Source organism: Nonomuraea sp. 10N515B, from assembly GCF_052245915.1.
Taxonomy (GTDB): Bacteria; Actinomycetota; Actinomycetes; order Streptosporangiales; family Streptosporangiaceae; genus Nonomuraea.
In genome coordinates, this window is record NZ_JBQQBQ010000067.1 from 1 (window position 1) to 46,608 (window position 46,608).

A 46,608-nucleotide genomic window follows, 5' to 3' on the forward strand; every position below is an offset into this window, starting at 1 on the left:
TACGGCGGTTATGGCGGGAAGGAAACACCCGGTTACATTCCGAACCCGGAAGTTAAGCTTCCCCGCGCCGATGGTACTGCACTCGGGAGGGTGTGGGAGAGTAGGTCACCGCCGGACAATCTTTGATTGGGGAAAGCCCCGACGCACAACGCGTCGGGGCTTTTCTATTTCCTGCACTCAGCTCGCCGCCGACCTGATCCTCTTCGAGCCGCGCGGTGCCGGCTTCAAGCCCGTGCCGGGCGAATCGCGACTCTTCTCCCTGGGAACGAGCGCCCTGGCAAGCTCTGTGATCTTGTCAAACAGGGCGAGCACGAACTCCCGGCCTTCGACGCGCCAGATCAGGAACGGGAGAACGGGCGCCATCAGCGCGACCACGGGGATCAGGAGGAGAACCAAGAGCGCACCGAGTGCCACTCGTTGCCAGGTTGCGTTTATCACGATCATCTGCGATCCCGGTCCACGGTCCGTTGGGTTAGTTCCCAGACGCCGGCGGCGCCTTTTCCCCCGGAACGCGTGTCCGTTGACACGGGACATCGCGGATGATCCAGCTGCTTCGTCAGCCCTGAATGAGGAACGACCTTCCCGGGTTCCATCATTCTGGATCGCGTCGCTATGACATTAACCCGTCAGCTCCGCAGCGAGCAAGCGCTTGCGACCGCCACGGCAGCTCTTGGGAGCCCTGTAGGGGCGCCTCACTCGTGCGGTCTCGTGGGATTGGGGCCGGGGGCGTATGCCAACGGGAACGGTCGAACCGGTCAGCGCACCCTTGAGCAGTTGCCGATGGGAGCCAGGATCTGCCGGCGACACGCGCGTCCTGCTCTGTGTAATCTCGCGATCGCGTAAAGTGAGATCCATGTCAGACATGCAAGGTGCCCGAGAGGACTGTCACGGCTCGGCCGGCCAGATGCACGCGGTCGCCGTCCAGCGTCACGCGGACCAGGCCGCCTCGCCTCGACAGTTGGGCGCCGACCAATGAGGCGCGACCCAGGCGGGCCGACCAATACGGCGAGAGCGCACAATGCGCCGAACCCGTTACCGGGTCCTCGGGGACGCCGACCTTGGGGGCGAAGAAACGGGAGACGAAATCCGTGTCGGTGCCGCGGGCGGTGACGATGACGCCTCTGGCGTCCAGGGCGGCCAAGGCGGTGATATCGGGGGAAAGGGTCCGCACGGTTTCCTCAGAGTCCACCTCCACCAGCAGGTCAAGGTGGCTATTTCCGACCTGCACAGGTGTCACGCCGAGTGCTTTCTCCAGACCGCCGGGCACGGGAACGGGGGTCACCTCCTTGGCCGGGAAATCCATCGTGATCATGCCGTCGCCGAGACGATTCACGGTAAGCGTGCCGCTGGCCGTCTTGAATTCGAGCTGCCCCGTCGCCGCGCCCGTGGAATAGAGCACGTGGGCCGTCGCCAACGTGGCATGACCACAGAGCGTGACCTCAACCGCAGGGGTGAACCAGCGCAACGAATCGCCGAGCAGGAAGGCGGTCTCGGAGAGGTTCATCTCGGCGGCTACGCTCTGCATCCAGCCGTCAGTAACCGGAGTCTCCAACAGGCAGACGGCCGCCGGATTACCCTGGAAAGCTGTGCTGGTGAAGGCGTCAACAGTGAAGAGGCGCATGTGGCCGATGCTATACGGGGCACGGATATCGAGCTGCAAGCGAGCTGCAAGCCGTACAAAATGGAATTAGGGCTGGGCGTGTCGCGTGGCGAATGAGGAATCGTCGGTTACCGTCCAATGTGTAGGAGCGTGCCGATTACGGTGAGTTCCTGAGGAAAGGACAAGCCGATGGGGGCAGTGCGCAAGGTGGTGAGCTACCTTGGCCTGAGCGGGGTCGATCACTACGACGAGGGCTATGACGACGACGAGCACTACGAGGACGAATACGTCCCGGCGACCGAGCGGGCCGCCAGACGGTGGCGCGCGAACGTCGACTCGTCGCGCATCGTGATGGTCCAGCCGCTCAAGTACAACGACGCGCCGTTGATCGGTCAGCACTTCCGCGAAGGGCAGACTGTGATCATGGACGTCTCCGGCATGGCGATGCCCGAGGCGACGCGGATGGTCGACTTCGCCGCCGGACTGGCCTTCGGGTGCGAGGGGCGGATCGAGCGCATCGCCGATCGTGTCTTCCTGCTCGCCCCGTCTCATGTGGAGATCGAGACGACTTAAGAGCAACACCTGCTGAGCGCTGAGCGGGCTGCCGCCGCGGTGGCTCGCCTCCAGTGCGTCCGCGACGGTTGGCGGGATGGTGCTGTTCGGCTGGCTGGTTCAGTGCGATGAGCCGGGTCGGGAGCAGCGACCGGGGCGGCGGCATTCAGCGGGTCGGCTGCGGCGACCGAGGGGCGGCGTTCAGCGGGTCAGCGTAGCTCTTGCCAGACATCCATTACGCGGCGCGCGGGCCGCGACGGATCAGCCGAGTCAGTTCAGCTGCGTCGTCGGCGGCCTGCTTCGCGCGTTCGTCCGCTTCGCGAGCGTACGCGTGCAGCGCCCACACCGCCCCTTCGGCCAGTTCCCTCAGCTCGCCGACCTGGCCCCCCACGAACTGCGCGTCCGCTTGGACCAGTTTGCGGCGCTGCCAGAGTTGCCAGCCGGCCAGGCCGATCATGGTCACGCCGGCCGCCGCGAGCAGGCTGTTGACCACCACCGCCCCGATGAGGCAGGCGATCCCGGTCACGATCAGGATCATCGCGGCCCACGGGAGAGGGCGCGGCACGGCTCCTTCGGTGATGATCGAGTGCTCGGCCGCGGCCAGCGAGGACTGGTCGGGGCCTTCGGGACGCAGGTGGATGCGGTGGCCGAGCAGCGGCACGGTGAGCGTGGCAGGCGGCTCCAGCCGGCTGTCGGCCTCCAGTTCCTCGGCCACGCCACGCAGGACCGGCGCCGCCACGTGCAGTGCGATCGCCGCGAGGTGCGGGTCGGCGCCGGGGCGCAGGTCGTCGAGCAGGTGTGTGCCGAGCGAGGCCATCGGCCCTTCAGGACCGCCAGAGCCGATCAGCGAGCGCAGCACGGCGAGCGGCTCGTCCTCGGCCCAGGTCACGGCCGGGCTACCCGAGCTGTTGTCGAGCGGGGCGATGGAGTCGTGCTCGGCCTGCCGGGTCGAGGTGATCTCCGCGCATCGGCCGCGCAGCCTCCCCAGGCGATCGGCGGCCATGGACGGCCGGGCCAGCTCGGGGATCTCGGCCATCTCCGGGAAGTCGACCAGCGACGGAGGAACGACGACCGTCGGCTTGCCGGGGATCAATGCCTGGACCCACTGCTCGGGGTCGGCGTGCTCCTGAACGGCCAGCGCGTCGAGCTTGCGGAGGACGAAGATCTTGCCGGCCGGGCCGTATGCGCCTCTGGCGGCGGCCAGCCACAGCGAGCGCTGGCCGTGCGTGACCGGCCGGTCGAGTGACAGCTCGCCGAAGGCGGTGCCCAGCCACGAGGCGTGGATGCGGCTGCCCTGCCCGGACACCGCGAGCGCCAGGCACAGGAAGAGCGCGGTCCGCTGCTGGTCACGACCGGCCGCCCGGCTCAGCGGCTCCAGCGGGTCGTCGCCGGCGAGAATCGCGGCCAGTGCCTCGATGGCCGGGGGAAGCCAGTAGCTGGGTACGTCGCGGAACCCTGGTGCGGCGGGTGGCACGCTGCCGTTCGCGGCGAGGTGCGCCAGCAGAGCCTCGGCGTAACGATGCACCTCCGTCGCTGCCTGGGGGCTCGCAGTCAGGTCCGTGCTCAAGGCAGAGAACTCCCCCATGTCGGCCTCAGTTCATGACCGCGTAAAGCGTAGTCGTTGGGGCGCGCCAATCCGGTGGAGGCGCGCCCACAACATGGAACGGGGACTTTGAACCAACTGTCTGTTACATACGCTCGGGGACGGGAACGCCCAGAAGATCGAGTCCCTTCTCCAGGACCCGCAGCGTCAGCGCGCAGAGCGCCAGCCGCGAGGCGCGCGTGTCAGGATCCACGCCCTCCTTGAGGACCGGGCACTGCTCGAAGAAGTCCGTGAAGGCAGAAGCGGTGGCGTAGATGAACGAGCACAGCCGGTGCGGCTCACTCGCGACCGTCGTCTGTTCCACCACGGCGCTGAAGCCCAGAAGTTGGAGCGCCAGAGCGCGCTCGGCGGCCGCGCCGAGGCCGATCGGCCCCGTCGCCGTCGCCGGGTCCACCTCGCCCTTACGGAAGATCGAACGGATCCGGGCCTGGGCGTACTGCAGATAGGGGGCGGTGTTGCCGGTGAAGCTGAGCATGCGGTCGAAGTCCAAGACGTACTCGCTGTCGTGACTGACCGACAAATCGGCATATTTCACTGCGCCCATGCCGACGGCGTGCGCGATCTCCTTCGTGGTGGCCTCGTCGTAGCCGCGGTCGGCGATGGCCGCCGTGGCCCGGTCGATGGCCTCCTGCAGCAGGTCCATCAGCTTGGCGGACTCGCCGGAGCGGGTCCTAAACCGGCGGCCGTCCTTGCCCAGCATCATGCCGATCTGGATGTGCTCGGCAGAGACGGAGTCCGGCAGCCAGCCCGCCAGCTTCGCCGCCGCGAACACCATCTTGAAGTGCAGCGTCTGCTCGTTGCCCACGACGTAGAGGATGCGGTCGACCTTGAGGTCGTGGACGCGGTAGCGAATGGCGGCCATGTCCGTGGTGGCGTACCCGTAACCGCCGTCGCTCTTCCTGATGATGAGCGGCAGCGGCTTGTCGTCGGAACCGGTGAAACCGGGCGGGAACACGCACAGCGCGCCCTCGCTCATCACCGCCGTCCCGGACGCCTCCAGGTCATCGCAGGTCTTGTCCAGCATGGGGTTGTACATGCTCTCGCCGGCGATGTCGTCGTCGGTGAGCGTCACCCCGAGCAGCTGATAGACCTTGTTGAAGTAGCGGACGGTCGCGTCCATGAAGACGTGCCAGAGCCGCATCGTGGTGGGGTCGCCGCCCTGCAGCGTGGTCACCCGCGAGCGGGCACGCTGCCTGAACGCCTCGTCGCCGTCGAACTTGACCCGGGCCGCCTGGTAGAACTCCGTCCCCATGCCGGCTTCGAGCTGCGCGACCGCGGTCTCCTCGCCGATGTCGAGGAGGTGCTCGATGAGCATGCCGAACGGCGTGCCCCAGTCACCCAGATGGTTCTGCCTGATCACGGTGTTGCCGAGGTGCTCGTGCAGGCGGGCCAGCGAGTCGCCGACGATGGTGGTGCGCAGGTGGCCGACGTGCATCTCCTTGGCCGCGTTGGGCGCGGAGTAGTCGATCACCACGGTCTGAGAGGGCGTGATCGTGCCGACGCCGAGCCGCGGGTCAGCCAGCATGCGCTGGGCCTCGCCGGCGATCCACGTGTCGTCGAGTGTGATGTTGAGGAAGCCGGGCCCGCTGACCTCGACCGTGCCGGGGAAGTCCGACAGCTCCGCCTTGATCGCCTCGGCGACCTCCCGCGGCGCCCGTCGCAGTCGCTTCGCCAGGCTCAGCGCGACGTTCGCCTGGAAGTCGGCGAACTGGGAAGGCCGGATCAGCGGATCTGCGTCGGCGTGCTCCGAGCCGAACGCGTGCGCCAGCGCCTGCTGGACGCGCTCGGTGAGCACTATCTGCGGGTCGGTCATGTTCTAAGGGTACCGGCGACCTTGACCGCGATGCTGATCGCCGCGGCCGCCACGAGCGAGATGCCGACGGCGGTCAGGTCGTTGCTGATGTCACCGGGTTCGAGCGCGAAGAACGCCCTGACGAACGGCAACGTCAACCCGATCCCGAACGCCACCGCCATGGAGGCGACCAGCACCACCCGCCACCAGTTGAGCGGCCTGGCGATCAGCACGAGCACCCACCACGTGGTGAGGAACAGCGTGATCACCGCGGACGTCTGGTCCTCGACGAGCGTGGAGGCCCCGCTGTGCGCGGCCCAGAACGACACCAGCACCGCCACCGCGCACAGCACCCCCGCCGGCACGGCGAACCGCAGCACGCGGGGCACGAACCCGGGCTTGGCGCGCTCGAGGGTGGGCGCGAGCGCGAGGAATAAGGCCGGGACGCCGATGGTCAGGGCGTTCGTCAGGGTCGAGTGGCGGGGCGCGAACGGGAACATCACCCCGGCCACGCCGACGGCCAGCGATAACACGATCGCGTAGAAGGTCTTGGTGAGGAACAGGTTGGAGACCCGTTCGATGTTGGCCAGGACCCGGCGGCCCTCGCCCACGACGTGCGGCAGCGTCGCGAACTTGTCGTCCAGGAGCACCACCTGCGCGACCGCCTTGGTCGCCGGGCTGCCCGCCCCCATGGCGATGCCCAGGTCGGCGTCCTTCAGCGCCAGCACGTCGTTGACGCCGTCGCCGGTCATCGCCACGGTGTGGCCGCGGGCCTGCAGCGCGGCGACGATCGTGCGTTTCTGCTGCGGGCTGACCCGGCCGAAGACGGCGTGCGCGTCCAAGAGCTCGCCCAGCTTCTCCATGTCGTCGTCAGGGAGGGTTCTGGCGTCGATCGAACGGTCGCCGTCAGGGATGCCCAGCCCGGTGGCGATCGCGGCGACCGCCTCGGGGTTGTCGCCGGAGATCACCTTGACCGTCACGCCCTGCTCGGCGAAGTAGCGGAGGGTCTCGCGGGCGTCGGGCCTGATGCGCTGTTTGAGCGTCACCAGCGCGACGGCCTGGAGCGCCACGCGCCCGCCGTCCGCCACGGATCCTGTGGCCGGGGCGGACGAGAGGCCGCCGGTCGCGGCGGGGAGGCGGTCGGCGCGGCAGAGTGCGAGGACGCGGGCGCCCGTGGTGGCCAGTTCGGCGGCCCGATCGTACCCTTCGCCGCCGTCCAGCAGGACGTCTGGGGCGCCGAGCACCCAGACGCCGCGCTCGCCGAAGTCGGCGCCGCTCCACTTGCGTGCCGAGGAGAACGGCACGCTCTCGCGGGCGGTCCAGCCGTCATCGGCGGCGGGGTAATGGGCCCGGATGGCCTGGGCGGTGGCGTTCGGCTGCTGGTCGACGTGGGACAGGGCGGCTAGCGCGCCGTCGATCGGCTGGTCGTCGCGCAGCGGCAGCACCTCGTCGAGGTCCATGCCGCCGGCGGTGAGGGTGCCCGTCTTGTCCAGGCACAGCACGTCCACCCTGGCCAGGCCTTCGATCGCGGGCAGCTCCTGGACCAGGCACTTGCTGCGACCCAGGCGTACGACGCCGACCGCGAACGCGATCGAGGTCATCAGCACCAGACCCTCGGGGATCATGGTCACGATGCCCGCGACGGCGCCGGTGATCGCGGTGCCGAAGTCGACCGAGTTGCTGACCTGGCTGTAGATCAGCAGGGCGCCGATCGGGATGACCAGCCAAGTGATGTACTTGATGAAGTTCGCGACGCCCGCGCGCAGCTCGGAGTGCGCGAGATGGAACTTGCCGGCCTCCTCGGCCAGTTTCACGGCGTACGCGTCGGTGCCGACCTTCGTGGCCACGAACGCGCCCGAGCCCGCCACTGCGAAGCTGCCCGACAGGACCTCGTCGCCCGCCTTCTTGTGCACGGGGTCGGCCTCGCCGGTCAACAGCGACTCGTCGATCTCGAGCCCGTCGGACCGGACGACCTCTCCGTCCACCAGCAGGTGGTCTCCGGGGCCCAGCAGGACCAGGTCGCCGAGCACGACCTGGCGGGGCTGGATCTCCTGCTCCCTGCCGTCCCGCCGGACCCGGACGGGCGCCTCGTTGATCACCGCTAGCTTGTCGAGCGTACGTTTGGCACGCAGCTCCTGGACGATACCGATCAACGCGTTGGCCACGATGATCAGCCCGAACAGGCCGTCCTGCCACTCACCGAAGATCAGGATCAGCACCCAGAGCACGCTGATGACGAAGTTGAACAGCGTGAGGACGTTCGCTCTGATGATCGCGCCGAGCGATCTGCTCGACCGGCGCGGGACGTGGTTGGTCTTCGCGAGCGCCACTTGCGCCGAGGTGAGCCCATCCACCGTTAAGGCGAGCCCGTCCACATAACCCCCCGTATCTGTGGATCGGTGTCAAAGACTACGGGGTCACCACAGCCGGTGTGAGCGATGTGTGGCGGCTACTCTCTCGCCGATTCCGGCCACGATGCCTTCATTGGACAGGTCGGCCGCGAGCCGGCAGGCCGCGCTGATCGCCGGCGCCTTGGCCGAGCCGTGGGCGATGACGACGGTGCCGTTCAGCCCGAGCAGCACCGCTCCGCCGTATGCCTCCGCGTCGAGGCGGCGGTGCAGCTCACGCAGGCGGGACCGCTGGAGCGCCGCGCCCAGCCTGGCCAGTCTGCTGTCCTCGATCGTGTGCTTGAGCTCCGCGAACGCGTACCGGACCGCGCCCTCCATGGTCTTCAGCGCCACGTTGCCGGTGAACCCGTCGGTCGTGATCACCTCGACCTTGCCGGTCAGCAGGTCATAGCCCTCCACGTTGCCGGCGAAGTTGATGTCGGGGGAGGCTTGCAGCAGCTCGTGGGCGCGCTTGGTTAGCTTGGTGCCCTTTTCGGCCTCGGCGCCGATCGTGAGCAGGCCGACCCTGGGCTGGGTGATGCCGTAGGCCAGCTCGGCGTAGGCCGTGCCCAGGTGAGCGAACTGCACCAGCATCTCTGGCTTGACCTCGGCGTTGGCGCCGGCGTCCACGAGCAGGGTCGGGCGGGGGAGCGTGGGGAGCGCCACGGCTATGGCGGGTCGCTGCACGCCCTGTTGCGCCTTGAGCCGCAGCCTGCCGGTGGCCACGATGCCTGCCGTGGACCCCGCCGACACGACCGCGCTGGCGTCGCCGCGCCGTACGAGGTGGCAGGCGATCGCGATGCTGGAGCGGGGGCGGCGCAGGCTGGCCAGAGCGCCCTCGTCCATCGCCAGGGCCTCCTCGGCCCGGACGATCGGGACCTCCTTGGTGGCGTCGTGGTCGGCGAGCGCCTCGTAGAGCACGCGGGGGGAGCCCACGAGCACGATGGGCAGGCCGCGCTCGCGCACGGCGTGCACCGCGCCCGCCACGATCTCGTGCGGTGCGTGGTCGCCCCCCATGGCGTCCAGCGCGATGGGCTTGCTGTCGGACAATGATCACCTCGTACGGCATCGAGCCCGCCGTCACGGCTTGGCCGAAACGCGGGCTCGGTATGTCCGCATCGTAGGCGAGGCAGCTGCAAGGTTAACCGGCGGGTAGGACCTCTTGGTTCCCACCATCGCCCCTTCCAGTCCCACCCTCTTAGGGGACTGAATCGGAACCTCCTACTGCGCGGGCGCAATCGACGAATGTGCACGCCGTCGACGGCCGACATGTCGGCCTTAGGGGGTCAAGAAGGCTCCGCTGGTCACGCGAGCTGCCGCTCTCCGCCCCAAGCTCGCCGCTTGGGCAGCCGCGGTGCGGCGGGAGAACGGTGGAAGATCAATGCAGGTTCCAGTCGTCCTTGCCGCGGGAGACGATCACTTTCGAGAACACGGATCTCCCCGTCACCCGGATCAGCGGCCCATCCGCATGGGACCCGCCCGTCACATTGCGCTTGCCGAACGTGGATCCCCCCTCGTCGATCACGTGGGCGTTGTCGGGAACCCGTACGATGAGCTTGCTGAACCAGGCGTTCGTCTCGATCGTGATCTCCCGCCCGGGCAGCACGGCGTCCGACAGGTCGATGATGAGCGCCCCGAAGCGCGCGGTGAGCTTGGTGTTGCGGGACGCCACCCAGCGGCCCTTGCGCACGATCTTGCTGAACTTCGAGTCGATCTTCTGTCGCTCGATGGCCACGGGCACGTTGGACGCGGACACCTCGGGCAGGTCCCGGGTCAGGGGGACGAGCTCGCCGACCGTCTTCGCTGTGTAGGCGAGGTCCAGACGGTCCGTATGCTCGACGCTGGTCAGTCTTCCTGTGGCGAGCGCCTCGCTCAGCACCGCGGCCACACGGTCGCGGTCGGCGTCCGAGGCGCGCAGGTCTGGATCGTCGGTCACGAAGAGTCAGTCTAGGCCAATTCGCGATATGTCGCGAGTGGCGTGAACCGATTGCTGATCATTTCCGTGAACCTGAAGGAAAACTTGGAGGCCAGCGGAACCGCTGACGCGGCGGGGCGCGTCCGGGTATTAAGGACCGTAGACGCGCGACAGGGTCGTGAGGTTTACACCCGATCGAACAAAAAAGATGGGAAAGGCCTAGTGATCTTGAATCAAGCTGGCACACGACGCTTCAAGGCGTACACGTCCAAGCACCTCGACGAGCTCCTGCAGCGTGCGGGGCTCGGCGACGAGGAGCGGCTGAAGGTCCGCGCCGTGGCCACGGTGCTGCCTTTCCGGACGAACGCCTACGTCGTGGATGAACTCATAGATTGGTCGGCAGCGCCCGACGACCCCATCTACAAGCTCGTCTTCCCTCAGGAGGACATGCTTCCCGCTGCTGACGTCGCCAGGCTGGCCGATCTGCTGAAGGCAGAAGCGCCCAACGCCGAGATCCAGGCCGAAGCGAACCGCGTACGCGCGCAGCTGAACCCGCATCCTGCAGGTCAGAAGGAGCTCAACGTCCCGAAGATGGACGAGGAGCCTGTTCCTGGCATGCAGCACAAATATCAAGAGACCGCGCTGATCTTCCCTAAACAAGGGCAGACCTGTCACGCCTACTGCACCTACTGCTTCCGGTGGGCCCAGTTCGTCGGTGACGCGGACCTGAAGTTCGCCTCCGACGACATCGGTCAGATGGTGAGCTACCTTCGCGGGCATCCCGAGGTGACCAGCGTTCTGATCACCGGCGGCGACGCCATGATCATGGGCGAACCCGTCATCAGGCGATATATCGAGCCGCTGGTCCAGTTGGAGCAGTTGGAATCGATCAGGATCGGTACCAAGGCGCTGGCCTACTGGCCGCAGCGTTTCACCACCGACCCCGACGCGGACGCCACGCTCGGCCTGTTCGAGGAGGTGGTGAACGCGGGCAAGAACCTCGCGTTCATGGCCCACTTCTCGCACCCACGCGAGCTGGAGTCGCCGCTGGTCGAATCAGCGGTCAAGCGTATTCTCGGCAGCGGAGCCACGATCAGGACCCAGGCGCCGCTGATCCGATCCATCAACGACGATCCCGTGGTGTGGTCCTCCATGTGGCGGCGGCAACTCAGGATGGGGATGATCCCCTACTACATGTTCATCGAACGCGACACCGGGCCGCAGGATTACTTCGCCGTTCCCCTGGCCCGCGCGTACGAGATCTTCAGGGATGCGTACTCAACGGTGTCCGGACTCTGCCGTACGGTCCGGGGCCCGTCCATGTCGGCCACGCCCGGGAAGGTATGCGTCGACGGCGTCACGGAAATCGCCGGGGAGCAGGTCTTCATGCTCCACTTCATTCAGGCGCGCGACCCCTCCCTGGTGGGGCGGCCGTTCTTCGCGCGCTACGACCCGACGGCGGTCTGGCTGACGGATCTGCGCCCGGCCTTCGCCGAGCGTTTTCCGTTCGAGCCGGTCGAAGCACTGCTGCCGGTCTGAGCGGTCCAGCGCGTCCACAGCAACCGGAAAATTCGCGGCCCTCCGGCCCGGCACAATTGTTTTCGCGACCCCATTGTGCCCGGGCCGGAGGGCCGCTCCGCGCCTTCCCGCACGCGCCTGCAATCGCCTGCGCTATATCGGAAACAAGACCCTCCTATTTCCGTTTTGTCTTCCCGCTCAACGCTCCCCCCGCACTCGGTAACCGGGCTGCAAACCCCTGCTACATGGGCATTCATGCGCCTGCGGCCGATCATCACGAGTGATAGAACTGCTGGCGTAGCTCAGCCGCGATGCCACGCTCCGTGTGGTGCCCATAGCGTGTACGCCGCGGCATACGGGGGTTATCGATTCGCATTTCCACCGCATTCGAGAGCGATCGATCACGAGCCGGGAAGGCAACATGAATCGAGTAGTCAAGGCGGCGGTCGCCGTCACAGCATTCGGCTTGGCGGCGGCTCTGGCCGTGCCAGCTCAAGCCGAAGTCCAATACAACGCGGCCAGGTACGCTCCCACCGATGGCCTGGGCGGGGTCACCAACCTGGCAGGCAGTCCGCTCGGCGGTCTCCTGAGCGGGATCACCGGCGGAGGCCTGCTCGGTGGGCTGCTCGGCGGCGTCACCAAGTCCAAGTCCGCCGCTCAGCCGACGGGCCAGATGACCGAGGCCGAGCGTGACGCCGCCATCGCGGCGCGGGGCCGACGCAGCCTCGGCGGTCCCAACGCGGCAGAGGACGTCACCCGCCTCGGCGGGCCGCTGCCCGAACTGTCGCCCATCGCCGGCCAAAAGTCGTTGGGCAAGGGCGGTCTGACCAAGTCGGTGCCGGGCGCATCCCGCCTCGCGCAGCCGGCGACCACGAACGGCGCCCTGAAGGGCTTCGAGATCCTGACCAGCGACTCCATGCTGGCCGACCTCGCTCAAGCGGCCAGGGACGCGCTCCCCGGCACGGCGAGCAAGCTGTCCTCGACGGTCGGGCAAGTCCCCGCCGAGGTCACCCCGCTCGTCGCGGCGGTGCCCGGGACCACCGGCTCCTACAGTGACCTGTGGACCGCTCTCGGGTGGACCAGTTCGGTGTGGGATTACTAGGTTCACGACTAGACGCGAGGTGCAGGCGGAGAACGCGGCTGGCCGAGAGCCGGCATGCCGGTTCGCGGGCGTCCTAGGTGCCAACGCTCGGGAACCGGGTATGGCGGTGATCAAGTAGCCGTTCTCGTGTGCCGCGCCGTTCTTCTCGCAGGGCGGCGGCGCGGCACGCGCCCCTCCTTCTCTTCTTTTGCGCTGTTTTCTCTTCCTCTGCGCTGCCGTGTCACCTCCACCTCGTCGGTTGAGGATCTTCAAGCAACCCCATCTTTACGCGCTGCCGTGGCTCCCCAACCACCGCACTTCGGCTGATGGCCTTCCAGGGAAACGGCCTCTGACCCTTCACCGGCTGAGCGCCGCTACGGAGCGCATTGCCGGCCTAAGGCTGCCGAGTCAGCCGCTCACGGACCGAGGTGCTGGCTGCCTCTCGCTCCAACATGCCCGCCCTCACGCCTCCCGCGTGGTGACCGCCGCATGCGGCTCAGGGGAGGCGGACGCCTGTGCGGCGGGCTATTTGTGCTTGCAGTCTGGCCATCTGCCAGTGCAGCTCGATGAGCTGCTCAGCGAGCTGCATCCGCGGAATCTCGGACACGTCCTCGGTGTCCAGGTGGTCGATCGCGGCCGAAAGCTCTCCCATCGCGAGCCCCCACTCCATCACCGGTCCTCGGATCGAAACGACGTTCGAATCCTATCGGAACGCCACCCCCGATGTCAGTCTTTTGCCCCTACAGCAACGCTGGTTTCGCACACAAGATCGAAGCGTCTGAGGGTCAAGCCATGCTACGGAGCCGGCCAACATGGGCTCGCGTAACGGCGCTCAGCCGGTGAAGGGTCAGAGGCCGTTTCCCTGGAGGGCCGTCAGCCCGCTACGGCGTCTGGCAGACCACGGCAGCGCGTAAAAGATCGGCTTGCTGTGGGGTCAGGCCGTTTCCCTGGAGGGTCGAAGTGCGGTGGTTGGGGAGCCACAGCAGCGCGTAAAGGATGGGCTTGTCGACTGTGTGGGGCGTGTCCCCAGAGGGTCGTCAGCGCAAATGCGGTGGATGGAGGTTGCGGCACCGAGTCAAGAGATGATCAAAATATCGGTCAGCCCTTGTTGTAGGCGGCGATGACTTCCTTCGGGTCGCCGTCCATTTTGATCTTGCCCTTGTGCAGCCAGATGACGCGGTTGCAGGTCTCCTCGATGACCCTGAGGTCGTGGGCGACGAGGAAGACGGTGCCGGCCGACTCCCGGATCTGGCGGATGCGCTCTTCGCTTTTCTTGCGGAACTCGCGGTCTCCGGTGGCCAGGGCCTCGTCGATGAGCAGGACGTCGTGGGTCTTGGCGGAGGAGATGGCGAAGCGCAGGCGGGCGCCCATGCCGGAGGAGTAGGTGGACATCGGCAGCTGGACGAACTCGTCGATGCCGGAGAAGTCGACGATCTCCTGGTATTTCTCCCGGACCTCGGCCGGGGTCATGCCCATGGCATAGCAGCCGAGCACGATGTTGCGCTCGCCGGTCAGCTCGCGCATGAGGGCCGCGTTGACACCGAGCAGCGAGGGCTGGCCGTCGGTGTAGACGGCGCCCTTGTGTGGCGGCAGCAGACCCGCGATGGCGCGCAGCAGCGTGGACTTGCCCGAGCCGTTGCGGCCCACGATGCCGATGGCGTCGCCGTGATAGGCCACGAAGGTGACGCCCTTGACCGCGTGGACTTCTTTCATCTGCGGGCGTCCCTGGCGCTTCAGAATGCGCGTGAGGGCGTTGACCGCGTTGCCCTTCTCGCTGTCCGAGGCCGCGCCGTAGACGCGGTAGACGATGTGGAGGTCGTCGACGATGACGGTCGGAGTGCCCGTGGGAACGTCGAGGGGCCGCTTGCCCTGGGGCTCCGGGGCAGGATGCACCTTCACATCGTTGCCGGGAACGGCGGGCTTATCGCCCTTCACCTGTGACAGCTCCTTGGTCAATTCAGCCACGCCCGTACCTCTCCTCGGCCCGCCAGAAGTACCAGAAGCCGAATCCGAGAGCGAACACCGCCCAGAATACGCAAGACATCCACACCATCGGTGGCGGGTGGTGGCCGAACTCCTCGTTGTGGGACTTGATGAGGATCTCGCGCATCCACTCGATGTAGGACGCGGCCGGGTTGGCGTACATCACATTGGCGACCCACTGGGGCAGCCCCGCGGATCCGACGACCTTGTCCTGGATCGAGAAGAACACGCCCGACGCGTAGAGCCAGGTGCGCGTGATGAACGGAAGCAGCTGGTTGAGGTCGCGCAGCGAAGCTCCCATGCGGGCCATGACCAGACCGGCTCCGACGTTGAACAACGTCTGCAGGAGCAGCACCACCGGGATCATGAGCCAGTAGAAGGTCGGCCACTCCCCGGTGGCAACCACGATCACCAGGAGCACGCTCATCGAGATGGCGAGCTGCTGGAGCTCCTGGATCGTGTAGGCCAGCGGCAGCGAGGCGCGGGGGAAGTGCAGGGCCCGGATCATCGAGAGGTTGCCCGAGATCGACTTGGCGCCCGCGGTGACGGTCCGCTGCGTGTAGGTGAAGACGAACATCCCGGTCAGCAGGAACGCCACGTAGTTGTCGATGTTCTTGCTGCCGCCCAGGATGAGGCCGAACATCAGGAAGTAGATCGCGGCGTTGAGCAGGGGGGTCAGCACCTGCCACAGCTGGCCCAGGGCGGAGCTGGAGTATTTCGAGACGTTGCGGGAGGTCGCGTACGTCAGGATGAAGTGTCGCCGCTGCCACAACTGGCGCAGGTAGACAGGAAACCTCGGCCGCGCGATGGCACGGCGAAGCCCATATCGCTTGGCGAGCTTGGCCAGCGGCTCCTGCCCGCTTCGGCCGCCCGCCTGGGCGTCCGCGACAGCGGATTCCGGCTGGCTCATGGCAAGGACTCTATTGGATCCCGGTCGGTGGGGTGCCTGTCGCACGGGGCGGCGACAGTCAGTTGGACGGACACTTGGGACGCTGGGTTCCAAGGCGTCGTCAAGACCTGCTCAACCGTAGCCCAGCGGGGCGCGGTGTGGTGGCAAGGGCGCGAGCACGGTCGTGTAGGAGGTACTTTTCATCGACTGTTCATGTCCAGGCTTGACCGGTTGTATAAACTTTGTGTGCTTTAGCACAGATCGCGCCGAATGTCTGTGACGGTGGATAGGCACTTGTGTGACCGAACTGCAACGCGCCAGAGACTCGCTGGTGGCAAGTAGTAAGGGATAGTCGCGATCGACTGGCAGGGCGTTCAGCTGGCTTGACCATGTCAGCCAAACCCGGGGGAGATACCAGGACTCTCCCGTCAGGCTGCGCACACCACTGCAGCTCAGTGCTGTACGCCCACTGTAGAGGGAGGAATTTCTTTCACTATGCGTGTTACTAAGGGCGTACAGATCGTCGCCGGTACCGCGCTGCTCGCCCTCGCGGTTGCCGCGTGTGGCGGCGGTGCCTCGGACACCGGCGGCACTGCCACCGGTGGCGGCTCCGCAGAAACGCCGGTCCGAATGGAGCTCGGTGAGCCCCAGGAGCTCCTGGTGCCGTCGAACACCACGGAGTCCGAGGGAGCCGAGACGCTCGCCGCTCTCTTCGAGCCTCTCGTCAACTACGACGAGAACAAGAACGCCGTCGAGGCCGCGGCCGAGTCGATCACCAGTGATGACCAGAAGGTCTGGACGATCAAGCTGAAGTCCGGCTACACCTGGCACAACGGTGAGCCCCTCATCGCCCAGAACTACGTGGACGCGTGGAACTACGCGGCCAACCAGGAGAACGCGCAGGGCGCCGGCTACTTCTTCGGCCGCGTCGACGGGTTCGCCGACCTCAACCCGGGCGAGGGCAAGACGGTCACCACCAAGACCATGAAGGGTCTGGAGGCCGTCGACGACACGACGCTGAAGGTCACCCTCACGGCGCCGTTCTCGCAGTTCAAGGTCATGCTCGGCTACACCGCCTTCTACCCGCTGCCCAAGGCCGCCTTCGGCCCCGACGGCAAGGTGACGCAGGCCTACGGCGAGCAGCCCATCGGCCAGGGTCTGTTCAAGATGGACAAGGCCTACAAGAAGGGCACCGACCAGACCATCGACATGACGGTCTACGACAAGTACCCGGGCACGAAGCCGAAGGGCTGGACCAAGCTCCAGTTCAAGCTCTACACCGACTCGGACGTCGCGTTCAACGACCTCCAGGCCAACAACCTGGACATCCACGACTCGCTCAGCCCGGCCGCGATCTCCACCGCCAAGAGCACTCTGGGTGAGCGTTACCAGGACCAGCCGGACGCCGGCGTCGGCTACATCGGCGTTCCGCTCAAGTACAACCCCGAGCTGAACAAGGTCGACATCCGCAAGGCCATCTCGATGGCCATCGACAGGAAGACCATCGCCGAGACGGTCTTCTCCGGCACCCGCGCGCCGGCCGACGACTTCATCAACCCGGCCATCGCGGGCTACCGCCAGGGCGCCTGCAAGGCCTGCACGTACAACCCGGCCGAGGCCAAGAAGCTGTACGACGCGGCCGGCGGCCCCAAGACGCTCGAGCTCGGCTACAACGCCGACGGCGGCCACAAGGAGTGGATGGAGGCGGTTGCCAACAACCTCCGTCAGAACCTGGGCATCGAGGCCACGGCCAAGCCGTTCGAGAAGTTCGCCAGCATCCTGGACGAGCTGGACGCCAAGACGTACAAGGGCCTGTTCCGCATGGGCTGGGCCATCGACTACCCGTCGGCTGAGAACTACCTGTCGCCGATCTTCAGCACCGGCGCCATCGCGACCGGGTCGAACTATGGTGGCTACTCCAACAAGAAGTTCGACGACCTGATCGCCCAGGGTGACCAGGCCGCCACGGTCGAAGAGGGTCTGAAGTTCTACCAGCAGGCCGACGACATCCTGAACGAGGAACTGCCGTACATCCCCGTGTACTTCTACCGGAACAACTCCGGCTACTCGACGAGTGTCAAGAACGTCAAGATCAACCTGCTCAACCAGATCGAGTGGGCTGAGGTCGAGAAGGTCTGACGGTCGTTCCCTGGGGCGGGCGCGGGCGACGCGCCCGTCCCTCTAGGGGTTAGCGAGGAGGCGGCTCCTCGGCCGGAAACCCATATGGTCGAGGGGTGGCCTTCTTCGCATGTACGGGAGGCTTAAATGGGCCGTTACATCATTAGACGTCTGCTCCAGTCGATCCCCGTGTTGTTGGGTGCCACCCTGCTGATCTTCTCCATCGTCTTCGCGCTGCCTGGTGACCCCATCGCGGCGCTGGCGGGCGAGAAGCGGGCGGACCCCAACCTCGTCATGATCCTTCGCGAGCAGTATCACCTCAATGATCCGCTGTTGCTCCAATACTGGCACTACATCAGCGGAGTGCTTTTCCGATTCGATCTGGGCGTCGACTTCTCCGACGTGCCCGTGTCGCAGATCTTGGCCGGCAAGTTCCAGGTCACGCTGAACCTCGCGGTCACCGCACTGATCATTCAGGCGCTCATCGGCGTCGGCCTGGGGCTGTGGGCGGCACTGAAGCGCGGCAAGGCGATCGACACGATGATCCTCGCCTCGACGCTGCTGCTGATCTCGGTGCCGACCCTGGTGTCCGGCTTCATCCTGCAGTACATGCTGGGGGTGCAGCTCAAGAAGTGGACCGGGCTCGACATCTTCCCGATCGCGGGCATCGCCAACGGCCTGCGCAGCTACTTGCTGCCCGGGTTCGTGCTCGCCGGCGTGTCGATCGCCTATCTCACCCGTCTCACCAGGACCAGCCTGGCCGAGACGTTGCGGGCCGACTTCATCAGGACGGCCACCGCCAAGGGACTGCCGCGGCGGCGCGTCGTCGGCAGGCACGCGTTGCGCAACGCGCTGATCCCGCTCGTCACGTTCCTGGGCGCAGATCTGGGCAACCTCATGGGCGGCGCGGTGATCACTGAAAGAATCTTCAACATTCCGGGCATCGGCCTCCAGCTCTTCGATTCGGTGTATGAGAGGGAACAGCCGATGGTCGTGGGCATCGTGACCATCCTGGTGTTGATCTACATCCTGGCCAACCTGGTCGTGGACGTGATGTACGCCGTGCTCGACCCGAGGATCCGCTATGAGTGACATTCGACCGGGCGGACCCGTGATCGCCCCCGAGGAGAGTCTCCTCCGAAAGCCGCAGGACAAGACCAAGGAGTCCAAGCCGGCCAGCCTGTGGTCCGACGCCTGGTACGACCTGCGGCGCAGGCCCATCTTCATCGTCTCGTGCGGCATCATCGCCGTGCTGGTGCTGATGGCGATCTGGCCGTCGCTGTTCAGCTCGGTGGACCCGTTCAACCCCAGGACGTGCGAGCTGGCCACCGCCAGGCAGTTGCCCAGTGCCGGACACCCGTTCGGGCGCGACAACCTGGGCTGCGACATGTACGCCCGCACCATCTACGGCGCGGCGAACTCCCTGAAGATCGGCATCAGCACCTCGATCTTCGCGGCCCTCATCGGCGGCCTGATGGGGCTCGTCGCCGGATTCTTCGGCGGCGCCACCGACACCGTGGCCTCGCGCATCACTGAGATCTTCTTCGCGATCCCCAGCATCCTGGGCGCGCTGCTCATCGGCTCGACCTTCCGCGGGAGCGGGCTCGGCATCTGGCTGGTGGTCATCTCGCTCACCATCCTGGGCTGGCCGATGACGTTCCGGATCATGCGGGCGGCGGTCATCACCGCCAAATCGCAGGACTTCGTGGTCGCGGCCAGAGCACTCGGCGCGGGTCCCGCGCGGATCATGTTCAGGCACCTGCTGCCCAACGCGCTCGCCCCGGTGATCGTCGTCGCGACGATCAACCTCGGCGGATTCATCGCGGCCGAGGCCGCGCTGTCCTACCTGGGCGTGGGCGTGCAGCCGCCGGAGATCTCCTGGGGTCTGATGATCGCGGACGCGCAGCGCAGGTTCCTTGAGGCGCCACTGCCGCTGATCTTCCCCGCCGTGTTCCTGAGCGTCACCGTGCTCGCGTTCATCATGCTGGGCGACGCCGTGCGCGACGCGCTCGACCCGAAGCTCAGGTAGAAGGGGGGATCAGTGAAAAACAGAACGTCACCGGATGTGTTGCCCGCCGAGGGAGGGCTGGGCGACCATCCGCTGCTGGCCGTCGACAACCTGCACGTGGAGTTCCGCACCCGCGCGGGCATCGTGCGCGCCGTGAACGGCGTGAGCTACACCGTGAACCCCGGCGAGACGCTCGCGGTGCTGGGCGAGTCGGGTTCCGGCAAGTCCGTGACCGCTCAGGCGATCATGGGCATCCTGGACATGCCACCCGCGCGCATCCCCATTGGGGAGATCCGCTTCAGGGGCACCGACCTGCTGAAGTTGTCGGAGGAGGCCCGCACGCAGGTGCGCGGCCAGCGCATCGCGATGATCTTCCAGGACGCGCTCTCGGCGCTCAACCCGGTGTTCACCGTGGGCTGGCAGATCAGCGAGATGTTCCGGGTGCACCGCGGCATGTCCAAGGGCGAGTCGATGAGGAAGGCCGTCGAGCTCATGGACCGGGTCCGCATCCCGGCCGCCAGGCAGCGCGTCAACGACTACCCGCACCAGTTCTCCGGCGGCATGCGGCAGCGCATCATGATCGCGATGTCGATCGCGCTGGACCCCGAGGTGCTCATCGCCGACGAGCCCACCACGGCGCTCGACGTGACGGTCCAGGCGCAGATCATGGAGCTGCTGGCCGAGCTGCAGCGCGAGAGCCAGATGGGCCTCATCCTGATCACGCACGACCTGGGCGTCGTCGCGGACGTTGCCGACAAGATCGCCGTCATGTACGCGGGGCGCATCGTGGAGAACGCTCCCGTCCACGATATTTACCGCTCTCCCGCGCATCCGTACACGAAGGGGCTGCTGGAGTCGATCCCCCGGGTCGACCTCAAGGGCCAGGACCTGTACGCGATCAAGGGTCTGCCGCCCAACCTGCTCGAACTGCCGACCGGCTGCGCGTTCCACCCCCGGTGCCCCTACCGGCAGGACAACTGCGTGACCGACACCCCCCCGCTCCACAAGATCGGCGGCACGCGCAACAGCGCCTGCCACTACTGGAGGGAGGTCCTCGATGGCGAACGGTGACCGCATCCTCGAGGTGCGCGACCTGGTCAAGCACTTCCCGCTGACGCAGGGCATCCTCTTCAAGCGGCAGATCGGCGCCATCAAGGCCGTCGACGGGGTCTCCTTCGACCTGCACAAGGGCGAGACGCTGGGCATCGTGGGCGAGTCGGGCTGTGGCAAGTCCACCCTGGCCAAGGTGCTGATGGCGCTGGAGCGGCCGACCTCGGGCTCGGTGCTGATCAACGGTCGGGACATCGGCCGGGCCAAGGGCGGCGAGCTCAAGCGCATGCGCCGCAACATCCAGATGGTCATGCAGGACCCGTACACCTCGCTGAACCCGCGGATGACCGTGGGTGACATCATCGGGGAGCCGTACGAGATCCACACCGAGGTGGCGCCGAAGGGCGATCGCCGCAAGAAGGTGCAGGAGCTGCTGGAGGTGGTCGGGCTCAATCCCGATCACATCAACCGCTATCCGCACCAGTTCTCCGGTGGTCAGCGGCAGCGCATCGGGATCGCCCGAGGGCTGGCGCTCCAGCCTGAGATCATCGTGTGTGACGAGCCGGTGTCCGCGCTGGACGTGTCGATCCAGGCGCAGGTGATCAACCTGCTGGAGCGGCTGCAGAACGAGTTCGATCTGGCGTACATCTTCATCGCGCACGACCTGTCGGTGGTCCGGCACATCTCCGACCGGGTCGGGGTGATGTACCTGGGCAAGTTCGTGGAGCTGGGCAAGGACGCCGAGATCTACGACAAGCCTGCGCATCCGTACACGCAGGCGTTGTTGTCGGCCGTGCCCGTTCCCGACCCCGAGGGACGGGAGCAGCGTGAGCGGATCATTCTCCAGGGCGACCCGCCGTCGCCGGCCAACCCGCCGTCGGGGTGCCGGTTCCGTACGCGGTGCTGGAAGGCGCAGGAGATCTGTGCGGAGGAGGAGCCGTTGTTGCAGATCCGGCCGGGGACCGGGCACGAGAGCGCCTGCCACTTCGCCGAGACGCACGACGTGGTCCACATCGGCTGACCGGCCCGTCGCACGAAGGCCCTCCGAAGCTCCGCCTTCGGAGGGCCTTCGTCATCGGGTGGTGATGAGGGCGGAGCCGTGGCCGAACAGACCTTGGTTGGCGGCCAGGGCGGCGCGCGGGGAAGGGACCTGGCGGGCGCCCGCGCGGCCCCGTAGCTGGGTCGTCAGCTCGCAGAGCTGGGCGATGGCCTGAGCCGGGATCGCCTCGCCGAAGGAGGCCAGGCCACCTGACGGATTGACCGGGAGGCGGCCTCCCAATGCCGTGTCGCCCTCGCGGAGCAGCTTGTCCGCCTCCCCAGGCGGGCACAGCCCGAGGTCCTCCATCCAGTCCAGCTCCAGCGCCGTCGACAGGTCGTACACCTCGGCCAGCGACAGGTCCTCCGGCCCCACCCCCGCCTCCTCGTACGCCGCGTGCGCGATCGCCGCCCGGAACGGCCTCTCAGGGGCCGGTACGGCCGCGCAGGAGTCGGTGGCGAAGTTGGGCAGCTCCAGGACCGTGTTGGGGAAGGTGGGCGTGACAGTGGAGACGGCGGACAGGAAGACGAGGTCCCGGACGCCGCGGCGACGGGCGTACGACTCCGAGGCCAGCACCACCGCCGCGCCCCCGTCAGAAGTGGCGCAGATGTCCATGAGGTGCAGCGGGTCGGCGACCATGGGCGAGGCCAGCACCTCCTCGGCGGTGACCGGCTTGCGGTAGCGGGCCATGGGGTTGAGCGACCCGGCGCGGGCGTTCTTGACCTTGACAGCCGCGAAGTCGTCGGGTGTGGAGCCGTACAAGGCCATGCGTCTGCGTGCGTAAAGGCCGAAATAGGCGGGGTTCGTGGCGCCCAGGAGGCGGAATCTCAGCCAGTCCGGGTCGTCGGGGCGATCGCCGCCGACCGGCTTGAAGAAGCCCTTGGGGGTCGAGTCGGCCCCTACCACCAGGGCGACGTCGCAGAGGCCCGCCAAGATCCGGGTACGGGCGATGTCCAGGGCCTGTGCTCCCGATGCGCAGGCCGCGTAGCAGGAGGCGATGCGCGCCCCCGTCCAGCCGAGTGCCTGGGCGTAGGAGGCGCCGGCGACGAAGCCGGGGTAGCCGTTCCTGATCGTGTCCGCCCCGACCACGTACTGCACATCCGTCCACGCGATCCCGGCGTCACGCAGCGCCGCGCGGGCGGCCGCGACGCCGTACTCCAAAAAGGGGCGCCCCCACTTGCCCCACGGGTGCATGCCCGTGCCCAGCACTACCACGCTGCTGGGTCTCTTGGTTCCCGCGCTCCGCTCGGTCACGCCGCCCGCCTCCACATCCACACGAGCGGCCCGTCGGCCAGTGGCCCGCTGGTGAGCTCCAGCTCCATCCCGACCTCGAGCTGATCCACCGTGAGGCCGGCGACCTGCCCGAGCACCACGATGCCCGCGCCTTCCAGCTCCACTGCGGCCAGCGTCACCGGCTCGTACGGCTCCGCCGTCACGAACGGCGCCGGCGGCGGATAGCAGGCGTTCGTGTACGACCAGACGCGCCCGCGCCGCGGAAGCCTGGTCACCTCCATCTCCTCGCCCTCGCAGCGCGGATTGGGGCAGAACCCGGGTCGAGGCGGGAAGCAGACGGTGCCGCAGGCCGTGCACCGGGTGCCCAGCAGGAAGACCCCGTCGGCGTCGACGGCGAACCAGCCCTCGATCGCATGCGTCATAGCCGGAGTATCACACAAGCGCTTGCTAGGTTACACCCCTTCTGCGCCCGCGATGCGTCGCCAGGACCCACACCGCCATGGCGGCCACCAGCGCCAGCATGCCCGCCACCACCGCCGCCCTGGACGATGGGGTGGGAGCGGCCGCGATGGAGGGGGCCGGCGGGCGTGCGGGGGCGGACAGCTGTTCCGCCGCGCGCAGGGCCAGCAGCGCGTTGGCCACCCCGTGCCCGTAGCTGCGGTTGTAGCCGGCCGTCGGCCGCTTCAGGACGCCGAGTTCGATGGCCGTGCGCACGTGGTAGGGCGACATATGGGGATAAGCGGATTTGATCAGCGCCGCGATGCCCGCCACCATGGCCGCCGCCGAGCTGGTGCCGTCGCCGACCACGTAGGAGTCGCCGCCGTCCGCCGTGACGATCTGCGTGCCCGGCGCGACCACGGACAGGTAGTCCTGCCGGTTGGAGAACCCCGCCACCTTGAGCCGCTGGTCCACGGCCCCCACGGCGATCACCCCGGGATAGGCGGCGGGAAAGTTCTTCCTGTTGGCCGTCTCGCCGTCGTTGCCCGACGAGGCCACCAGCACCGCGCCCTTGCCGATCGCGTACCTGACGGCCTCCTCCTCATCCGCCGATCCCTCCCACGCGCCGCTCCCGCCGCCCAGCGACATGCTGATGACGTCGGCGCCGTGGTCGGCCGCGTACCGGATGCCCTTGGCCAGCGGCTGACGTCCGCCGGAGGCTTGTCTGCGGCGCAGCGGGTCGCCGTTCTCCAGCGTGACCCTGATGGACAACACCTTGGCCGCCGGCGCCACGCCGACGACGCCGTGCCGGTTGCCGTGCCCGCGACCGGCGATCAGGCTGGCCATGGCGGTCCCGTGTCGGCCCCAAAGTCCCGCGCTGCGGTCGGCGCCGGTCAGGTCGGGCCCCTGGATCACGGCGCCCTCCAGATCCGGGTGGCGGCCGTTGACGCCCGTGTCGAGCACGGCGACCAGCACGCCCGCGCCCTTGGTCGCCCCCCAGGCCTCGGGCAGGCGCAGCGTGTCCAGCTGCCACTGACCGGCACGCGCGGCCTCGCCCGTGTCGTCGGAGGCGCTGGGCGAGGCGACCCCGACCACGAGCGCGGCGAGCAGAACGGGAACGATGATCCTGTTCATCAGGTCACTGCCCGGGCGGCATCGCTGAGCCGGGATGGGGGTGGGCTGGGCGGCATGGCTGGGAGTAAGGACATGGGTGAGGGCGGCACAACGGGCGGCTGGTACACGTCAACCTCGAGCGGTAAGGAGGGGACGCCGATGTGCATTCTGACACGCGAATGCCCACCCGCATGCGACGCTTCAGTAAACAGACCGATACGCGGAGTAATTCCGATCTGTCGCTTTCCTCCTATTGGGTAGGCGAAAGTCGGACATGCGCCCCCGGTGGGAGCCCGAGCCGCTGCGCCGCGTCACCCGAATTGACGGCGATCGCGATCAAACCGGCCGAGTCCGCGAACGCCACCAACTCGCCCGGCGGCACCGCCGCGTACGTCTCCCGGAACGGCAGCGACAACTGCCGCCGCCCCAGCCACACCCCGAGCGTGTCGCCCACCCGGACCCCGAGCGCCTGCAGGTCCCCGGCCGCGATCGACAGCTGGGTGTTGCCATAGCGGTCGACCGAGACCACCTCGCCCTCCACCGACCCCTCGCGCAGGTAGGACGTCGGCTCGGGTAGCGTCACCAGCCGGTCGACCGGGACCTCGGGCCCCAGATCCGCGAGCCGCAGCCCGCCGGAGCCCGACGGAGTCCGGCAGAGCCGCCCCGCGACCGGTGCGAACACGTCCCGCCCGTGGAAGGTCGGCGAGACCGGCCGCAGGAAGTGCTCGTCGTTGCTGAGCTCGTACGCGACCCGCGCGCCGCCGCTGGCGCGCACGGCCCACGACAGCAGCCCGTTGTCCGGGCCGATGAACACCCGGTCGCCCGCCTCGACCGCCACCGCGCGCCTGGCGCCGCCCGTGCCGGGATCGACCGCGCCGATGTGGATGCCGGCCGGCAGGTAGGGGATGGCCTGGGCGAGAACCGCCGCGCCGCGCCGCACGTCCCCGGAGGGGATCAGGTGACACACGTCGATCACCCGCGCCTGCGGGGCGATCCCGGCAATCACGCCATGACAGGCCGCCACATACCCGTCTTCGAGCCCATAGTCGGTGAGGAGGGTGATTACTGAGGTCACATTTCGTGACTGTACGTCTCCCAATCCGCCGTGAACAGCACCACTCCGCACATTACGATTGGCTCGGGCCGCGTGCGTGTGACGAGATCGTCGCACGCCCCTTTCGAGGAGGACACCATGGGAGCACCGCTCAGCGGTGACAATGCTGCCCAGGAAACGTCCCGCCAACCCCTGACAGAACGCGATCTCGAGCTCCTCGCCTTCGAACGCCAATGGTGGCGCCACGCGGGCGCGAAGGAGCAGGCCATCAAGGAGACCTTCGGGTTCTCCGCCACCCGCTACTATCAGCTGCTCGGCGAGTTGATCGACAGGCCGGAGGCGCTCGAGCAGGACCCCATGCTGGTCAAGCGGCTGCGCAGACTGCGCTCCACCCGCCAGCGCGACCGTGCGGCAAGAAGGCTTGGCATGCGCCCCTGACCGGCTGGGTACGGCAGCCGCGTGAGGAACATCCCTGGAATGGAAGCGATCTTGAAGGATCCGGCAGGCGCCGTGATCGGGCTCGACTTCGACGGAACACTGTCGCCCATCGTGCCCGATCCCGCCACCGCCGTGATCCACCCGAAGGCGCCCGCGGTCCTCGCCGAGCTGGGCGCGCACGTCCTGGCCGTCGCCATCGTGACGGGCCGCCCCCCGGCCACCGCACTGGAGCTGGGGCCGGGGCTGGCCGACGTGCCCGGGCTCGTCATACTCGGGCACTACGGCTTCGAGCGCTGGGAGAACGGCCGGATCTCCGCGCCGCCGCCCCCGCCGGGCGTGCCGCGGGCCGAGGCGGAGCTGCAGCTGCTGCTCGACGATCTCGGGCTGGACGGCGTGCGGATCGAGGACAAAGGCCGGGCCGTCGCGGTGCACACCAGACGCAGCCCCGACCCCGAAGGCGCGCTGGCCGCGCTGCGCGAGCCGCTGGCGCGGGTGGCCGACAAGCATGGGCTGGTGGTCGAGCCCGGCCGCATGGTGCTGGAGCTGCGGCCGCCGGGCATGGACAAGGGCCACGCGCTCAGCCTGTTCCTGGCCGAGCGGGCCGCCAGGTCCGTTCTCTTCGCCGGCGACGATCTGGGGGATCTGGCCGCATTCGAGGCCGTACGCGCCTCCGGGCTGCCCGGCGTGACCGTGTGCAGCGGCTCGGCGGAGGTGGCCGAGCTGGCCGAGCGCGCCGACATCGTGGTGGACGGCCCGGAAGGGGTGGTCGCGCTGCTGGAGGAGCTCACGTCGGCGTTCAGTCGTTCATGAGTGAACTGCAAGTCGCGATCTCTAGTGTCGGGCGCATGTCCAAGCGCTCCCTCGCCGTCGCGGCCGTCGCCGCGGCCACCGTCCTGACCGCCGCGCTGCCCGCGAACGCCGCCGCGCCCGCCCAGCCGCTGAAGTTCCGCAACGGCCTGACCCTCTACATTCCGATCCAGTGGGAGGTGCACCGCTTCGGCGCCGACGTGGTCCAGGTCGTCACGGGCAAGTGCGGCAAACCACAGGGCTGGGGCACGCCCCAATGTGACGCCTTCTATCTCCTCGGCCCCAAGAACATCAAGATCGGGGCGGAGGGCTGGGGCCCCTACACCGGCAAGAACCCCTTCTACACGGCGAGCGACGTGCAGCCCTGCCCGGTCAACAAGAAGTGGGGCGAGATCATCGGCCCGAAGGTGACGCGGGGCCTGCGCCAGGTCGGCGAGGGGCACAAGGCCGTCTACAACGCCTGGCAGGCTCGTTGCGTGTCCTACTCAGGCGCCGGTACGAAGGCCCGCTTCACGCAGCGCGAGTGGTATCTGCCGAAGAGCAAGATCCTGGTCGTGGACCAGTGGAACACGCCGGGGCTGTCCGACGCGCTCAAGTACGCGGACTGGAACTAAGCCAGGGCGTCGAGCTGGGCGGCCAGCCACTTCTGGGGCGGCAGGGCGGTGGCCGCCGCGCACAACTTGTCGCGGCGTCGCCTGCGCTCGTCCTCGGGCATGATGAGCGCCTCGTGCAGGGCGGCGGCCGTGCCGCTGATGTCGTAGGGGTTCACCATGATCGCGTACGGGCCCAGCTCAGCCGCCGCCCCCGCCTCGCGCGAGAGCACCAGCGCGCAGTTGTCCGAGAGGACCGGGCCCTCCTTGGCGACCAGGTTCATCCCGTCGCGGATGGGATTGACCAGCAACACGTCGGCCATCCGGTAGGCGGCCAGCGAACGCGGGTAGTCGTCGTTGACGTTGAGGATCAGCGGGTCCCAGTCCTCGGTGGCGAACTCGTTCTCGATCTCCTGAGCGCTGCGTTGCACCGAGGCGGTGTATTCGCGGTATTCGGGCAGGTCGTGCCGGCTCGGATAGGCGAAGGCCAGGTGCACCACACGCCCGTGCCATTCGGGATGCGCGGCCAGGAACTCGCCATAGGCGACCAGGCCGCGCACGATGTTCTTCGACAACTCGGTGCGGTCGATGCGGACGATCAGCTTGCGGTCGCCGACCTGATCCCTGATCGCGGTCATGTAGGACTCGACATCGGGCTCGCAGGCCCGGTCCCACAACGCCGCGCCGTCCACGCCGAGACTGTGCACGCCGACCCTGGTCGTCCTGCCTTCGTGCGTGACGCTGTGGGCCACCCGGTCGACCTCGGCGCCGAGCAGCGCTTCACAGCAGTCCATGAACGCCCCCGCCCACCTTCCTGTAAGGAACCCGGCGTGATCGGCGCCCAGGATGCCCTCCAGGACCTCGCCGACCACCTCGTCGGGCAGCAGGGAGAAGTATTCGGGCGGGGCCCACGGGGTGTGGCTGAAGTGGGCGATGCGCAGGTCGGGCCGCTCGGCCCGGAGCATCGCAGGGGTCAGCGTCAGGTGGTAGTCCTGCACCATCACCCGCGCGCCGTGCCCGGCCTCCTCGGCAAGGGCCAGCGCGAACGCGCCGTTGTAGTCGCGGTAGGACTCCCACTCGCGCCCGAACCTGGTGCCGAAGTTGGGTGCGTTGGGGATGTCGTAGAGCAGGTGGTTGACGAACCACAACGTGGAGTTGGCCACGGCGTTGTAGGCGCGGTGGAAGGTGGCCGGCGGGATGTCCAGCATCCGCAGCGGCCCGGTGTCGTAGCCGGCCTGGTCGATCCGGCCGCCGGGAGACAGCCGGACGGCGCTGCGGTCATCGTCGGACAGCGCCGCGCAAACCCACAGGACGCCGTCTTCCTTGGCCACTCCGGACAGCCCGGACACCAGCCCGCCCCCGCCACGTTTCATGGTCAACTCGCCGTCGTCGGAGACGGTGAAGGAGACAGGCCCTCTGTTGGAGGCGACCAGGACGCTGTTCATCATGGCTCCCTTCGATCATAGGATCCCAGCTATGGCGCTTGATGAGCTAACCGAGGAACTCGCCCGATCCGCCGCAGCCGGAGATCATCGCGCGCTTGGTGAGCTATTGGCCAGGATCGAGCCCGATGTGATGCGCCACTGCGCCCGGATCCTGCCCTACCACCAGGACGCGGAGGAAGCCTCCCAGGACACCCTGCTGGCCGTGGCCCGCAACATCGGCCGCTTCGAGGGGCGGGCCAGGTTCAGCACCTGGCTGCACATCGTGACCGCCAACTGCGCGCGGACCACCTACCGATCGCTCAAGCGCCGGGCGGCGGAGCAGACGTCGGAGGAACTGCCCGTGCAGAAGCCCGACGTGCGGCGGGTGAGCGTGATCGCCGGCTCCCGGCTGGACCTGCTCGACGCGATGGAGGCGCTGGAGGCCGACAAGCCCGACCTGGCGCAGGCGCTGGTGTTGCGCGACATCGTCCAGCTCGACTACAACGAGGTGGCCGAGCAGCTCGGCATCCCGCTGGGCACCGCCAAATCCCGCATTCACCAGGCCAGGAAATACGTGCAGGGTGTGCTCGGTGAGGACTATCGCTGAGACTGCCCGTCTCGAATGCTGAGACGGATGGTAATTCCGCCTACTTAAGCGGGTAGAGTCCCTTTCAACAACTGCATATTGCTCATCCAGAGGGGTGGAGGGACCGGCCCTGCGAAGCCCCGGCAACCCTCCCGGCTTGTGACTCGCGACAGGGCGAGGCCGACCGGGACAAGGTGCCAATTCCGGTTCGCGGTCAAGGTGGCCGCGGGCGAAGATGAGGGAAGGCCTCGCTTCATGTCGCTCGACTTTGGTCCTGCTGTCGCTCTGTCCTGCCGCGAGTGCGGCACGCGCTACCCTCTCGGCCCCAGCTTCGCGTGTCTGGAGTGTTTCGGGCCGCTCGAAGCGGCCTACGAATTCGGCGCCGTGACCCGCGCGGACATCGAGTCCGGTCCCGCCAACATCTGGCGCTACCGCTCCCTGCTGCCCGTGCCGGCCGACGTCGCCACCAAGCCCAACATGAACCCCGGCTGGACCAAGCTGGTCAAGGCGGGCAACCTCGGGCAGGCGCTCGGCCTGAAGTCCCTGTACGTGAAGGACGACTCCGGCAACCCCACCCACTCCTTCAAGGACCGGGTGGTGGCCATCGCCGTCGAGGCGGCACGTAACTTCGGTTTCCACACGCTTTCCTGCTCCTCCACGGGCAACCTCGCGGGCGCGGTCACGGCCGCCGCGGCGCGGGCCGGGCTCGACGCCTGCGTGTTCATCCCCGCCAACCTCGAAGCCGCCAAGATCGCCATGGCCCGGGTGTTCGGCGGGAGGCTGATCGGGATCGAGGGGACCTACGACGAGGTCAACAGGTTCTGCTCGGAGCTGATCGGCGACCCTCTGGGCGACAAGTGGGGGTTCGTCAACGTCAACCTGCGGCCCTACTACGCCGAGGGCTCCAAGACGCTCGCGTACGAGATCGCCGAACAGCTCGGGTGGCGGTTGCCCGAGCAGATCATCATCCCTATCGCCTCCGGGTCGCAGCTCACGAAGATTGACAAGGGCTTCAAGGAGCTGGTGGCGCTGGGGCTGGTCGAGGACACGCCCTACAAGATCTTCGGGGCGCAGGCGGCCGGGTGCTCGCCGGTCTCCACCGCGTACAAGGCCGGGCACGACGTCGTCCAGCCGGTCAAGCCGGACACCATCGCCAAGTCGCTGGCCATCGGCAACCCCGCCGACGGGCCGTACGTGCTCGACATCGCCCGCCGCACCGGAGGGGCCGTCGAGGACGTCACGGACCCCGAGATCGTGGCCGCCATCAAGCTTCTGGCCTCGACGGAGGGCATTTTCGCCGAGACCGCGGGCGGGGTTACCGTGGGCGTGCTGAAGAAGCTCGCCGAGAGCGGGCGGCTCGATCCCGAGGCCGAGACCGTGGTGCTCAACACTGGTGACGGGCTCAAGACGCTCGACGCCATCACCGGCGACGACGCCCAGCCCACCGCCGTGATCCGGCCCTCTCTCGACGCGTTCCGCGCGGCTGTCTGACAACCAGGAAAGGCAAGATAACCATGAGCGTTTCTGTGCGGATCCCCACGATCCTGCGCACGTACACCGGGGGGAACGCGGAAGTGAGTGGCGAGGGCGCGACGCTTCGTGACGTGCTCGCCAAGCTCGACTCCGACTACCCGGGGATCGGCGCGAGAATTCTTGATGAATCGGGCAAGATTCGGCGTTTCGTCAACGTTTACGTGGGAGAAGAGGACGTCCGTTTCGCCGAGGGGCTCGACACTCCCGCCCCTGAGGGCACTCAGATCTCCATCATCCCGGCGGTCGCCGGCGGCTGAGTGCGATCGATCACATCATTGGAAGGCGCCCCCTAGTGGGCGCCTTCTCCTTTTCCCGACTAATTCAACGTTGAACAAGGTACTCTGCGAAGAAATGCGTCGTTTGCGGATTGACTCTGTTGCCAAACCCCGTGCCACAGGTATGGTCGAGGCGATCGTCTGGCTGTTTTTCAGTTAAGTCAGGCGATTACGGTCTCGCGGTGGAATGGGCGAGATCTGTAAGCCCAGTAAGAGGAGTCGGAAGTGGCGCAGGGCACCGTCAAGTGGTTCAACGCGGACAAGGGCTACGGCTTCATCGCGGTAGACGGTGGTAAGGATGTATTCGTCCATTACTCAGCGATCCTGATGGACGGGTACCGAGCACTCGAACAGGGCCAGCGCGTCGAGTTCGAGATCACGCAGGGCCAGAAGGGGCCGCAGGCGGAGTCTGTCCGGGCGGTCTGATTTTCGTCACTGGTATGCACCCGGTGGCGGCATCGCACGGCAACGCAGTCCGGGCGAGGCGGCCTCCATTCTTTCGTCGACCTACGGCGAGCCGCACGGTGAGCGGCTCGCCGTACAGACGGACTGACCAGGGCGGGAACCGCAGGAAGGTAGACGTTCGCTTGCACTCGGCAGGGTAGAGTGCTAAACAGTTCGTTGGCACTCTGTGCAGCAGAGTGCCAGCAACTCGGATCGAGACGATGGGGTCTGCCGAAGGAGATGCAGGCTCATGCCGTCGCGGGCGTCGGCTCGGTCCAGGACAAGCCACCCTGTATCTGGGAGGTCTAGCCTTATGGCAGCCAAGATGATCGCGTTTGACGAGGACGCCCGGCGCGGTCTCGAGCGCGGTATGAACCAGCTCGCCGACGCCGTCAAGGTGACCCTGGGCCCCAAGGGCCGCAACGTCGTGCTGGAGAAGAAGTGGGGCGCTCCCACGATCACCAACGATGGTGTCTCCATCGCCAAGGAGATCGAGCTCGAGGACCCGTGGGAGAAGATCGGCGCCGAGCTGGTCAAGGAAGTCGCCAAGAAGACTGACGACGTCGCCGGCGACGGCACCACCACGGCCACTGTGCTCGCCCAGGCGCTGGTGCGCGAGGGCCTGCGCAACGTGGCCGCCGGCGCCAACCCGATGGCCTTGAAGAAGGGCATCGAGGCCGCCGTCGAGCGCGTCAGCGAGGAGCTCTCCAAGCTGGCCAAGGATGTGGAGACCAAGGAGCAGATCGCCTCCACCGCCTCCATCTCCGCCGCCGACAACGAGATCGGCGCGCTCATCGCCGAGGCGATGGACAAGGTCGGCAAGGAAGGCGTCATCACCGTCGAGGAGAGCAACACCTTCGGCCTGGAGCTCGAGCTCACCGAGGGCATGCGCTTCGACAAGGGCATGACGTCGATGTACTTCGTGACCGACTCCGACCGCATGGAGGCCGTGCTCGAGGACCCGTACATCCTGATCGTCAACAGCAAGGTCTCCGCCAACAAGGACCTGCTGCCGCTGCTCGACAAGGTCGTGCAGTCCGGCAAGCCGCTGCTGATCATCGCTGAGGACGTCGAGGGCGAGGCCCTGGCCACCCTGGTCGTCAACAAGATCCGCGGTCTGTTCCGCTCCGTGGCCGTCAAGGCCCCGGGCTTCGGCGACCGCCGCAAGGCCATGCTCGCCGACATCGCCATCCTGACCGGTGGCCAGGTCATCGCCGAGGAGGTCGGTCTCAAGCTGGAGAACGCGACCCTCGACCTGCTCGGCCGGGCTCGCAAGATCGTCGTGACCAAGGACGAGACCACGATCGTCGACGGCGCCGGTGACGCCGAGCAGATCTCCGGCCGGGTCAACGAGATCCGCGCCGAGATCGAGCGCACCGACTCCGACTACGACCGCGAGAAGCTCCAGGAGCGCCTCGCCAAGCTGGCCGGCGGCGTGGCCGTCATCAAGGCCGGCGCGGCCACCGAGGTCGAGCTCAAGGAGCGCAAGCACCGCATCGAGGACGCCGTGCGCAACGCCAAGGCGGCCGTCGAGGAGGGCATCGTCCCCGGCGGTGGCGTGGCGCTGCTGCAGGCCGGCGCCAAGGCGTTCGACAAGCTCGAGCTCAACGGCGACGAGGCCACGGGCGCCGCGATCGTGAAGAAGGCGCTCGAGGAGCCCCTGAAGCAGATCGCGGTCAACGCCGGCCTCGAGGGTGGCGTCGTGGTCGAGCGCGTTCGCAACCTCACCCCGGGTGAGGGCCTGAACGCCGCTACGGGCGAGTACGTCAACATGTTCGAGGCGGGCATCCTCGACCCGGCCAAGGTGACGCGCTCGGCGCTGCAGAACGCCGCATCCATCGCGGCGCTCTTCCTCACCACCGAGGCCGTCATCGCGGAGAAGCCCGAGAAGACCCCCGCTGCTCCGGCCATGCCGGGCGGCGGCGACATGGACTTCTAGGTCCTTTCTTCGCGCAGCAACGAAGAGCGGCCCGGGTTTTCCGGGCCGCTCTTTTCGCTTTCTGGCAGCGCCGTCGCGCCGGTGCTCCGTCAGATCCCGTAGTGGGAAATGATGTGGCCGCGGGCCAGGGTGTTGGCGGTGATGTTGAAGCCGACCACCGCGGGGCTCGCGTCGCTGTCCACGCCCAGTTTTTCCACGCCCAGCGCATGGACGGTGAAGACGTAGCGGTGCGGGGCGCCGGGCGGCGGGGCCGACCCGCCATACTCCTTGGCACCGTAGTCGTTGCGGGCGTGCACGGCGCCCGCGGGCAGTCCCTTGAAGTCCGGGGCGGTGCCCGCGCCCGTGGGCAGCTCGGTCGCCGAGGCCGGCAGGTCGAACAGCACCCAGTGCCAGAACCCGCTGCCCGTGGGGGCGTCGGGGTCGTAGCAGGTGACGGCGTAGCCGCGGGTCTCGGCGGGCGCGCCTGACCAGCGGAGCTGGGGCGAGAGGTTCTGGCCCTGCATGCCCCAGTCATTGAAGACGTGCAGGTCGCTCAGCCGCTCGCCGTCCTGAATGTCGTCGCTCTCGACCACGAGCGCGGGAACCGACGGCAGGTATTCGTGTGGCAGCGGTGCTGGCACGGCATCCTCCTTGGTAGAGAGCTTCCTGCCCGCCATCCTAGAAGTGGCCGTGCCCGCCGCCTGTCAGGCCGCCAGCTGCGCCGGCAGCGCCTTGTCGTGCAGGACCGTGAGCGAGGTGACCGCGCGGGTCAGGACCACGTAGAGCCGGGCCAGCCCGCGCGGCTCCGCCGCGACGATGTCCGCGGGCTCGACGACGATCACATGGTCGTACTCCAGACCCTTGGCCAGGGTCGCGGGGACCACCAGCAGACGATGCTCCTCGGTGGAGTCCGGGTCGAGCACGGCGTGCGGGAGCTCGGCCAAGGCGCTGGAGACCTCGCCGACCAGCGTGTCGGGGGCGATGACGCCGATCGAACCCTCCTCGGCGAGGGCCTCCGCAGCGACCGCGGCGACCGAGCCGCCCCGCCGTACGGAGAGCGAACCCAGGCCGGGGCGCAGGGACTGCGGGGCGGCCAGGTCGGGGGCGATCGAGGGGAGCAGGCGGGCCGCGTACTCGAGGACCTCCCTCGGCACACGGAAGCCGAGCGTCAGCTCCGTCACCTCGCCCTCGCGCTGGCCCAGATGCTCGAGCACGGACTTCCAGGAGCTCGTCGACCAGGGCGTCGTGCCCTGGGCCAGATCGCCGAGGACGGTGGCCGAGCCGTTGCGGCAGCGGCGGCCGAGCGCCCGCAGCTGCATTTCGGAGAGGTCCTGAGCCTCGTCGACCACCAGGTGGCCGATCGAGGGCGTGCGTTCCATCAGATCGCGCAGCTCGTCCAGGAGCGCGGCGTCCGCGGCCGACCATTTGGCGGACTTCCAGCTCCGGTACGGTTTCCGCCAGATAAGCATTTCTTGCTCGTCAGGCGACAAATCGGATTTAGAGGCAGCCTTTGCCAGAAATTCCGGATCCGAGAGCAGGCGATAAAGGACCTGCTCCGGCGTCAATTTCGGCCAGACCGCGTCCACGAGTTGTTTGACCGGCTTCGATCTGGCCACGGCGTCCTGCACCCGGTCGTCGGGCGATTCGCCGCGCTGCTCCATACGGACCAGGACCAGGTGGGCCAGCCGCTGCGCCAATGCCGCTCGGCCGGGGAGATAGCGGGTGGTGCCGCGCAGGGACGCCACGATCTCGCGTACCTCGTAGTCGGCCACCCGGTGGCGGTAGGCGCCCTTGGTGAAGACCAAGCCCTCCTCCGGCTTCACGATGTGCAGCCAGAGCGCGCGTTCGAGCACCGCCGCCATCCTGGCGTCGCCCTTGACCGCCGCCACCATCGGGTCCTCCGGGGCCGTGTGGTCGCCCAGCAGGCCGGCCACCGTGGTCTGGTCGACCTTGACCTCGCCGAGCGCGGGCAGCACGGAGGAGATGTAGGACAGGAAAGCCCGGTTGGGGCCGACGATCATCACGCCCGACCTGGCGAGCCGCTCGCGGTGGGTGAACAGCAGGTATGCCGCCCGGTGCAGGCCCACCGCGGTCTTTCCGGTGCCCGGGGCGCCCTGCACGCACACCGTCTGGGCCAGCGCGGCGCGGACGATCTCGTCCTGGTCGGGCTGGATCGTGGCGACGATGTCGCGCATGGGGCCGGTGCGCGGGCGCTCGATCTCCTGGGTGAGGATCTTCGACGGGCCGATCTCCACGCCGTCGCCCAGCGGCTCGTCCTCGTACGCGGTGAGCGCGCCGCCGTGGTAGCCGAAGCGGCGCCGGCGTACGACGCCCATGGGGTCGGCGGGACTGGCCTGGTAGAACGCGCGGGACACCGGCGCGCGCCAGTCGATGACCAGAGGCTTGCTGTGGCCGTCGTGCACGTGGCGGCGCCCGACGTAGATCGTGCCCGGAAGGTCAGCGTGCTCATGGTCGCGACCGCTTCGCTCCTCGTTGGCTCCTTCGTCGCTCTCTCGTCGCGAGCTCCTTCGCTCGGGGGCCTCGCGGTCGAGCCGGCCAAAGAACAACGGCGTGTCCGGATGGTCGGCCAGGGCGGCCACCCGCTGGTCGAGGAGGGACTGCAGGATCTGCTGCGACACCCAGTCGCCGGCCGCGTCCGCGGACAGGGACTGGGCGTGGGCCCGCATGGCGGCGAGCGCGGCCCTGGACTCGGCCAGGTGGGCCTGCTCGGCGGCCAGGACGTCGGCGGGTATGTCTGGGGCCAGCTGGTGTGCGGGCATGCGAAAGTGCCTCCCGGTTCGGTGGCGGAGGTGGTTAAGGCAGCGAATCGGCCAGTTTAATAGCGCACGCCGCAGGCTTCCAACGCATTTACCGGCCTGTGGCACTGGGGGCCGTCCGGGCTGTGCGGGTCGGTTGCCGTGAGGGTGGGATGGGTAGAGATGGGAGGTGGCGCGGGTTCAGCTCCGGTTCTCCCCGATCATCCCCACGATCGCGAGCTTCCTCCTCGCAGCGCTGTGGGGCCTGTCGGTGTTCGCGGGCTGGGGCCTGGAGGCGTTCTGCGCGGGCGGCGAGGACTCGTCCACCTGCTCTCAGCGCCTGGGCACAGTCTCCACGGTGTCCAGTCTGTTCGCCGCGCTCGCCGCCTGCTGCACGGCCGCCGCGTGGCTGCTCCCGGGGGCGAGGCAGGACCCGCGTGCGTTCGGGCGGATCATGGGCGCCGCCGTGATCGCGTGGATCGTCGCGGAGGGTGTGCTGTTCCTCGGCGGAATGTTGGTCCGGTAGACACGCCCTCGTTAACGTAACGAACGCGACAGAACCCTCTGGTGTGGAGCAATCTGCGAATACCGAAAAAATCGGGCATATCAGGTGGATTTGCTGGATCATGAGGGTATGTCGCAGGCGGCGTGATAGGACGCTGGTGAGGGGGGTGGTTCGCTTGTCGACGGCCCGCGGAGTCTCGTGGACGTGACACCACGCTGAATGCTCGGCCGCTCCGGCGAGCGGCCGGGTCATTCGTCACACGCCGCCGAGCACGTCGTCGGCGTCGATGATCGAGTAGGCGTAGCCCTGCTCGGCCAGGAAGCGCTGCCGATGCGCCGCGAACTCCTGGTCCACCGTGTCCCTGCTGACCACGGTGTAGAACCGGGCACCCCCGCCGTCGGCCTTGGGCCGCAGCACCCGCCCGAGCCGCTGCGCCTCCTCCTGTCGGGAGCCGAACGTCCCCGAGACCTGGATCGCGATGGCCGCCTCCGGCAGGTCGATGGAGAAGTTGGCCACCTTCGACACCACCAGCACCTGGATCTCCTTGTCACGGAAGGCCTGGTAGAGGCGCTCGCGCTCCTTGATCCTGGTCTCGCCCTTGATGACCGGCGCGTTGAGGTGCTCGCCGAGCTCGTCGAGCTGGTCGATGTATTGTCCGATGACCAGCACCTGCTCACCCAGGTGCCGCCGCACCAGCGCCTCGGTCACGTGGGTCTTGGACGGCGTGGTGGCGCAGAAGCGGTAGCGCTCCTCCGGCTCGGCCATCGCGTACGCCAGCCGCTCCTCGTCCGTCAGCGTGACGCGGACCTCGACGCAGTCGGCGGGCGCGATCCAGCCCTGGTTTTCCATCTCCTTCCAGGGCGCGTCGTAGCGCTTGGGACCGATGAGCGAGAAGACGTCGCCCTCGCGCCCGTCCTCGCGCACCAGCGTCGCGGTCAGCCCGACCCGCCTGCGGGCCTGCAGATCGGCGGTCATGCGGAAGATCGGCGCGGGCAGCAGGTGCACCTCGTCGTAGACGATCAGGCCCCAGTCGCGCGCGTCGAACAGCTCCAGGTGGCTGTAGACGCCCTTCCGCCTGGTGGTCATCACCTGGTAGGTGGCGATGGTGACCGGGCGGATCTCCTTCTTCGAGCCGGAGTATTCGCCGATCTCGTCCTCGGTCAGCGAGGTGCGCTTGAGCAGCTCGGTCTTCCACTGGTGGGCCGAGACGGTGTTGGTGACCAGGATCAGCGTGGTGGCCTGGGCGTGGGCCATCGCGGCCGCGCCGACGATGGTCTTGCCCGCGCCGCACGGCAGCACGACCACGCCGGAGCCGCCGTGCCAGAAGGCGTCGGCCGCCTCCTGCTGGTAGGGCCGCAGCCCCCAGCCGTCCTGCGCCAGCTTGATCGGGTGCGCCTCGCCGTCGACGTAGCCGGCCAGGTCTTCCGCGGGCCAGCCCAGCTTGAGCAGCGCCTGCTTGACGTTGCCGCGGTCGCTCGGGTGCACGATGACGGAGTCGGCGCCGAGCCGATCGCCCAGCATCGGCTGGATCTTCTTGGACCGCAGCACCTCCTCCAGCACGGCGCGGTCGGTGGAGGTCAGGACCAGGCCGTTGACCGGGTCCTTCTCCAGCCGCAGCCGGCCGTAGCGGGCCATGGTCTCGGCGACGTCGACGAGCAGCGCGTGCGGCACCGGGTAGCGGCTGAAGCTGATCAGCGCGTCGATGACCTGCTCGGCGTCATGGCCGGCGGCGCGGGCGTTCCACAGGGCCAGCGGGGTGACGCGGTAGGTGTGCACATGCTCGGGAGCACGCTCGAGCTCGGCGAACGGTGCGATCGCCTTGCGGCATTCGTCGGCCTTGTCGTGGTCGACCTCGAGCAGCAGCGTCTTGTCCGACTGGACGATGAGCGGGCCGTCGTTCACGGACATCCTTCCTACGGGTGACCCTTATCCAACACACACGACGGCAGGAACAGTCCCCGATCGGGCAATCAGTCGTTGAGGTATCCGCTGAGGCCCAGGAAGAGGAAGAGGGCGACCCCCAGCGCGAAGCCGAGCCCCAGCAGGACCCAGCTCCAAATCACCATGGTACGTGCGCGCTCGGGCTCACGGGACGCCCGGCTGATCGCCATCCCGGCGAGGATCGCGCCGGGGATCCCGAAGATGTTGCAGCAGGAGACGACGGCGAGAAGGTTGAGGACGAGCGAGACGATGGCGTTGGCGCTCGGTCCCTGGCTGCGCGGGGGCGGAGGATAGCCGTATCCGTAGCCGTAGCCCGGGGGCGGCTGCTCGCCGTAGGGGGCGCCATAGGGCTGAGATGGATACCCCGACGGATCTTGCTGACTCATCTTCACCTCCAGACACGTCAACACTTATCACGGAATGGAGATGTGTCTGACCTTGCTTCGCGATCCTGCGATAGATCTTCAGGGCAGGCGGGCCCGCAGCGCCTTGCGGTCGAGCTTGAGCACGCTGGTGACGGGGATCGCCTCGACGAACCGGATCTCACGCGGGTATTTCACCCGGCCGACCCGGTCGCGGGCCCACTCGATCAGCTCCTCGGCCGTGGCCGTACCGCCCGGCCTGAGCTGAACGAACGCCACGACCTCCTCCCCGATGCGCGGCTCGGGCCGGCCGACCACCCCCGACATCACCACGTCGGGGTGCTGGTTGAGCGCGTCCTCGACGTCGCGCGGGAACACGTTGAAGCCGCCACGGATGATCAGGTCCTTCTTCCTGTCCACGATGTAGAGGTAGCCGTCATCGTCCACGCAGCCGATGTCACCGGTCCGCAGCTCCTCGCCGACCAGCGCGGTGCCGTCGGGGTCGGGCTCGTGCTCGCCCCAGTAGCCGAGCATCAGCGACTCGCCCGACACGCAGATCTCGCCGACGTCCCCGACCTCCATGGGCTCGCCGTCGCCGTCGCGAATGGTGATCGTGTAGCCGGGCAGCGGCAGGCCGACGCTGCCGATCCGGCGCCGGCCGGGCGGGTTGAACGTGGTGACGGCACTGGTCTCGGTCAGGCCGTACCCCTCGAGGATCTGCACGCCGGGCATCCTGCGCTCGAACTCCTCCAGCAGCTCCTTGCCGAGCGGCGCGGCCCCGCAGGTGAGGTAGGACAGGTCGGGCAGCGGGTGTGACTCCAGCGGCTCGGCCAGCAGCATCTGGAGCATGGCGGGCACGACGGTGCCGTACTGGACGCGCTGCTCGGCGGCCAGCTGGAGGAACGCCTTCGGCTCGAACCAGCGCATGAGCACGGCCTGCTGCGGCTCCGTGGCGTGCATCGAGGCCACCGTGATGATCATCCCGTACGCGTGGGACAGCGGCACCGGCACGATCGCGCGGTTCTTGCCCTCCTGGTGGGACATGTCCCAGGCGTCCTTGCCGACCTGCCAGAGGCCGCGGTGGCTCAGCATGACGCCTTTCGCCTTGCCTGTGGTGCCGCCCGTGTACATGAGCGCGGCCAGGTCGCCGGGGTCCCTGCGGACCGTCTCGTGCTCGGACGCCCGTTCCAGCTCGGCCGTGTCCACGTAGACGGGGAGGTCGACGCCGGCCGCCCGCACGGTCTCCTCCAGCTCAGGGGAGGTGACGATCGCCGCCGCGCCGCTGTCGAGGAGGATGTGCCGCAGCTCCTCGGCTCCGACCAGGAACACCACCGGAGTCACGACCGCGCCCGCCGCCCACAGCGCCTGGTAGATCAGCGGCACCTCGGGCGAGTTGGCCATCATCACGACCACCCGGTCGCCGGGCCTGATGCCCGCCGCCGCGAATCCGCCGCACATCCGGCGCGCCCGCTCGGCGAGCGTGTGATGGCGGTGCCAGACGCCCTCGTAGAACGTCGCGTCGTGATCGTCGAAGCGGTCCCATGACTCCTCGGCCAGCTGGCCCAGCGTTTGCTCGGTCACATGCACAACCTGATGCGACGAGGGACGCGCCGTCAACCCTCGGCCGGCTTGACTAGTCATTGTGGGCGGTGCGCGACTACACGGTAAATAGATATAAATCTGCTTCTGCAGCCGTTTGTGTTTTCTTGTGGTCCTAGATCATGTAAAGGTGGAAGATCTAGGGGAGTGCGAGCGACCCTGGATGCGAGAAACGCACGAAGTGCCTGGTCAGGCGGCATGGTTACGCAGTGCAACTCTCTCGTATAAAAAGAAGAAACTCGTTGGGTCAAGATTTTTTCTGTAGGAAATTTTCTCCTTAGCACCGAGGTGACTTTCGTGACCGATACGCCTGAAGCGGGCGAGATCGACCTCGACTACATAACGCACATCTCCGACCGGTTAGGGGTGAAGGTCAGACCGGTCACCAGAGAGCTGACCCGGAGGGAGGCCGACGCCCTCCTGCGGTCCTACTTGGAGCCGCCCTGTTTCGCCGACGCGGTTCGCCGGCTGGCCGCGCATCACTTGCTCGTCCTGGTGGGCGAGGAGGAGATAGGCAAACGCCTAGGGGGCATCGCCCTGCTGTCACGCATGTCATTGGCCGAGGGGACGATCACGGTCCTGTCGCCGGCCGGGACCGCCGCCGAGCTCCTCTCCAGGACCGAGTACGCGCCCGGCAGGGCGTACCTGCTGCACGACTGGATCGCCGTCAGCACCGACAGGACCGAGCTGGTCAACCTGGCGCGCAAGCTGGCCGAGCTCGGCTCATACCTGGTCATCACCAGGAACGGCGCCCCCTCCCAGGCCGTCGAGGTGGAGCAGGCGTGGGGCGCGCCCGATCCCGGCGAGCTGTTCGACCTGTGCCTGAGCACGTACGACCTGCGTGCCGGGCTGGCGCCCGACGTGCTCGCCCAGGCCAGGGACCTGGCGCCGACCCTGACCACGCCCGCGCAGGTCGTGCGGCTGGCCGCCGGGCTGGCGCCGGCTGAGGAGCCGGCGGCCAGAAGGCGCTAGAGCCCTGCCACGCCCGTGATGCGGTGCAGGGCGAAGCGGTGGACGGCGGCCCTGGTCTCGTCGTACGCGGTCAGGTAGCCGCCCTCCATCCTGGCCGGCTCCAGGATGCGCGAGGTCGCGTTGCCCTGCGAGTCGAGGTAGCCGATCCACACGCGTACGCCCTGCTTGATGGCCTCCTGCAGGGCCGAGATGGTGGCGGTCGCGGGCCCGCGCGGCACCCGGCCGTTCGGGGCGTCCACGGGCTCGCGCCGCGCCAGGTGCGCCGCGTCGCCTGCCCGCAAGGCGCGGACGGCCGCCGCGACCACCTCGAGGTCGATGCCGTTGGCCGCGGCCATGGTGCGGACCGGCGGCGCAGCCTCGGTACGGCGGCTGTCGAGCTGCGAGATGATCACGTCGCCGTCGAGCGACTCGGCCACGGGCGCGTACCCCATCGCGCGCAGCGAGTCCACCAGCGCCGCCCGGGACGAGCGTGAGGCGATCACGGTCGGCGCGAGCCTGCGCAACCGCAACGCCGCCGAGCGCCGGTCGGCGGTGATCTGGTCGAGCAGCGCGGGGTCGTCGCAGCGGATGTACGCGCTCGCGGTGCCCACGCGGATGCGCCCGTGCCGTCGCGCCACGTCGGTCACCAGGTAGGACAGCGCCTGCGGCACCGGCGTGGCCGAGTGCCGGGCCAGCATGGCCACCAGCTCCTCGCCCCCGTGCCCGGCGTCCAGCGCCCGCCGGATGGACCCCTCGCTGAACCGGTAGACCGTGGCCCCGCCCTTCGACTCGACGTCGGCGGTGAGCGTCATCCAGCGGTTGAGCTCGCTCGTGAGCGGCCCCGGCGCGACCGCGGTCAGGTCCGCCTGGAGCAGCACGTGATCGACGGGCTCGGGCAGCAGCGGCGCGAGCAACCCCGGGGCGTCCCCGCCCTCGATCAGCGCCCGCCCGTGCCCGGACAGCGCGCCGAGGCCGGTCACACCGACCTGCTCGGCCTCCCGCAACGCGAACTCGATCAGCTGCTCGCGCAGCGGGCCGCGGCGGCGTGGTTGCTCCCAGGCCAGCCGTTCCAGCACGGAGTCGCGCGCGGGTGCCAGACCCGGCGCCGCCGCCAGCACGCCCAGCGTGGCGGCCCGCACGCCGGGCGCGGACGAGCGGCGCAGGTCGGTGTGCAGGGCGTTGAGCGGCCTGTCCCGCTCGTCCCGCTCACCCACCAATCCGGGCATCCTGTCCATCTGCAGCCATGTGGTCGCCAGCGTCACCCACCGGTCCGCGGTGACCCTGACCCGCCACAGGTCATAGCCGGGGGTCGGCAGCCACTCGCCGTCCACCCCGCCGCCGGCCGCGACCAGCCCGGCCGCGTGCGCCACCTCCACGACCAGGGCAGCCACCCACTCGGGCAGGTCCAGCTCACTTGCCGTGCGCTTCAGGTCCCGCACGCCGAGCCCGCCGGTACGCAACACGCCCGGCGGCTCGATGCTCCACCGCTCGCAGAGCTCCTCGACCGACCTGACGAACGAGAACGCCTGCCCGGCCGCCGTCCGGTCGGCCAGCTGCCGGTCGCGTACGGCCCCCTCGAGCGGCGGCGGCACGGCCAGCAGGCCGCGGTGCACCCGCCCGCCACGCAGGTAGAGCCCGACCTCGCGAGGCAGCGTCACGCTCTCCTCGCCGGTCGCGGCCAGCAGGCCACGGGCCAGCAGCTCCTCGATGGGGGAGCGGGCCGTGTCACGGCGCACCTCGCGCCTGGCGTTGGGCACGCGGCCCGCAGGCGGGCCCCAGGTGAGCTGGTCGAGCGCCGCTCTGGCCCCGGGTGACACCTCCTCGACCAGCGCGGCAGGGACGGCCAGGGCGGCCGCCAGACGCTCCTTGCCCGAGCCCGCGGTGCCGGGGGCGACGTCGTCGGCCATCTCGTCGAGCTGCTCGGGCGGATGGTGCCGGAACGCGTCGACCGCCTTGGGGCCCAGCCCGGCCGGGTCCTCCAGGACCTTGCGCACGCCGGGTCCGAGGTCGAGCGCGTCGTCGGTGCCGTAGACCAGGGCGAGGTCGCACAGCCTGTCGAGCGCGGTGGACAGGCCGGGCTCAGCGTCACCGTCCTCCAGAGCCGCGCCGACGAGCTCGCGCAGGCGTTCCTTCGGCACCGGGCCGTCCTGCACGGCCAGCGTCTCGACGACCGCGAGCGCGAAGCGGTCGAGCCGGTCGAGCGCCCTGCCGACCGCCGACGGGCTCGCCGCCCGCGACGCCAAACCTTCCAGATGAGCGGGCACCGGAGTGATCAACTCAGGGCGCGCGGAGACGAGCGCCCGCAGCTGTTCGTCGGTACGCCCCCTGATCCACTCCGTGAACTCCATCGTTGCCATGGTATGTCCCCCCTGATTGGGGCAGCATGGCTTGACGTGATAGAGCGCGCGGACCAGCTCGTGCTGAACTACGTGTCCAAGGCCGCGGACGCGGCCCACGGCGTGCTCCGGGCCGACCAGCGGCTGGACTTCGCCCGGCGGCTACGGGCCAGGATCGAGGCCGAGCGGGCCGGTAGCCAGAACGCCCGCGAGGTGGCGAAGGTGCTGGCCAGGTTCGGCGATCCGGTGGCGCTGGTCGAGCGCGAGGCCCGCAGGCTGGCCGAGGCCGCCGCCGCCGAGCAGGCCGGGGCTGCCGGAGCGAGCAGTGCTTCCGATACCGGTCAGCGCGGCGCCGAGGGGCCGACGGCCACACGGCGCTTCCCCACGATCGTCGACGACCGGGACACGCCGCCCGGCGTGCGGACGTACCGGAGGGTCGCCGAGGAGCGGCTCGCCGGATCGCCCGGGAGGGGCCTGCCGTTCGCGGGGCTGCGACGGGCGGCCATGGCGAGCGCGAACCCGATGGCCACCGGCGGCAGGGACGCCAGGACGATCGTCAAAGAACACCCGCGCGAGACGGCCTCGATGGTGCTCCTGGTAGTGGCGGCGTTGCTGGTGCCGTTCGACCTGCCGCTGCTGGCGATCTTCCCGATTCCGCTGGTGGTGTGGGCGGGCGGCGCGGTGGTGGTGCTGTTCAGCGGGAGCTGGGCGCCGCGTGACCGGTTCCTCGGGGTGGGCGCGCCGCTGCTCGGCTACTCGGTCGGCGGGGTGCTCATCGGCGGCCTGCGCGTGGGGAGCGAGCCGGGGCTGAACGCGTTCCTGACGCAGTTCTGGGCGGTGAGCGGCACCATGTTCATGATCGGTACGGGCATCGGCGTGGTGTGGCTGGCCTACCGGCTGCTCGACGTCAGCTGACCGGTGCCGGGCTCGGGAGCAGACCGACCGCCAGGCGTACCCAGGCCGCCACGAACTGGTCCTTTTCCGCATGGCCGGGGAGCTCGCCCACGGTCTCCTGGAACAGCCGGTAATGCACGACGGCGCCGCCGAGCACCGCCGAGATGCCCGTCCAGTCGAGTTTGGCGTCGCGGTATTCGGGCTGCGCGCGGAACCAGGTGACGATCGCGTCGAACATGGGCTGCAGCAGCCCCTCGCGGACGACGGCCACCAGCTCGGGGAACTGGCTCAGGTCGCGGAAGAACACCCGGGTCAGCTCCGACTCCTCGCGTACTTTGGCCAGCCCGGCCCGGCAGAGCAGCGACAGGCGCTCTTCCAGATCCACGGAGGCTTCCATGCCGCTCAGCTCGGCGAGGCTCTCGGCCACCTGCGTCCTGGTGCGGGCGGCGTGCTCGTTGATCGCCGCGGCGAGCACCTCGTACTTGGACTTGAAGTGGCGGTAGAGGCCGCCGGCGCCAGGAGACAGCCCTGAGGCGGCCTCGATCTCGGCCACGGAAGTGGCGGAGTAGCCCCGCTCGGCGAACAGCCGCAGGGACTCATCGATGATCCGCTCACGGGTAGATCTGGTCATGTCTATCCTGATACCTCCGCATCGAGAGTAGTCGTTACGGAGCTGCGCGCCGGATCAGGCTCGCCAGGGCGGAGCCGATGATCAACCAGACGATCGCGGCGAGTCCGTAATTGACGAGCGTCGTCCAGCGTGGCTCGGCGAGCTGGAACAGGTTGGCCAGGCCCAGGGACAGCGATGCGGCGAGCGACTCGACGAACTGGTACCAGACGTTGGCGGGGTTGGCCCGGAAGACCGTGAACAGCGCGTACAGCACGAGGGAGAGCGCCGCCACCCTAGAGGCCAGCCGCACCAGGGTGGCCAGGGACGACACGACACGCTGCCATGGGGTCACCGGGGACCCGAGGTGTCTCGCGGGCCTGTGCGGGCGGGCGGGAGCGGAGGAGGCGACGAGGCGATCTCCGGTCTGCGGCGGTTTGGGGGTGTCGGTCACGACCGCTCCTCTCCGATAAGTAATTCCTTTCTTCCCATTCCAACAGTCCCACAACAAGGGGCGTTATGCGGAGGAGAAGAGGGTTTGGCATCCTGCACCTGTGACGACTTCGGTGGGATTCGACCTGGACATGACATTGGCGGATACGCGGACGGGCATCGCGGCGGTTTTCGACGAGCTGTCCGTGCGGTTGGGGGTGCCGATCGACAGCGCGGCCGTCGTCTCGCGGCTGGGGCCGCCGCTGGAGGTCGAGCTGGCCAACTGGCTGCCGGCTGAGGAGGTCGCCGCGGCGGCGGACCTGTATCGGGAGATCTATCCAGAAATGGGGGTTCCGGTGCACACCGCCATGGCGGGGGCGTACGACGCGATCGCCGCCGTACGCGCGGCCGGTGGCCGGGTCATCGTGGTGACCGGTAAGAACCCGCGGGACGCCGTCGGCACGGTCGAGACGCTCGGCCTGGTCGTGGACGAGGTGGTCGGCTCGCTTTTCGGCGCGGACAAGGGATCGGCGCTCGCGCGGTTCGGCGCGGCGGCTTATGTTGGTGACCATGTCGCGGACATCGAGGCGGCGCGCGCCGGCGGCGCCGTGAGCGTGGCCGTCGCGACCGGTCCCTACACCGTGGGAGAGCTGCGTGAGCACGGAGCCGATGTGGCCCTGTCTGACCTGACCGAATTCGCCACGTGGTACACCGAGCCCATTCCACCGTGACGCTGCAGGTCACGGGTCCGTTGCAGATCATCATCCTTGATCCGCAACGCAGATAGCCCCTGGTAGAAGGGTTGTCGACCAAGATCAACCTTCACCACCAGGGGCCTGA

43 protein-coding genes, 1 rRNA gene and 1 riboswitch are annotated in these 46,608 nt (G+C 68.3%); of the genes, 21 read left to right on the plus strand and 23 right to left on the minus strand.

The features are described 5' to 3' along the window. A 5S ribosomal RNA gene (gene rrf, locus ACTWQA_RS49400) occupies positions 1–117 on the plus strand. Positions 118–177: 60 nt separating this feature from the next. On the opposite strand, the gene ACTWQA_RS49405 is transcribed toward rrf, so the two are convergent. Next, positions 178–444: a hypothetical protein gene (locus ACTWQA_RS49405; RefSeq protein ID WP_443165775.1), complete on the minus strand. Its 267-nt coding sequence runs from the start codon at positions 442–444 to the stop codon at positions 178–180. Positions 445–856: 412 nt separating this feature from the next. Then, positions 857–1,621 (minus strand): PhzF family phenazine biosynthesis protein, encoded by a 765-nt coding sequence (locus ACTWQA_RS49410; protein ID WP_443165776.1) that lies wholly within the window; start codon positions 1,619–1,621, stop codon positions 857–859. Between the two features lie 168 nt (positions 1,622–1,789). Between ACTWQA_RS49410 and ACTWQA_RS49415 the strand changes: the two genes are divergently transcribed. Next, a complete protein-coding gene (locus ACTWQA_RS49415) occupies positions 1,790–2,173 on the plus strand; it encodes a cell division protein SepF (protein ID WP_305919704.1) in 384 nt (127 codons plus the stop codon). A 214-nt stretch (positions 2,174–2,387) separates the two neighbouring features. On the opposite strand, the gene ACTWQA_RS49420 is transcribed toward ACTWQA_RS49415, so the two are convergent. The 5 genes from ACTWQA_RS49420 to ACTWQA_RS49440 all read right to left on the minus strand — a co-directional run bounded on the left by ACTWQA_RS49420 (position 2,388) and on the right by ACTWQA_RS49440 (position 9,870). Continuing rightward, a complete protein-coding gene (locus ACTWQA_RS49420; RefSeq protein WP_443165777.1) occupies positions 2,388–3,719 on the minus strand; it encodes a hypothetical protein in 1,332 nt (443 codons plus the stop codon). Positions 3,720–3,840: 121 nt separating this feature from the next. Next, positions 3,841–5,568, minus strand: coding sequence for an arginine--tRNA ligase (gene argS / locus ACTWQA_RS49425; RefSeq protein WP_443165778.1), 1,728 nt, complete (start codon positions 5,566–5,568; stop codon positions 3,841–3,843). Continuing rightward, positions 5,565–7,877, minus strand: a complete 2,313-nt coding sequence (locus tag ACTWQA_RS49430) for an HAD-IC family P-type ATPase (protein WP_443165779.1) — start codon at positions 7,875–7,877, stop codon at positions 5,565–5,567. The genes argS and ACTWQA_RS49430 overlap by 4 nt, the downstream gene beginning before the upstream one ends. Positions 7,878–7,964: 87 nt before the next feature. Then, positions 7,965–8,984, minus strand: coding sequence for a phosphate acyltransferase PlsX (plsX, locus tag ACTWQA_RS49435; protein ID WP_443165780.1), 1,020 nt, complete (start codon positions 8,982–8,984; stop codon positions 7,965–7,967). Positions 8,985–9,312: 328 nt separating this feature from the next. Beyond that, on the minus strand, positions 9,313–9,870 hold the full coding sequence (locus ACTWQA_RS49440) for a DUF1707 SHOCT-like domain-containing protein (RefSeq protein ID WP_443165781.1): 558 nt from the start codon (positions 9,868–9,870) through the stop codon (positions 9,313–9,315). Positions 9,871–10,071: 201 nt separating this feature from the next. Here ACTWQA_RS49440 and ACTWQA_RS49445 point away from each other — a divergent pair, with 201 nt between their 5' ends. Together ACTWQA_RS49445 and ACTWQA_RS49450 are read left to right on the plus strand one after the other, a co-directional pair. Continuing rightward, positions 10,072–11,388 (plus strand): KamA family radical SAM protein, encoded by a 1,317-nt coding sequence (locus ACTWQA_RS49445; protein ID WP_443165806.1) that lies wholly within the window; start codon positions 10,072–10,074, stop codon positions 11,386–11,388. A 400-nt stretch (positions 11,389–11,788) separates the two neighbouring features. Then, entirely contained in the window at positions 11,789–12,469 is a 681-nt protein-coding gene (locus tag ACTWQA_RS49450; RefSeq protein WP_443165782.1) for a hypothetical protein, read from the plus strand. A 475-nt stretch (positions 12,470–12,944) separates the two neighbouring features. Here the strand turns inward: ACTWQA_RS49450 and ACTWQA_RS49455 are convergent, their stop codons facing one another. From ACTWQA_RS49455 to ACTWQA_RS49465, 3 genes are all read right to left on the minus strand, one after another. After that, the gene (locus tag ACTWQA_RS49455) at positions 12,945–13,118 is read right to left on the minus strand and encodes a hypothetical protein (protein ID WP_305919697.1); all 174 of its coding nucleotides are present in this window, start codon (positions 13,116–13,118) and stop codon (positions 12,945–12,947) included. A 428-nt stretch (positions 13,119–13,546) separates the two neighbouring features. After that, positions 13,547–14,413: an ABC transporter ATP-binding protein gene (locus ACTWQA_RS49460; RefSeq protein WP_305919696.1), complete on the minus strand. Its 867-nt coding sequence runs from the start codon at positions 14,411–14,413 to the stop codon at positions 13,547–13,549. Further along, on the minus strand, positions 14,406–15,341 hold the full coding sequence (locus ACTWQA_RS49465) for an ABC transporter permease (protein WP_305919695.1): 936 nt from the start codon (positions 15,339–15,341) through the stop codon (positions 14,406–14,408). Before ACTWQA_RS49465 ends, ACTWQA_RS49460 begins: the two co-directional genes overlap by 8 nt. Before the next feature lie 474 nt (positions 15,342–15,815). On the opposite strand from ACTWQA_RS49465, the gene ACTWQA_RS49470 reads away from it, so the two are divergent. The 5 genes from ACTWQA_RS49470 to ACTWQA_RS49490 all read left to right on the plus strand — a co-directional run bounded on the left by ACTWQA_RS49470 (position 15,816) and on the right by ACTWQA_RS49490 (position 21,517). Next, on the plus strand, positions 15,816–17,459 hold the full coding sequence (locus tag ACTWQA_RS49470; RefSeq protein WP_443165783.1) for a peptide ABC transporter substrate-binding protein: 1,644 nt from the start codon (positions 15,816–15,818) through the stop codon (positions 17,457–17,459). 126 nt (positions 17,460–17,585) lie between these two features. Then, positions 17,586–18,530 carry an ABC transporter permease gene (locus ACTWQA_RS49475; RefSeq protein WP_443165784.1) on the plus strand — a complete coding sequence of 315 codons (945 nt, stop codon included), beginning with the start codon at positions 17,586–17,588 and terminating at the stop codon, positions 18,528–18,530. Beyond that, positions 18,523–19,467 (plus strand): ABC transporter permease, encoded by a 945-nt coding sequence (locus ACTWQA_RS49480; RefSeq protein WP_443165785.1) that lies wholly within the window; start codon positions 18,523–18,525, stop codon positions 19,465–19,467. Before ACTWQA_RS49475 ends, ACTWQA_RS49480 begins: the two co-directional genes overlap by 8 nt. Positions 19,468–19,479: 12 nt before the next feature. Continuing rightward, positions 19,480–20,517 (plus strand): ABC transporter ATP-binding protein, encoded by a 1,038-nt coding sequence (locus ACTWQA_RS49485; RefSeq protein ID WP_443165786.1) that lies wholly within the window; start codon positions 19,480–19,482, stop codon positions 20,515–20,517. Continuing rightward, positions 20,504–21,517 (plus strand): ABC transporter ATP-binding protein, encoded by a 1,014-nt coding sequence (locus ACTWQA_RS49490; RefSeq protein ID WP_443165787.1) that lies wholly within the window; start codon positions 20,504–20,506, stop codon positions 21,515–21,517. Before ACTWQA_RS49485 ends, ACTWQA_RS49490 begins: the two co-directional genes overlap by 14 nt. A 51-nt stretch (positions 21,518–21,568) precedes the next feature. Here ACTWQA_RS49490 and ACTWQA_RS49495 read toward each other — a convergent pair whose 3' ends face one another. The 4 genes from ACTWQA_RS49495 to ACTWQA_RS49510 form a co-directional block, all read right to left on the minus strand. After that, a complete protein-coding gene (locus tag ACTWQA_RS49495; RefSeq protein WP_443165788.1) occupies positions 21,569–22,786 on the minus strand; it encodes a lipid-transfer protein in 1,218 nt (405 codons plus the stop codon). Beyond that, complete coding sequence (locus tag ACTWQA_RS49500) at positions 22,783–23,187, minus strand: Zn-ribbon domain-containing OB-fold protein (protein ID WP_443165789.1); 405 nt, start codon at positions 23,185–23,187, stop codon at positions 22,783–22,785. Before ACTWQA_RS49500 ends, ACTWQA_RS49495 begins: the two co-directional genes overlap by 4 nt. A 25-nt stretch (positions 23,188–23,212) precedes the next feature. Beyond that, on the minus strand, positions 23,213–24,337 hold the full coding sequence (locus ACTWQA_RS49505; RefSeq protein WP_443165790.1) for a S8 family peptidase: 1,125 nt from the start codon (positions 24,335–24,337) through the stop codon (positions 23,213–23,215). Between the two features lie 229 nt (positions 24,338–24,566). Next, positions 24,567–25,391 carry an SAM hydrolase/SAM-dependent halogenase family protein gene (locus tag ACTWQA_RS49510; RefSeq protein WP_443165791.1) on the minus strand — a complete coding sequence of 275 codons (825 nt, stop codon included), beginning with the start codon at positions 25,389–25,391 and terminating at the stop codon, positions 24,567–24,569. Between the two features lie 117 nt (positions 25,392–25,508). Between ACTWQA_RS49510 and ACTWQA_RS49515 the strand changes: the two genes are divergently transcribed. The 3 genes from ACTWQA_RS49515 to ACTWQA_RS49525 are packed head-to-tail and all read left to right on the plus strand — an operon-like array spanning position 25,509 to position 27,229. After that, positions 25,509–25,808, plus strand: coding sequence for a DUF3263 domain-containing protein (locus ACTWQA_RS49515; protein ID WP_305919685.1), 300 nt, complete (start codon positions 25,509–25,511; stop codon positions 25,806–25,808). Between the two features lie 39 nt (positions 25,809–25,847). Further along, complete coding sequence (otsB, locus tag ACTWQA_RS49520) at positions 25,848–26,618, plus strand: trehalose-phosphatase (protein WP_443165792.1); 771 nt, start codon at positions 25,848–25,850, stop codon at positions 26,616–26,618. 35 nt (positions 26,619–26,653) lie between these two features. Further along, the gene (locus ACTWQA_RS49525; RefSeq protein ID WP_443165793.1) at positions 26,654–27,229 is read left to right on the plus strand and encodes a hypothetical protein; all 576 of its coding nucleotides are present in this window, start codon (positions 26,654–26,656) and stop codon (positions 27,227–27,229) included. On the opposite strand, the gene ACTWQA_RS49530 is transcribed toward ACTWQA_RS49525, so the two are convergent. Continuing rightward, positions 27,226–28,650 carry an alpha,alpha-trehalose-phosphate synthase (UDP-forming) gene (locus tag ACTWQA_RS49530; protein WP_443165807.1) on the minus strand — a complete coding sequence of 475 codons (1,425 nt, stop codon included), beginning with the start codon at positions 28,648–28,650 and terminating at the stop codon, positions 27,226–27,228. The two genes, ACTWQA_RS49525 and ACTWQA_RS49530, sit on opposite strands and share 4 nt — an antisense overlap. A 31-nt stretch (positions 28,651–28,681) precedes the next feature. Here ACTWQA_RS49530 and ACTWQA_RS49535 point away from each other — a divergent pair, with 31 nt between their 5' ends. The 5 genes from ACTWQA_RS49535 to groL all read left to right on the plus strand — a co-directional run bounded on the left by ACTWQA_RS49535 (position 28,682) and on the right by groL (position 33,406). Next, the gene (locus tag ACTWQA_RS49535; protein ID WP_327587676.1) at positions 28,682–29,236 is read left to right on the plus strand and encodes an RNA polymerase sigma factor; all 555 of its coding nucleotides are present in this window, start codon (positions 28,682–28,684) and stop codon (positions 29,234–29,236) included. Between the two features lie 79 nt (positions 29,237–29,315). After that, positions 29,316–29,457: riboswitch (SAM riboswitch) on the plus strand. Between the two features lie 13 nt (positions 29,458–29,470). Next, positions 29,471–30,706, plus strand: a complete 1,236-nt coding sequence (gene thrC / locus ACTWQA_RS49540) for a threonine synthase (protein WP_443165794.1) — start codon at positions 29,471–29,473, stop codon at positions 30,704–30,706. A gap of 23 nt (positions 30,707–30,729) precedes the next feature. Further along, complete coding sequence (locus tag ACTWQA_RS49545) at positions 30,730–31,005, plus strand: MoaD/ThiS family protein (RefSeq protein WP_043633550.1); 276 nt, start codon at positions 30,730–30,732, stop codon at positions 31,003–31,005. A gap of 243 nt (positions 31,006–31,248) precedes the next feature. After that, the gene (locus ACTWQA_RS49550) at positions 31,249–31,449 is read left to right on the plus strand and encodes a cold-shock protein (protein ID WP_127936975.1); all 201 of its coding nucleotides are present in this window, start codon (positions 31,249–31,251) and stop codon (positions 31,447–31,449) included. A gap of 331 nt (positions 31,450–31,780) precedes the next feature. Beyond that, a complete protein-coding gene (groL, locus tag ACTWQA_RS49555) occupies positions 31,781–33,406 on the plus strand; it encodes a chaperonin GroEL (RefSeq protein ID WP_327587677.1) in 1,626 nt (541 codons plus the stop codon). Between the two features lie 89 nt (positions 33,407–33,495). Here the strand turns inward: groL and ACTWQA_RS49560 are convergent, their stop codons facing one another. Together ACTWQA_RS49560 and ACTWQA_RS49565 are read right to left on the minus strand one after the other, a co-directional pair. Further along, entirely contained in the window at positions 33,496–34,026 is a 531-nt protein-coding gene (locus ACTWQA_RS49560) for a YbhB/YbcL family Raf kinase inhibitor-like protein (protein ID WP_443165795.1), read from the minus strand. Between the two features lie 63 nt (positions 34,027–34,089). Continuing rightward, the gene (locus ACTWQA_RS49565; RefSeq protein WP_443165796.1) at positions 34,090–36,165 is read right to left on the minus strand and encodes a HelD family protein; all 2,076 of its coding nucleotides are present in this window, start codon (positions 36,163–36,165) and stop codon (positions 34,090–34,092) included. 166 nt (positions 36,166–36,331) lie between these two features. Between ACTWQA_RS49565 and ACTWQA_RS49570 the strand changes: the two genes are divergently transcribed. After that, complete coding sequence (locus ACTWQA_RS49570; protein WP_443165797.1) at positions 36,332–36,667, plus strand: hypothetical protein; 336 nt, start codon at positions 36,332–36,334, stop codon at positions 36,665–36,667. A gap of 234 nt (positions 36,668–36,901) precedes the next feature. Here ACTWQA_RS49570 and ACTWQA_RS49575 read toward each other — a convergent pair whose 3' ends face one another. The 3 genes from ACTWQA_RS49575 to ACTWQA_RS49585 all read right to left on the minus strand — a co-directional run bounded on the left by ACTWQA_RS49575 (position 36,902) and on the right by ACTWQA_RS49585 (position 40,530). Further along, the gene (locus tag ACTWQA_RS49575) at positions 36,902–38,554 is read right to left on the minus strand and encodes a DNA repair helicase XPB (protein WP_443165798.1); all 1,653 of its coding nucleotides are present in this window, start codon (positions 38,552–38,554) and stop codon (positions 36,902–36,904) included. A 62-nt stretch (positions 38,555–38,616) separates the two neighbouring features. Further along, on the minus strand, positions 38,617–38,973 hold the full coding sequence (locus ACTWQA_RS49580) for a DUF4190 domain-containing protein (RefSeq protein ID WP_443165799.1): 357 nt from the start codon (positions 38,971–38,973) through the stop codon (positions 38,617–38,619). Positions 38,974–39,051: 78 nt separating this feature from the next. After that, positions 39,052–40,530, minus strand: a complete 1,479-nt coding sequence (locus ACTWQA_RS49585) for a class I adenylate-forming enzyme family protein (RefSeq protein ID WP_443165800.1) — start codon at positions 40,528–40,530, stop codon at positions 39,052–39,054. A 315-nt stretch (positions 40,531–40,845) separates the two neighbouring features. Here ACTWQA_RS49585 and ACTWQA_RS49590 point away from each other — a divergent pair, with 315 nt between their 5' ends. Then, positions 40,846–41,520 (plus strand): hypothetical protein, encoded by a 675-nt coding sequence (locus ACTWQA_RS49590; RefSeq protein WP_443165801.1) that lies wholly within the window; start codon positions 40,846–40,848, stop codon positions 41,518–41,520. On the opposite strand, the gene ACTWQA_RS49595 is transcribed toward ACTWQA_RS49590, so the two are convergent. Beyond that, a complete protein-coding gene (locus ACTWQA_RS49595; protein WP_443165802.1) occupies positions 41,517–43,847 on the minus strand; it encodes a helicase-associated domain-containing protein in 2,331 nt (776 codons plus the stop codon). The genes ACTWQA_RS49590 and ACTWQA_RS49595 overlap by 4 nt on opposite strands. Positions 43,848–43,892: 45 nt before the next feature. Here ACTWQA_RS49595 and ACTWQA_RS49600 point away from each other — a divergent pair, with 45 nt between their 5' ends. Then, complete coding sequence (locus tag ACTWQA_RS49600; protein ID WP_443165803.1) at positions 43,893–44,750, plus strand: hypothetical protein; 858 nt, start codon at positions 43,893–43,895, stop codon at positions 44,748–44,750. On the opposite strand, the gene ACTWQA_RS49605 is transcribed toward ACTWQA_RS49600, so the two are convergent. Both ACTWQA_RS49605 and ACTWQA_RS49610 read right to left on the minus strand, forming a co-directional pair. After that, positions 44,743–45,360, minus strand: coding sequence for a TetR/AcrR family transcriptional regulator (locus tag ACTWQA_RS49605; protein ID WP_305919670.1), 618 nt, complete (start codon positions 45,358–45,360; stop codon positions 44,743–44,745). The genes ACTWQA_RS49600 and ACTWQA_RS49605 overlap by 8 nt on opposite strands. A 34-nt stretch (positions 45,361–45,394) precedes the next feature. Further along, positions 45,395–45,790, minus strand: a complete 396-nt coding sequence (locus ACTWQA_RS49610; RefSeq protein WP_443165804.1) for a hypothetical protein — start codon at positions 45,788–45,790, stop codon at positions 45,395–45,397. A 100-nt stretch (positions 45,791–45,890) separates the two neighbouring features. Between ACTWQA_RS49610 and ACTWQA_RS49615 the strand changes: the two genes are divergently transcribed. Beyond that, positions 45,891–46,499 carry an HAD family hydrolase gene (locus tag ACTWQA_RS49615; RefSeq protein WP_443165805.1) on the plus strand — a complete coding sequence of 203 codons (609 nt, stop codon included), beginning with the start codon at positions 45,891–45,893 and terminating at the stop codon, positions 46,497–46,499. The last annotated feature ends 109 nt before the right edge of the window (positions 46,500–46,608 follow it).

What these genes read in the sequence shown, in the direction of transcription:
- ACTWQA_RS49605 (WP_305919670.1), bottom strand. Translation starts at nt 45,360, where the DNA reads ATGACCAGATCTACCCGTGAGCGGATCATCGATGAGTCCCTGCGGCTG.
- ACTWQA_RS49490 (WP_443165787.1), top strand. Translation starts at nt 20,504, where the DNA reads ATGGCGAACGGTGACCGCATCCTCGAGGTGCGCGACCTGGTCAAGCAC.
- ACTWQA_RS49515 (WP_305919685.1), top strand. Translation starts at nt 25,509, where the DNA reads ATGGGAGCACCGCTCAGCGGTGACAATGCTGCCCAGGAAACGTCCCGC.
- ACTWQA_RS49525 (WP_443165793.1), top strand. Translation starts at nt 26,654, where the DNA reads ATGTCCAAGCGCTCCCTCGCCGTCGCGGCCGTCGCCGCGGCCACCGTC.
- groL (WP_327587677.1), top strand. Translation starts at nt 31,781, where the DNA reads ATGGCAGCCAAGATGATCGCGTTTGACGAGGACGCCCGGCGCGGTCTC.
- ACTWQA_RS49505 (WP_443165790.1), bottom strand. Translation starts at nt 24,337, where the DNA reads ATGAACAGGATCATCGTTCCCGTTCTGCTCGCCGCGCTCGTGGTCGGG.
- ACTWQA_RS49595 (WP_443165802.1), bottom strand. Translation starts at nt 43,847, where the DNA reads ATGGAGTTCACGGAGTGGATCAGGGGGCGTACCGACGAACAGCTGCGG.
- ACTWQA_RS49415 (WP_305919704.1), top strand. Translation starts at nt 1,790, where the DNA reads ATGGGGGCAGTGCGCAAGGTGGTGAGCTACCTTGGCCTGAGCGGGGTC.
- ACTWQA_RS49480 (WP_443165785.1), top strand. Translation starts at nt 18,523, where the DNA reads ATGAGTGACATTCGACCGGGCGGACCCGTGATCGCCCCCGAGGAGAGT.
- ACTWQA_RS49455 (WP_305919697.1), bottom strand. Translation starts at nt 13,118, where the DNA reads ATGGAGTGGGGGCTCGCGATGGGAGAGCTTTCGGCCGCGATCGACCAC.
- ACTWQA_RS49405 (WP_443165775.1), bottom strand. Translation starts at nt 444, where the DNA reads ATGATCGTGATAAACGCAACCTGGCAACGAGTGGCACTCGGTGCGCTC.
- ACTWQA_RS49545 (WP_043633550.1), top strand. Translation starts at nt 30,730, where the DNA reads ATGAGCGTTTCTGTGCGGATCCCCACGATCCTGCGCACGTACACCGGG.
- ACTWQA_RS49450 (WP_443165782.1), top strand. Translation starts at nt 11,789, where the DNA reads ATGAATCGAGTAGTCAAGGCGGCGGTCGCCGTCACAGCATTCGGCTTG.
- ACTWQA_RS49535 (WP_327587676.1), top strand. Translation starts at nt 28,682, where the DNA reads ATGGCGCTTGATGAGCTAACCGAGGAACTCGCCCGATCCGCCGCAGCC.
- ACTWQA_RS49410 (WP_443165776.1), bottom strand. Translation starts at nt 1,621, where the DNA reads ATGCGCCTCTTCACTGTTGACGCCTTCACCAGCACAGCTTTCCAGGGT.
- ACTWQA_RS49500 (WP_443165789.1), bottom strand. Translation starts at nt 23,187, where the DNA reads ATGACGCATGCGATCGAGGGCTGGTTCGCCGTCGACGCCGACGGGGTC.
- ACTWQA_RS49575 (WP_443165798.1), bottom strand. Translation starts at nt 38,554, where the DNA reads ATGTCCGTGAACGACGGCCCGCTCATCGTCCAGTCGGACAAGACGCTG.
- ACTWQA_RS49530 (WP_443165807.1), bottom strand. Translation starts at nt 28,650, where the DNA reads ATGAACAGCGTCCTGGTCGCCTCCAACAGAGGGCCTGTCTCCTTCACC.
- ACTWQA_RS49470 (WP_443165783.1), top strand. Translation starts at nt 15,816, where the DNA reads ATGCGTGTTACTAAGGGCGTACAGATCGTCGCCGGTACCGCGCTGCTC.
- thrC (WP_443165794.1), top strand. Translation starts at nt 29,471, where the DNA reads ATGTCGCTCGACTTTGGTCCTGCTGTCGCTCTGTCCTGCCGCGAGTGC.
- ACTWQA_RS49580 (WP_443165799.1), bottom strand. Translation starts at nt 38,973, where the DNA reads ATGAGTCAGCAAGATCCGTCGGGGTATCCATCTCAGCCCTATGGCGCC.
- ACTWQA_RS49465 (WP_305919695.1), bottom strand. Translation starts at nt 15,341, where the DNA reads ATGAGCCAGCCGGAATCCGCTGTCGCGGACGCCCAGGCGGGCGGCCGA.
- ACTWQA_RS49565 (WP_443165796.1), bottom strand. Translation starts at nt 36,165, where the DNA reads ATGCCCGCACACCAGCTGGCCCCAGACATACCCGCCGACGTCCTGGCC.
- ACTWQA_RS49475 (WP_443165784.1), top strand. Translation starts at nt 17,586, where the DNA reads ATGGGCCGTTACATCATTAGACGTCTGCTCCAGTCGATCCCCGTGTTG.
- otsB (WP_443165792.1), top strand. Translation starts at nt 25,848, where the DNA reads ATGGAAGCGATCTTGAAGGATCCGGCAGGCGCCGTGATCGGGCTCGAC.
- argS (WP_443165778.1), bottom strand. Translation starts at nt 5,568, where the DNA reads ATGACCGACCCGCAGATAGTGCTCACCGAGCGCGTCCAGCAGGCGCTG.